Annotated in this window: 54 protein-coding genes and 1 tRNA gene (1 of these 55 cut by a window edge); 40 read left to right on the top strand and 15 right to left on the bottom strand. The window is 54.9% G+C overall.

Features of this window, described 5'->3' with window-relative positions; genetic code table 11:
• The 7 genes from ACZ5BW_RS14515 to ACZ5BW_RS14485 all read left to right on the top strand — a co-directional run.
• Positions 1 to 1,076 carry the 3' portion of a hypothetical protein gene (locus tag ACZ5BW_RS14515; RefSeq protein ID WP_464541193.1) on the top strand. 61 nt of this gene lie to the left of the window's left edge, so the window shows 1,076 of its 1,137 coding nt (coding positions 62-1,137); its start codon lies off the left edge, out of view; it ends in the stop codon at positions 1,074 to 1,076.
• A gap of 402 nt (positions 1,077 to 1,478) precedes the next feature.
• Entirely contained in the window at positions 1,479 to 2,705 is a 1,227-nt protein-coding gene (locus ACZ5BW_RS14510; protein ID WP_464541191.1) for a phage major capsid protein, read from the top strand.
• Between the two features lie 9 nt (positions 2,706 to 2,714).
• The gene (locus ACZ5BW_RS14505; protein WP_464541189.1) at positions 2,715 to 3,278 is read left to right on the top strand and encodes an HK97 family phage prohead protease; all 564 of its coding nucleotides are present in this window, start codon (positions 2,715 to 2,717) and stop codon (positions 3,276 to 3,278) included.
• A complete protein-coding gene (locus tag ACZ5BW_RS14500; protein ID WP_464541187.1) occupies positions 3,275 to 4,504 on the top strand; it encodes a phage portal protein in 1,230 nt (409 codons plus the stop codon). Before ACZ5BW_RS14505 ends, ACZ5BW_RS14500 begins: the two co-directional genes overlap by 4 nt.
• Complete coding sequence (locus ACZ5BW_RS14495) at positions 4,410 to 4,712, top strand: HNH endonuclease (protein ID WP_464541185.1); 303 nt, start codon at positions 4,410 to 4,412, stop codon at positions 4,710 to 4,712. The genes ACZ5BW_RS14500 and ACZ5BW_RS14495 overlap by 95 nt, the downstream gene beginning before the upstream one ends.
• Before the next feature lie 80 nt (positions 4,713 to 4,792).
• Entirely contained in the window at positions 4,793 to 5,188 is a 396-nt protein-coding gene (locus ACZ5BW_RS14490) for a P27 family phage terminase small subunit (RefSeq protein WP_464541183.1), read from the top strand.
• Positions 5,157 to 6,722, top strand: a complete 1,566-nt coding sequence (locus tag ACZ5BW_RS14485) for a terminase large subunit (protein WP_464541181.1) — start codon at positions 5,157 to 5,159, stop codon at positions 6,720 to 6,722. The genes ACZ5BW_RS14490 and ACZ5BW_RS14485 overlap by 32 nt, the downstream gene beginning before the upstream one ends.
• 190 nt (positions 6,723 to 6,912) lie before the next feature.
• Here the strand turns inward: ACZ5BW_RS14485 and ACZ5BW_RS14480 are convergent.
• Positions 6,913 to 6,988, bottom strand: a tRNA-Lys gene (locus ACZ5BW_RS14480).
• Positions 6,989 to 7,150: 162 nt separating this feature from the next.
• Here ACZ5BW_RS14480 and thiO point away from each other — a divergent pair.
• The 17 genes from thiO (at position 7,151) to ACZ5BW_RS14395 (ending at position 21,488) form a co-directional block, all read left to right on the top strand.
• The gene (gene thiO / locus ACZ5BW_RS14475) at positions 7,151 to 8,275 is read left to right on the top strand and encodes a glycine oxidase ThiO (protein ID WP_464541179.1); all 1,125 of its coding nucleotides are present in this window, start codon (positions 7,151 to 7,153) and stop codon (positions 8,273 to 8,275) included.
• A 172-nt stretch (positions 8,276 to 8,447) separates the two neighbouring features.
• Entirely contained in the window at positions 8,448 to 9,170 is a 723-nt protein-coding gene (locus ACZ5BW_RS14470) for a YebC/PmpR family DNA-binding transcriptional regulator (protein WP_464541177.1), read from the top strand.
• Between the two features lie 33 nt (positions 9,171 to 9,203).
• Complete coding sequence (ruvC, locus tag ACZ5BW_RS14465) at positions 9,204 to 9,722, top strand: crossover junction endodeoxyribonuclease RuvC (protein WP_464543726.1); 519 nt, start codon at positions 9,204 to 9,206, stop codon at positions 9,720 to 9,722.
• Positions 9,719 to 10,312 (top strand): Holliday junction branch migration protein RuvA, encoded by a 594-nt coding sequence (gene ruvA / locus ACZ5BW_RS14460; RefSeq protein ID WP_464541175.1) that lies wholly within the window; start codon positions 9,719 to 9,721, stop codon positions 10,310 to 10,312. Before ruvC ends, ruvA begins: the two co-directional genes overlap by 4 nt.
• 137 nt (positions 10,313 to 10,449) lie before the next feature.
• Positions 10,450 to 11,493, top strand: coding sequence for a Holliday junction branch migration DNA helicase RuvB (ruvB, locus tag ACZ5BW_RS14455; protein WP_464541173.1), 1,044 nt, complete (start codon positions 10,450 to 10,452; stop codon positions 11,491 to 11,493).
• Between the two features lie 78 nt (positions 11,494 to 11,571).
• Entirely contained in the window at positions 11,572 to 11,994 is a 423-nt protein-coding gene (ybgC, locus tag ACZ5BW_RS14450) for a tol-pal system-associated acyl-CoA thioesterase (protein ID WP_464541171.1), read from the top strand.
• Positions 11,991 to 12,677: a protein TolQ gene (gene tolQ / locus ACZ5BW_RS14445; protein WP_464541169.1), complete on the top strand. Its 687-nt coding sequence runs from the start codon at positions 11,991 to 11,993 to the stop codon at positions 12,675 to 12,677. Before ybgC ends, tolQ begins: the two co-directional genes overlap by 4 nt.
• Positions 12,678 to 12,743: 66 nt before the next feature.
• On the top strand, positions 12,744 to 13,130 hold the full coding sequence (tolR, locus tag ACZ5BW_RS14440) for a protein TolR (protein WP_464541167.1): 387 nt from the start codon (positions 12,744 to 12,746) through the stop codon (positions 13,128 to 13,130).
• 220 nt (positions 13,131 to 13,350) lie between these two features.
• On the top strand, positions 13,351 to 14,364 hold the full coding sequence (gene tolA / locus ACZ5BW_RS14435) for a cell envelope integrity protein TolA (RefSeq protein ID WP_464541165.1): 1,014 nt from the start codon (positions 13,351 to 13,353) through the stop codon (positions 14,362 to 14,364).
• A gap of 31 nt (positions 14,365 to 14,395) precedes the next feature.
• Positions 14,396 to 15,721, top strand: a complete 1,326-nt coding sequence (tolB, locus tag ACZ5BW_RS14430; RefSeq protein ID WP_464541162.1) for a Tol-Pal system beta propeller repeat protein TolB — start codon at positions 14,396 to 14,398, stop codon at positions 15,719 to 15,721.
• Between the two features lie 38 nt (positions 15,722 to 15,759).
• Positions 15,760 to 16,284, top strand: coding sequence for a peptidoglycan-associated lipoprotein Pal (gene pal / locus ACZ5BW_RS14425; protein ID WP_464541160.1), 525 nt, complete (start codon positions 15,760 to 15,762; stop codon positions 16,282 to 16,284).
• A gap of 2 nt (positions 16,285 to 16,286) precedes the next feature.
• On the top strand, positions 16,287 to 17,198 hold the full coding sequence (ybgF, locus tag ACZ5BW_RS14420; RefSeq protein WP_464541158.1) for a tol-pal system protein YbgF: 912 nt from the start codon (positions 16,287 to 16,289) through the stop codon (positions 17,196 to 17,198).
• Positions 17,199 to 17,243: 45 nt separating this feature from the next.
• Positions 17,244 to 17,948, top strand: a complete 705-nt coding sequence (gene queE, locus ACZ5BW_RS14415; protein WP_464541156.1) for a 7-carboxy-7-deazaguanine synthase QueE — start codon at positions 17,244 to 17,246, stop codon at positions 17,946 to 17,948.
• A gap of 134 nt (positions 17,949 to 18,082) precedes the next feature.
• On the top strand, positions 18,083 to 19,318 hold the full coding sequence (locus ACZ5BW_RS14410) for an RNA-guided endonuclease InsQ/TnpB family protein (protein ID WP_464541154.1): 1,236 nt from the start codon (positions 18,083 to 18,085) through the stop codon (positions 19,316 to 19,318).
• Positions 19,319 to 19,341: 23 nt separating this feature from the next.
• On the top strand, positions 19,342 to 20,040 hold the full coding sequence (gene queC, locus ACZ5BW_RS14405; protein ID WP_464541152.1) for a 7-cyano-7-deazaguanine synthase QueC: 699 nt from the start codon (positions 19,342 to 19,344) through the stop codon (positions 20,038 to 20,040).
• Between the two features lie 37 nt (positions 20,041 to 20,077).
• Positions 20,078 to 20,776, top strand: coding sequence for a leucyl/phenylalanyl-tRNA--protein transferase (gene aat, locus ACZ5BW_RS14400; RefSeq protein ID WP_464541150.1), 699 nt, complete (start codon positions 20,078 to 20,080; stop codon positions 20,774 to 20,776).
• Positions 20,760 to 21,488, top strand: coding sequence for an arginyltransferase (locus tag ACZ5BW_RS14395; RefSeq protein ID WP_113067836.1), 729 nt, complete (start codon positions 20,760 to 20,762; stop codon positions 21,486 to 21,488). The genes aat and ACZ5BW_RS14395 overlap by 17 nt, the downstream gene beginning before the upstream one ends.
• A gap of 50 nt (positions 21,489 to 21,538) precedes the next feature.
• Here the strand turns inward: ACZ5BW_RS14395 and ACZ5BW_RS14390 are convergent, their stop codons facing one another.
• Complete coding sequence (locus tag ACZ5BW_RS14390; RefSeq protein ID WP_464541148.1) at positions 21,539 to 22,474, bottom strand: tetratricopeptide repeat protein; 936 nt, start codon at positions 22,472 to 22,474, stop codon at positions 21,539 to 21,541.
• A 158-nt stretch (positions 22,475 to 22,632) separates the two neighbouring features.
• Between ACZ5BW_RS14390 and ACZ5BW_RS14385 the strand changes: the two genes are divergently transcribed.
• The 4 genes from ACZ5BW_RS14385 to ACZ5BW_RS14370 are packed head-to-tail and all read left to right on the top strand — an operon-like array spanning position 22,633 to position 25,539.
• The gene (locus ACZ5BW_RS14385) at positions 22,633 to 23,679 is read left to right on the top strand and encodes a quinone-dependent dihydroorotate dehydrogenase (protein WP_464543725.1); all 1,047 of its coding nucleotides are present in this window, start codon (positions 22,633 to 22,635) and stop codon (positions 23,677 to 23,679) included.
• Positions 23,676 to 24,458 (top strand): electron transport complex subunit RsxB, encoded by a 783-nt coding sequence (rsxB, locus tag ACZ5BW_RS14380; RefSeq protein ID WP_464541146.1) that lies wholly within the window; start codon positions 23,676 to 23,678, stop codon positions 24,456 to 24,458. Before ACZ5BW_RS14385 ends, rsxB begins: the two co-directional genes overlap by 4 nt.
• Positions 24,455 to 25,102: an endonuclease III gene (gene nth, locus ACZ5BW_RS14375; RefSeq protein ID WP_464541145.1), complete on the top strand. Its 648-nt coding sequence runs from the start codon at positions 24,455 to 24,457 to the stop codon at positions 25,100 to 25,102. Before rsxB ends, nth begins: the two co-directional genes overlap by 4 nt.
• Before the next feature lie 8 nt (positions 25,103 to 25,110).
• Positions 25,111 to 25,539, top strand: a complete 429-nt coding sequence (locus ACZ5BW_RS14370; protein ID WP_464543724.1) for a DUF1841 family protein — start codon at positions 25,111 to 25,113, stop codon at positions 25,537 to 25,539.
• Positions 25,540 to 25,728: 189 nt separating this feature from the next.
• Here the strand turns inward: ACZ5BW_RS14370 and ACZ5BW_RS14365 are convergent, their stop codons facing one another.
• The 7 genes from ACZ5BW_RS14365 to ACZ5BW_RS14335 form a co-directional block, all read right to left on the bottom strand.
• On the bottom strand, positions 25,729 to 26,055 hold the full coding sequence (locus ACZ5BW_RS14365; protein ID WP_464541143.1) for a c-type cytochrome: 327 nt from the start codon (positions 26,053 to 26,055) through the stop codon (positions 25,729 to 25,731).
• A 28-nt stretch (positions 26,056 to 26,083) separates the two neighbouring features.
• Positions 26,084 to 26,413, bottom strand: a complete 330-nt coding sequence (locus ACZ5BW_RS14360) for a c-type cytochrome (RefSeq protein WP_107762605.1) — start codon at positions 26,411 to 26,413, stop codon at positions 26,084 to 26,086.
• An 89-nt stretch (positions 26,414 to 26,502) separates the two neighbouring features.
• Positions 26,503 to 28,425: an ATP-binding cassette domain-containing protein gene (locus ACZ5BW_RS14355; protein WP_464541141.1), complete on the bottom strand. Its 1,923-nt coding sequence runs from the start codon at positions 28,423 to 28,425 to the stop codon at positions 26,503 to 26,505.
• A 100-nt stretch (positions 28,426 to 28,525) separates the two neighbouring features.
• Entirely contained in the window at positions 28,526 to 29,089 is a 564-nt protein-coding gene (locus ACZ5BW_RS14350; protein WP_464541139.1) for an inorganic diphosphatase, read from the bottom strand.
• A 22-nt stretch (positions 29,090 to 29,111) separates the two neighbouring features.
• Complete coding sequence (locus ACZ5BW_RS14345) at positions 29,112 to 29,948, bottom strand: HlyC/CorC family transporter (protein WP_112893176.1); 837 nt, start codon at positions 29,946 to 29,948, stop codon at positions 29,112 to 29,114.
• A gap of 64 nt (positions 29,949 to 30,012) precedes the next feature.
• Positions 30,013 to 30,582 (bottom strand): rRNA maturation RNase YbeY, encoded by a 570-nt coding sequence (gene ybeY, locus ACZ5BW_RS14340; protein WP_464541137.1) that lies wholly within the window; start codon positions 30,580 to 30,582, stop codon positions 30,013 to 30,015.
• Positions 30,566 to 31,537, bottom strand: coding sequence for a PhoH family protein (locus ACZ5BW_RS14335; RefSeq protein WP_464541135.1), 972 nt, complete (start codon positions 31,535 to 31,537; stop codon positions 30,566 to 30,568). The genes ybeY and ACZ5BW_RS14335 overlap by 17 nt, the downstream gene beginning before the upstream one ends.
• Before the next feature lie 223 nt (positions 31,538 to 31,760).
• On the opposite strand from ACZ5BW_RS14335, the gene ACZ5BW_RS14330 reads away from it, so the two are divergent.
• Together ACZ5BW_RS14330 and ACZ5BW_RS14325 are read left to right on the top strand one after the other, a co-directional pair.
• The gene (locus tag ACZ5BW_RS14330) at positions 31,761 to 35,117 is read left to right on the top strand and encodes a response regulator (protein WP_464541132.1); all 3,357 of its coding nucleotides are present in this window, start codon (positions 31,761 to 31,763) and stop codon (positions 35,115 to 35,117) included.
• Positions 35,114 to 36,028, top strand: a complete 915-nt coding sequence (locus ACZ5BW_RS14325; RefSeq protein ID WP_464541130.1) for a GGDEF domain-containing response regulator — start codon at positions 35,114 to 35,116, stop codon at positions 36,026 to 36,028. Before ACZ5BW_RS14330 ends, ACZ5BW_RS14325 begins: the two co-directional genes overlap by 4 nt.
• A gap of 47 nt (positions 36,029 to 36,075) precedes the next feature.
• On the opposite strand, the gene miaB is transcribed toward ACZ5BW_RS14325, so the two are convergent.
• Positions 36,076 to 37,428 carry a tRNA (N6-isopentenyl adenosine(37)-C2)-methylthiotransferase MiaB gene (gene miaB, locus ACZ5BW_RS14320; protein ID WP_464541128.1) on the bottom strand — a complete coding sequence of 451 codons (1,353 nt, stop codon included), beginning with the start codon at positions 37,426 to 37,428 and terminating at the stop codon, positions 36,076 to 36,078.
• Positions 37,429 to 37,515: 87 nt separating this feature from the next.
• Positions 37,516 to 40,329 carry a phosphoenolpyruvate carboxylase gene (ppc, locus tag ACZ5BW_RS14315; RefSeq protein ID WP_464541126.1) on the bottom strand — a complete coding sequence of 938 codons (2,814 nt, stop codon included), beginning with the start codon at positions 40,327 to 40,329 and terminating at the stop codon, positions 37,516 to 37,518.
• Positions 40,330 to 40,463: 134 nt separating this feature from the next.
• Here ppc and hemC point away from each other — a divergent pair, with 134 nt between their 5' ends.
• From hemC to ACZ5BW_RS14295, 4 genes are all read left to right on the top strand, one after another.
• Positions 40,464 to 41,429: a hydroxymethylbilane synthase gene (gene hemC, locus ACZ5BW_RS14310; protein WP_464541124.1), complete on the top strand. Its 966-nt coding sequence runs from the start codon at positions 40,464 to 40,466 to the stop codon at positions 41,427 to 41,429.
• Entirely contained in the window at positions 41,426 to 42,208 is a 783-nt protein-coding gene (locus ACZ5BW_RS14305; RefSeq protein ID WP_464541122.1) for a uroporphyrinogen-III synthase, read from the top strand. Before hemC ends, ACZ5BW_RS14305 begins: the two co-directional genes overlap by 4 nt.
• 67 nt (positions 42,209 to 42,275) lie before the next feature.
• Positions 42,276 to 43,319, top strand: coding sequence for a uroporphyrinogen-III C-methyltransferase (locus tag ACZ5BW_RS14300; protein WP_464541120.1), 1,044 nt, complete (start codon positions 42,276 to 42,278; stop codon positions 43,317 to 43,319).
• Positions 43,316 to 44,530, top strand: a complete 1,215-nt coding sequence (locus tag ACZ5BW_RS14295) for a heme biosynthesis HemY N-terminal domain-containing protein (protein ID WP_464541118.1) — start codon at positions 43,316 to 43,318, stop codon at positions 44,528 to 44,530. The genes ACZ5BW_RS14300 and ACZ5BW_RS14295 overlap by 4 nt, the downstream gene beginning before the upstream one ends.
• 92 nt (positions 44,531 to 44,622) lie before the next feature.
• On the opposite strand, the gene ACZ5BW_RS14290 is transcribed toward ACZ5BW_RS14295, so the two are convergent.
• The gene (locus tag ACZ5BW_RS14290; protein ID WP_464541115.1) at positions 44,623 to 45,672 is read right to left on the bottom strand and encodes a CDP-6-deoxy-delta-3,4-glucoseen reductase; all 1,050 of its coding nucleotides are present in this window, start codon (positions 45,670 to 45,672) and stop codon (positions 44,623 to 44,625) included.
• Between the two features lie 54 nt (positions 45,673 to 45,726).
• Between ACZ5BW_RS14290 and ACZ5BW_RS14285 the strand changes: the two genes are divergently transcribed.
• Positions 45,727 to 46,620, top strand: coding sequence for an SDR family oxidoreductase (locus tag ACZ5BW_RS14285; RefSeq protein WP_464541113.1), 894 nt, complete (start codon positions 45,727 to 45,729; stop codon positions 46,618 to 46,620).
• 36 nt (positions 46,621 to 46,656) lie between these two features.
• Here ACZ5BW_RS14285 and ACZ5BW_RS14280 read toward each other — a convergent pair whose 3' ends face one another.
• Complete coding sequence (locus ACZ5BW_RS14280; RefSeq protein WP_464543722.1) at positions 46,657 to 47,127, bottom strand: RNA-guided endonuclease InsQ/TnpB family protein; 471 nt, start codon at positions 47,125 to 47,127, stop codon at positions 46,657 to 46,659.
• A gap of 208 nt (positions 47,128 to 47,335) precedes the next feature.
• On the opposite strand from ACZ5BW_RS14280, the gene cutA reads away from it, so the two are divergent.
• The 3 genes from cutA to ACZ5BW_RS14265 all read left to right on the top strand — a co-directional run bounded on the left by cutA (position 47,336) and on the right by ACZ5BW_RS14265 (position 50,341).
• Positions 47,336 to 47,701, top strand: a complete 366-nt coding sequence (gene cutA / locus ACZ5BW_RS14275; protein ID WP_464541111.1) for a divalent-cation tolerance protein CutA — start codon at positions 47,336 to 47,338, stop codon at positions 47,699 to 47,701.
• A gap of 16 nt (positions 47,702 to 47,717) precedes the next feature.
• A complete protein-coding gene (dsbD, locus tag ACZ5BW_RS14270) occupies positions 47,718 to 49,682 on the top strand; it encodes a protein-disulfide reductase DsbD (protein WP_464541109.1) in 1,965 nt (654 codons plus the stop codon).
• 110 nt (positions 49,683 to 49,792) lie between these two features.
• Entirely contained in the window at positions 49,793 to 50,341 is a 549-nt protein-coding gene (locus ACZ5BW_RS14265; RefSeq protein ID WP_464541106.1) for a TlpA family protein disulfide reductase, read from the top strand.
• A 68-nt stretch (positions 50,342 to 50,409) separates the two neighbouring features.
• Here ACZ5BW_RS14265 and ACZ5BW_RS14260 read toward each other — a convergent pair whose 3' ends face one another.
• Positions 50,410 to 51,387 carry a sulfite exporter TauE/SafE family protein gene (locus ACZ5BW_RS14260; protein WP_464541104.1) on the bottom strand — a complete coding sequence of 326 codons (978 nt, stop codon included), beginning with the start codon at positions 51,385 to 51,387 and terminating at the stop codon, positions 50,410 to 50,412.
• 131 nt (positions 51,388 to 51,518) lie between these two features.
• On the opposite strand from ACZ5BW_RS14260, the gene ACZ5BW_RS14255 reads away from it, so the two are divergent.
• The gene (locus ACZ5BW_RS14255; protein WP_464541102.1) at positions 51,519 to 51,890 is read left to right on the top strand and encodes a DUF2784 domain-containing protein; all 372 of its coding nucleotides are present in this window, start codon (positions 51,519 to 51,521) and stop codon (positions 51,888 to 51,890) included.
• 141 nt (positions 51,891 to 52,031) lie between these two features.
• Positions 52,032 to 55,226, top strand: coding sequence for a DUF748 domain-containing protein (locus ACZ5BW_RS14250; RefSeq protein WP_464541100.1), 3,195 nt, complete (start codon positions 52,032 to 52,034; stop codon positions 55,224 to 55,226).
• Between the two features lie 129 nt (positions 55,227 to 55,355).
• Here ACZ5BW_RS14250 and ACZ5BW_RS14245 read toward each other — a convergent pair whose 3' ends face one another.
• A complete protein-coding gene (locus ACZ5BW_RS14245) occupies positions 55,356 to 57,035 on the bottom strand; it encodes an OprO/OprP family phosphate-selective porin (RefSeq protein WP_464541098.1) in 1,680 nt (559 codons plus the stop codon).
• Positions 57,036 to 57,340 lie beyond the last annotated feature (305 nt).

Genomic DNA, 57,340 nt, shown 5'->3' with positions numbered 1-57,340 from the left:
ATACACGCTGGGTCGTCTGGAAAGGGGCCAAAGTTCCTTACTGTGCCACCATGATTAACAGCACGGCGAGCGTCACCGATCCATCGACGTGGGCCAGCTTTGACCAAGCACAAACAGCCTATGAGGAAGGGGGTTATCTGGGCGTGGGCTTCGTGCTGAATGGTGATGGCATTGTTGGCGTAGACTTGGACAAGTGCATTCATAATGGTGCGCCTGAAACTGCCGCCATGCGCCTGCTAGAGCGCATCGGTTGCAAGTATATAGAAGTCAGTCCGAGCGGTACGGGTTTACGTGGTTTCGGCTATGGCGAGAGCATCGCCGGGACACGTGGCAAGATCGACGGCATCAACGTCGAGCTATACGCTAGAGAGCGTTATTTGTCCGTCACTGGACACCCGCTTTTATCTGGTCCGCTTGTCCCGCTTCCAGGTTTCGTTGATGCGGCAAATACCATTCGTTCCCCTCACCTACAGAAGAGAGCAGAAGATGACAGAAGTCATCTTCAGTCTTCTTCTGTAGTTCTTCTGTGTTCTTCTGTAGGTATCCCAGAACATACCCTGCCAGAACAGGAAGGCCAGCGTAATAAATGCCTGTTTGAACTGGCGCGGTATGTGAAAGGAGTCTATCCACAGGCGACAAAGCAGGAATTGCGCGAAATCGCAAAGCAATGGCACGCACTCGCATTGCCAGTTATCGGCTCAAAAGACTTTGCGGTAACGATGACTGACTTCATGCGTGGCTGGGAAAAAGTGAGGCAACCACATGGAGCAACTATGCAAAAGATCACAAGCAGCATTAACCACTCTGAGCCGCTACCGCCAGGTATAGAAGCGCTGGGGTATGGCGCACATGGAAATCACCTTGTGCGTCTCTGTATGGCTTTGCAGGCGCATGAAGGCAATGAGCCGTTCTTCATCTCAGCTCGGCAAGCTGGCGAGCAGCTAGGCATTCACTTTACTGACGCATCCAAAATGCTGGCGGCACTCGTGGCCGATGGTGTGCTAAAGCTCGTGTCGAAAGGTGTAGGCAAAGTGGCAAGTCGCTATCAGTTTATCTGGGACGAGCGCATTGCTTGAAGTGCAGTCGTTACTGACGACCGCACTTCGATCCTATCTTGTGATCGATCACAAGATAAATGGTCAACGTTGCCAGTGACCTCACTATCACTCCGTGTGATAGTGACATCTGGCGCGGGTTTTAGAGCAAGATGCAACGTTGCACCTTGATTCTCACTTTCCAATTTGGATAGTGAGCCCGTCATAAATTCATGAACCGTCACAGTGACGTCACGCGTTACCGTAACGTTACATTCCCTGCTGAATTTTATCGTGCCAGCACGATAAAACGTAAGGCCGGTTTATGTACTGTTGATTATTATTCATCTTTGTTGTATCTAATTGATTTAAAAGAATATTAGTTGCAATAGCTTGATTCCTGTGATAAAAGTTAGCTAAGTCTTTTTATTACAGGAGCATTTAATGTTGCACTCAATCAAGGAACAACGTGCCTTAGCTGTTGCAGAAATGCGCGGCATGGTCGAAAAAGCACAGTCGGAAAAACGCAATCTTTCGGCTTCGGAAGTAGAAAAGTTTGACAGCCTGAAGGCAAAGATTACCTCTTTGGAGGAAGAAGAAACCCGCGCAACCTTCATTGCAGAAGCTGAGCGGCGCATGAATGGCACCCCGGTTAGCGGCGACAGGTCTTTCACTGAGCTGGAAAGCAATGTGAGCCTTTTGAGCGTGATTCGGGCCGGGATGGAAGGCCGGGCACTATCCGGTGCTGAAGCTGAATACTCGAAAGAGATAGAGCGCAGGACAGGTCGCAAGGCTGGAGGTACGTTTGTTCCCCTCTCCGTTCTGGAAAAGCGGGTAAACCTCACGTCAACCGCAGGTCAAATCGTCCCTACCGACCACCGGCCAGATCAGTTCATCGAGCCCCTGCGCAACAAGCTCCTGGCACGTTCCCTTGGCGTACGAGTCTTAAGCGGCCTGCAAGGCGATGTATCCATTCCTGCTTACGGCTCTGGTGTTACGTCTGGATGGGTAGCTGAAAATTCAGCCCTGACCGCTTCAGACATGACCTTTGCCAGCAAGTCTCTTTCTCCCAAGCACGTTGGCGCATTGTCTGAAATGTCCAGGCAGCTCATCCAACAGAGCAGCCCCGACATCGAGCAGTTGCTCCGTGATGACATGTCATTCGCCATTGCTGCCGCGCTTGATAGTGCACTCATCAAAGGCGGCGGGACCAATGAGCCGAAAGGAATCATCGGCACGACAGGTATACAAACCAGCTCGCTTGCAACACTGGATTGGGCAGGTATCGCTTCGATGGTTGAAAAAATCGAACTGGCAAACGCCACAGCAGGCGCATGGCTCACTTCTCCGGGTGTTACCAAGAAACTGCGCGTCACGCTGAAATCAGCAACGGCAGGAGCGACCTACCTTTCCGAGAATGGCCGCATGGCCGATCTGCCAGTCCACAGCACAAAGCAGGTTCCCTTGGCTACTGCGAAAGGCCAGCTCATCCTGGGCGACTTCAGCCAGGTCTTGCTGGGAATCTGGAGCGAACTCGATATTTTGGTTAACCCGTTCGATTCGACTGCCTACGCTCGTGGCGGCGTGTTGGTTCGGGCGATGGCGACCTGTGACATAGCATTGCGGCAACCTACCGCCTTTGTCCTGGCAAACGACATAACCGTATCGTAAGGGTGCGCCATGATCTCAGATACCATCGAGATAAGATCGGGAGGGGCGCTGCTCATGGACTCTCCCGGCAAGCTGTGGGGCTACGCGGCGATTTATGACTCCCCCAGTCAAGACCTGGGCGGCTTTGTCGAACAGATACTGCCCGGCGCATTCAATCGGTCCCTGAAAAACCCCGGCAATATCCGCGCACTGCTTGAGCACGACCCACAGCGCCTTCTGGGGCGCGTAGGTTCACGTACCCTCACACTACAGGAAGATTGGAAGGGGCTGCGCTTTGAACTGTCCCTGCCCGATACCAGCTATGCGCGTGACCTGGGCGTTCTGGTGGAACGCAGAGACATTGCCGGCTGTTCCTTCGGCTTCAGAGTGCCCAAAGGCGGCGACCATTGGGAGATGCGCTCAGGCCAGCTCATGCGGGATTTGATTGATGTCGATCTGCAAGAAATAACCATTACCGCGAATCCTGCTTATCTCGATACCACTGTCGCCAAGCGCAGCATGGACCTTTGGCGCAAGAAGGAATACTTCGACAGTATCGGGCTCTACCATGTAACGCTTGAGGCGTACGAATGAGCCTGCTCAATCGTGCACTGAATTTCATCGGTTTGGAGCGCAGGACTTATAACGCGAAGGATCCATCATGGAACCATCCCCTGCTGCGTGGCGGAAGCATCACGCCTGGCAGAGCGGAGAGCCTGTCAACCGTTTACGCGTGCGTCTCGGCAATCAGTGAAACGATTGCATCCCTGCCCCTGATCCTTTACCGGCGCACCCCTGACGATGGCAGGGAACGGGCCCCGGATCATCCTCTTTACCGCGTATTGCACGAGCAGCCGAACGAGTTACAGACCGCCCTGGAGTTCCGCGAGATGATGCAGGCCATGACGCTGCTACGCGGCAATGCTCATGCTGAAATCATAAGGGGAAATGATGGGCAAGTGATAAGCCTGATTCCCTTGATGCCTGACCGGGTAACAACGCTGCAGCTTGATAACGGCCGGTTAGCTTATGACGTCACAGACACCAAGGGCAAGGTAAGGCGACTGCTGCAAGAAGAGGTATTCCACCTGCGCCACCGTTCGGATAATGGGCTGGTAGGGGTAGCACCCATTACCGCAAGCCGGGAGACTGTTCAACTGGCACTGGCCGAGCGTGACCACGGCAACTCCACCTTTACCAATGGAACCAAGCTATCCGGCATCCTCAAGTTTCCCAATAGGTTGAATAACGATCAACGAGACAGCCTGCGCGCAAGCTGGGATAGCCAGCACGCCGGGGGAGCGAATGCGGGCAAGACAGCCATCCTCGAGGAAGGCGTGGACTTCTCTACTGTGTCGATGAGCATGGAGGATGCGCAGTGGCTTGAAGCGCGTCAATTCTCCGTTGAGGAAATAGCAAGACTGTTCCGCGTACCACCTACCATCATTGGTGATCTGCGCCACGGTAACTACTCCAACAGCGTGGAGATGAACCGGGTGTTTGTAGTCCATACCCTGCGCCGTCACATGACCATGTGGGAGCAGGCTATCAGCTCATCATTGCTCACCCCTGCTGCCAGGAGAATCTACTTTGCTGAGCACAGCGTGGAGGGTCTACTGAGGGGGGATAGCAGCAACCGGGCTGACTTCTACAGCAAGGGGATAGCTGACGGATGGCTGCTCATTGATGAGGTACGCAAGTATGAGAACCTGCCTAAGTTAACCGATGCCGAACGCAATCAAACAGCACAGACCAAACGCGCCGAGACTGAAAGCGGACAGAAAGAAAGCGCTGACCCCGAACAGGACGCTGGCACTTAATGGAGCAGCCTGGGCACGCCTTAGAAGATATGTACTCAGCCAGCAGCCCTTATGCGTGGAGTGCTTACGGCAAGGGCGAACCAGAGCCAGCCTGGACGTGGATCACATCGATAACGATGCGAGCAATAACGATCTCAGCAATCTGGCCGGTCTTTGTCATAGCTGCCATTCCCGCAAGACTCGCAGAGATTATTCCCGGATCGGATAGAGAAAAAATCACCAGAACGAAAAACCCCAGAACCGTGCGCCTCCCCAAACGCACGCGTCCGCAGTTGAAGATTTAGAGCTATGGCAAATAGACCGACTCCCACAGCACTTAAAAAGCTGGCCGGAAACCCCGGCAAAAGGCCGCTGAACCATGCCGAGCCTATGCCGAGCAGTGGCGCGCCTCCCTGCCCCTCCTGGCTCACTGGTGACGCCTTGGCTGAGTGGAAGCGCATTGTTCCCGAGCTGGACCGCCTGGGTGTTTTGACCTCTGTTGACGGCGCCGTGATCGAGGCGCACTGCGTGACCTATGGGGAAATCGTGGCGACCGTTAAAGCAGGTGAGCCGTTGAAGGCGGCATTGCTGGGACAGCTTCGCGCCTATGCTGCCGAGCTTGGATTAAGCCCTGCTTCGCGTGCCAAGCTTGTTATACCAAAGGGGCCAGAAGATGACGAAACGGCGCACTTCTTCTCGCACTGAGTTTTGGTTCGATGAAGCCGCGGCGAACCGTGCTGTCGAGTTCTTCTCCAAGTGCCTGACCCATACGAAAGGCGAATGGGCAGGTAAACCCCTACACCTGGCTGGGTGGCAAACCGAGAAAATCATCCGGCCGCTATTTGGCTGGAAGCGCAAGGATGGAACGCGCAAATACCGCACTGCGTTTATCATGATCCCGCGCAAGGCGGGCAAGTCTACCCTTGCCGCCGGCATTGCCAATATCCTGCTGTTTGCCGATAACGAGCCGGGCGCCGAGGTCTATAGCGCGGCAGCGGACCGGGAGCAGGCTGCTATCGTATTCGAGATGGCAAAGGGCATGGTGGACGCAAGCGAACCACTGCGCAAGCGGGCCACCTGCTATAAACGTTCCATCGTTGTTCCCTCTACAGCATCCAGCTACAAGGTGCTGAGTTCCGATGCGTTCACCAAGCATGGATTCAGTGCGAGCGGCATTGTGATAGACGAAGTTCACGCTCTGCCGAACCGGGACCTTTGGGACGTGCTCACCACCTCTACCGGCGCGCGCCGACAGCCTCTTACCGTGGCGATTACCACGGCAGGTTACGATCGGCATTCGCTCTGCTTTGAACTGTACGATTACGCGGTAAAGGTGCGGGACGGGATCATCAAGGATGACGCCTTCCTGCCGGTAATATTCGAAGCAGGCAGAGAGGACGAATGGACGAGCCCTGCCACCTGGCGCAAGGCTCACCCGGGCTTGGGCGTTTCGGTAAAGGAAGAATACTTTGCGGCAGAATGCGCCAAGGCACAGCAATTGCCAGGATACGAGAATACGTTCAAGCGGCTTTTGTTGAATATCTGGACCGAACAGAACACGCGATGGATCCCGATGGAAGCCTGGGACAAATGCAATGAGCCTTTGCCGGACCTGACGAAACAGACCTGTTACGCTGGGCTGGATTTGGCTACAACGACCGATATTGCCGCTTTGGTGCTGGCTTTTCCCCTTGGTTCGACTGTTCACCTGCTGCCCTTTTTCTTCGTGCCCGAGGAAGGCATCAGGAGGCGTTCAGAGCGTGATCGGGTTCCGTATGAGGTATGGGCCAGGCAAGGCGATTTAATCGCAACTGAGGGCTCCGTAATCGATTACGAAATAATCAGATCGAAAATAAACGAGCTATCAGAGAAGTATCACATCAAGGAAATAGCAATTGACCGCTGGAACGCTACCCACCTTGCAACGCAGCTCTCCGGAGACGGATTTGAGCTGATCGGTTTCGGGCAGGGCTACGCTTCGATGAGTGCACCGACAAAGGAATTCGAGCGGCGCGTGCTGGCACAGGAAATAAATCACGCTGGCAACGAAGTACTGCAATGGATGGCTTCCAACGTGAGCATCAAGCAGGACGAAGCGGGAAACATGAAGCCGGACAAGAGCAAATCGAACGGGCGTATTGATGGGATCGTGGCAGCTTTAATGGCGCTTGGCCGGATCATGCAATACGATGATGAGCGCGGCAGTGTTTACGATAGCGGGCAGATTACCTTTGTTTGAGTTGCTCCTGGCGTTTTTCGCCCGGTTAGTCGTGAGTGCGTAAACCGCGACGGCCAGCGGTACAGTTTTCTCTCATTTTCCTGTACGCGGCTGGCTCCACCAAATTGGCTTCAGACGGTTACAAAATGGTTACATTTTCGGAAATGTAAAAGATAGCTATATAAGAGGATTATGTAAGTTATTGTTTTTATGGTAGGCCGTGGCAGATTCGAACTGCCGACCAACGGATTAAAAGTCCGCTGCTCTACCGGCTGAGCTAACGGCCCATAGGTGTGAGGGGACGTGCATTATACCGACTCACTCTCCCGATATAAAGTTTTTTGACCGCCTTGTAGAACACATCGGTCTTGTAAGCAGCTGCTCGAATTGCGTTTCATCCCAGAACCGCTTTTGTTATTCTGTGCGGAGGCTTATTGAAGGAATAATTTTTGAGCAGCGATGTGATCGTGATCGGTGGCGGAGTTGTCGGGCTTACCACCGCGTGGGAATTATTGCGTTCGGGCGCGACAGTTACCGCACTTGAGCGCAATCTTTGCGGCCAGGAAGCATCCTGGGCAGGTGCCGGCATACTCTCGCCATTGTTGCCATGGGATTATCCGGAAGCGGTTACCCAGCTTACACAGTTTAGTGCTCATCTGTTTCCGCAATTTGTTGAAGCGTTGCAGGCGGAAACGGGCGTCGATCCGGAATATCAGGCCAGCGGCATGCTGGTGCTGCCCGATTCTTCCCAAGGCTATGTCAAACCGGGGACGTTTGATAAGTGCAACCGAATGCTTCTGGCCAAGCGCTGGTGCGCACGTCACGCCATACCCGCGCAGGAGGCTCAATCGAGGCAAATAGCCTCTTCGCTCATGCGCGACACGACCGCACTCTGGCTGCCCGAAGTATGCCAGGTAAGAAATCCGCGTTTGCTGCAGGCGTTGATAAAGGCGGTGAAGGCACTTGGCGGTAAGGTCGTTGAGCATGCCGAGGTTGCAGGCTGGAAGATCGAGCGGGGATACGTCCAATCCATCAGTACCGTGACGGGCGAGTGTCATTCCGCAGGGCAGTATGTTGTTGCTGCGGGAGCATGGAGCAGGCGGCTTCTGGCCGAGCATGCGGCAGCGCTGGAGGTCTGGCCGGTCCGCGGCCAGATTCTGTTGTTCAAGGTGCGGCCAGGGTTGCTCGAGCCGATAGTGCTCGACGAGCGGGACAATTTTTATCTCATCCCCCGCCAGGACGGGCACATACTTGCGGGCAGCACCCTGGAGGAAGCCGGTTTCGACAAAAGTACGACACCTGAAGCGCGGAAAACATTGCTTGCAAGGGCGCAAGCCCTGATTCCTGTTCTTGCTGAGGAGACGATCGTCGCGCATTGGGCAGGCCTGCGGCCGGCTTCACCTCATAACATACCTGTGATTTCCGTGCATCCAGCGATCTCCAACCTGTATCTCAACAGCGGTCATTATCGCTACGGCGTCACCATGGCGCCCGGCAGCGCGCAGCTCGTAGTCAACATGATCCTGGGCAAACTCCAGCCGCTCGATGTGGTGCCCTATCAGTGGCTGGTTTGAACCCGATCGGTGGCGACCTGAACCCGGTAAGCCTGAATCCAAATAAGTCCGATTATCGATCAGGGAGGCCGCTTGCGGAACTCATTCTTGTCGGCTTTATGCTGGGGGCGGGGGGTGATAACATTGCACCACTTCAATAAAGGACTCAATAAAGAACTCAGGGCATAGAATTATGGCGGGTCACAGCAAGTGGGCTAATATCAAGCACAAGAAAGCTGCGCAGGATGCGAAGCGCGGCAAGATTTTCACTCGTCTCATCAAGGAAATTACTGTTGCCGCAAGACTCGGCGGCGGAGATCCGAACAGCAATCCGCGATTGCGTCTGGCTGTCGATAAGGCTTATGAGCAGAATATGCCAAAAGAAAACGTCGAGCGCGCGATCAAGCGCGGCAGCGGCGATCTGGAAGGCGTGAATTACGAAGAAATACGTTACGAAGGTTATGGCATTGCCGGTGCGGCGGTGCTGGTCGATTGCATGACCGACAATCGCGTGCGTACCGTGGCAGACGTGCGTCACGCTTTTACCAAATACGGCGGCAATCTTGGCACGGACGGTTCGGTAGGTTTTCTTTTCAAGCACTGTGGCCAGTTGCTGTTTGCCCCGGGCACGGACGAAGACAAACTGATGGAAGTGGCACTGGAAGCCGGCGCCGAGGACATTATCAGCAATGATGATGGCAGCATTGAAGTCATCACCCCGCCATATGAATTTGTCTTGGTGAAGGAAGCGCTGGAGAAGGCAGGGCTCAAGGCAGAGCTAGCCGAGGTGACCATGAAGCCTGTCAATGAAACCGAATTAACCGGGGACGATTCGGTAAAAATGCAAAAGCTGCTCGATGCTTTGGAAAGCATCGACGATGTACAGGAAGTCTATACAACCGCGGTGATCGACTGAGCAGGTTTTTTCCGGCAGAAAAAAGGCAATAAAATCCGTATACTCGGCATAGATCCAGGCCTTCGGCTAACCGGTTTTGGAATCATCGACAAGACCGGCGGCAAACTGGTCTACGTCAGCAGTGGCCGCATCAGGACCGTTGAGGGTGAATTGCCGTTGCGCCTCAAATGCATCATGGATCACCTCAACGAAGTCATCGCAGAGCACAAGCCTGATCATGTCGCGATCGAGCAGGTGTTTGTCAATGTCAATCCCAAATCCACCTTGATGCTTGGGCAGGCCCGTGGCGCGGCGATATGCACGGCAGTGCTGAATAACCTGTCCGTTGCAGAATATACGGCGCTGCAGATCAAGCAGGCGGTGGTCGGTGAAGGCCACGCCCGCAAGGAACAGGTACAGGAAATGGTAAGACGGCTGTTGCGCCTCACCGGCCAGCCTGCGGCGGATGCCGCCGACGCCCTTGCCTGTGCTATCTGCCATGCCCATGGAGGGCTGGGGTTGGGTGCCCTGCCGACCGCCGGTTACCGGGTAAAGCGGGGACGCCTCATATGATCGGCAGAATAAGCGGGCTCCTGCTGGAAAAATTTCCCCCGCTGGTGCTGGTTGACGTCCAGGGTGTGGGTTATGAGATCGACGTGCCCATGAGCACGTTCTACAATCTGCCGGCCGTCGGCACGCAAATCACGCTCCACACCCATTTCGTCGTGCGCGAAGACGTGCATTTGCTTTTCGGTTTCGCTACAGAGGATGAGCGGCAGGCTTTTCGCCAGCTCGTCAAAATTTCCGGTGTTGGGGCGAGAACTGCGCTTGCTTTACTATCCGGCCTGAGCGTGGCTGACTTGCATCAGGCCGTGTCCGATCAGGATCCTGCCCGTCTGATCAGGATTCCCGGCATCGGCAAGAAGACGGCCGAACGCCTGCTGCTGGAATTGCGCGACAAACTTGACCTGGCCGTGTCCGCGATTCCGGGCGCAACGGGAGCCCAGCGCCCCTCAACAATGGGAAGCGATGTGCTGAATGCCCTGTTGTCTCTAGGGTATAATGATCGCGAGGCCAATTGGGCGGTCAGGCAGCTATCCGTGGATCTCTCCGTTTCGGACGGCATAAAACAGGCATTGAAGCTCTTGTCAAAAGAGAAATAACGTCTTTATGGGCAGTGGGAAAATCCCATCCTTCGGATTACCGCTCCGGAGCCGCCGATTTCCTGAAATGAATTTATCTCTGCAATCCGATACAACCAACAGAAAACCGGGCGGGATAGCCGCTTTTTGAATTGGGAATGATAGAAACAGACCGCCTGATCACCCCCGCACCCATTTCGTTTAAAGAAGAGGATCTGGAGCGGGCGCTGCGGCCGAAGCATCTGGCCGAATACATAGGCCAGGAAAAAATTCGTGGACAGTTGCAGATATTCATCGAGGCGGCAAGGCGGCGCAGGGAAGCGCTCGATCACGTACTGCTGTTTGGTCCGCCCGGTCTTGGTAAAACCACCCTTGCGCACATCATTGCCAAGGAGATGGGCGTGGGACTGCGCCAGACTTCCGGCCCGGTATTGGAACGTCCAGGCGATCTTGCCGCCCTGCTGACCAATCTCGAACCCAACGATGTTTTGTTCATAGATGAAATCCATCGCCTCTCCCCGATTGTGGAGGAAATTCTCTATCCGGCACTGGAGGATTACCAGCTCGACATCATGATCGGCGAAGGACCTGCGGCACGTTCGGTCAAGCTCGATTTGCCGCCTTTTACCCTGGTCGGTGCCACGACCCGCGCTGGCATGCTGACCAATCCGCTGCGTGACCGTTTTGGCATCATCTCGCGCCTGGAATTCTATTCAGTCGAAGAACTCACCCAGATCGTTATGCGCTCCGCTGCTTTGTTGGGAGCAGACATCTCTTCAGATGGCGCCACTGAAATTGCGCGCCGTTCGCGTGGAACGCCTCGCATTGTCAATCGTCTTCTGCGACGCGTGCGTGACTTCGCAGAAGTCAAGGCGGAGGGCCGCATTAACCGCCAGGTGGCCGACGCTGCCCTGCTCATGCTGGACGTGGATGCAATCGGACTCGATGTAATGGATAGAAAGCTGCTCCTCACCGTAATGGAAAAATTCGGCGGCGGTCCGGTCGGTGTCGATAACCTCGCCGCCGCCATCAGCGAAGAACGCGGAACCATAGAAGACGTGCTCGAACCTTACCTGATCCAGCAGGGGTATATGAAGCGCACCCCGCGCGGGCGCATGGCGACATCTATCGCATATCAACATTTTGGTCTGGCCTTGCCAAGGAATGGACTCAGCGGGGATTTGTGGGATGAGAATCAGTAGTAAACGCCCGTGATGCAATCGTAGCAGCCGGCGAACTGTTGCGATGTCGGCATCAATTTCTCAATTGATCAGATAAAGATGTCTTACTCAGGTCCCGAGGTTCTCTTTTCTTTACCCGTCCGCGTCTATTACCAGGATACCGATGCGGGCGGTGTGGTTTATCATTCAACTTATCTCGATTTCATGGAGCGTGCCCGCTACGAGTGGTTGCGCGAATTGGGGTTCAATATTCATTCATTAAGTCAGATTCATAAGGTGATTTTCATGGTACGTTCGCTTGGCATTGAATACTTTAAACCGGCCCTGCTGGATGACCTGCTGCACATTACAACGCAGGCAGCGGAATTGGGCAGAAGCCGCATCACGATCGCGCAACGGGTCTTGCGAGACGATGTTACGCTAGCTGCCGCTACCGTGCAGGCGGTGTGCGTGGGAGTGGATAGTCTGAAACCGGTGAGCGTCCCTGCTGCCTTGCGTCTCAAGCTTGGAAAATTATCATGAATCTGACTGTTGGCCAGGATATGTCCCTTTTTCAGCTCATCGGCAGCGCGAGTTTGCCGGTGCAGCTGGTGATGCTGCTGCTGGTGATCGCTTCACTGATGTCATGGTGGTACATTTTTCGCAAACTGTTCGTCATCCGCGAGGCGGAGAGGCAGTGCGATGAATTCGAGAATGTTTTCTGGAAGGGAACCGATCTCAATGCACTTTTCCAGAGCGCTGCTGCTTCCCGTCATACCGCAGGCAGCATGGAACGGATATTCGAGGCAGGTTTCCGGGAATTCATGAAGCACAGGCGTCAGCCGGGAATGGATACCGGTACGGCCATGGACAGCACCCGTCGTGCCATGCGCGCGACCTACCAGCGCGAAATGGATCGTCTTGAATCGCATCTCTCTTTTCTTGCGACGGTCGGCTCTGTGAGCCCGTATGTGGGATTGTTCGGCACCGTCTGGGGCATCATGAATTCATTTCGCGGTTTGTCCAATGTCGCTCAGGCCACCATCGCCCATGTTGCGCCGGGCATTGCCGAAGCGCTGATTGCCACCGCCATGGGCCTGTTTGCCGCGATTCCCGCGGTTATCGCTTATAACCGCTATGCCAGCAGTATGGACAGGCTGGCCACGCGGTTCGAGAGCTTCATGGAAGAAATGTCGAATGTTCTGCAGCGACAGGCCGGCGGTTAGGAACGTGAATAAGGATAGTTTCGGAGAGCGGAGATTGTGACTGAGCGACGCGCCAGAAGGCGCCTGATGAATGAGATAAACGTCGTACCCTACATTGACGTGATGCTGGTGCTGCTCGTCATTTTCATGATTACGGCGCCGCTCATCACTCCGGGCGAAATTGAACTGCCGCAGATCGGGAAGTCGTTATCACCGCCGGTTGCTCCGCTAGAGGTGATTGTCAAGGCCAACGGTATTCTGGCACTGAATGATCGCTCTGTCAGAGAGGGCGAGAAGCAGGTCAGTCGTAAGGAGCTTGTCGAGGTGATCAAGCAGAAACAGGCGGCAAATGCCGAGCAGCCGGTGGTGATTGCCGGCGACAAAAATGCGCGCTACGAGGAAGTGATGAACGTGATGGATATTCTGCAACAGCAGCAGGTGAAGAAGGTGGGGCTGCTGGCCAGGCCGAAATGAGCACGCCTCTGAAAATTCGGATTTGCAGTCGTCCTTTGCAGTCCTTCCGTGTGGGTCGGCCGCTTGTTCGTGCTACCCCGTTGCAAGCTTTTGCTGCTTGCAAAAGATATGTTTCCATGCATTCAGCGTGTCTTGACGCTGGAATTTGTGTTTGCCTCCAGACTATTGAACGAGCTTGCTTGTAAGTTTGGGTTAGACGCCCACAACGAATACGAATGCCATGGCGTTGAGAAAATTCGTTCGACCTGAACCAGGGCGAGTGCCGGCGGCAGTGCTGGCGGTGCTGGTTCACCTCGTTTTTTTTGCTTTCCTGATTTTCGGCCTCAATTGGAAAACCGAGCCACCGGAAGGAATGATGGTGGATTTATGGAGCAGCCTTCCGCCTGCACCGGCACCCGTGGTAAGGGCAGCGCCTCCTCCGCCGCCGAAGCCGGTTGAGCCGGCTCCGGAGGTAAAGCCGCCCGAAACAAAACCGGTGCCGAAGCCGGAAACACCGCCTCCCCCTAAACCTGATATCGCCATAAAGGAGAAAACCGAGAAACCCAAGCCGGAAAAAAAACCGGTAGAAAACAAGCGGCAACTGGAGAAAGAGCGTAAGGAAAAAGAGCGTAAGGAAAAAGAACTGCAGGAAAAAAAGGAACAGGAGCAGAGGGAAAAAGAACGGGAGGAAAAAGCCGAGACGGAGCGGAAAGAGAAGGAGCAGAAGGAGAAGGAACGGAAGGAGAAAGCCGAAAAGGAACGGAAAGAGAAGGAACGCAGAGAAGAAGAACGAAGAGAAAAGGAACGGAAAGAGAAGGAACAGAAGGAGAAAGAACGGAAGGAGAAAGTCGAGAAGGAACGGAAGGAGAAAGAACAGCAGGCGCGGGTTGCAGCAGAGGTGGAGCAGCTTCGGCGCGAACAGGAAGAACGCGACAGGCTTCAGGCCGAAGCGGCGGCACAAGCGCGGCTGGCGAAGGAGATTGACGAATATAAGGCGAGAATTCTTGCCAAGATAAGAAGGAATATCGTGATGCCGCAGGATCTGCCTGGAAACCCGGTTGTCGAGTTCGATGTTACTGTGCTTCCGGGGGGCGATATCCTCGATGTCAGGCTGCGCAAGAGCAGTGGATTCGCTGCTTTCGACAGTGCGGTAGAGCGGGCTATTGCCTTGTCCAGGCCGCTTCCGCTGCCGCCCGATCCCGCGCTTTTTCCGAAGTTCCGCAACTTGAGTGTCAAGGTGCATTACCTTGAATGACTGGTATAATCTGTTGTTTCAAAATTAACTTATGGCCATTGCTATGCTGCCCATGCCGTCCTGCTCGCATAAACTTTCCGGCTCTGCTGCCGTTTTGTTCTTCTTGTGGCTGGTCTGCTCGCCGGTGCAGGCTGCTCTCAACATCGAAATTTTCGGTGGAGGCGCCAACCAGATTCCTGTCGCGATAGTTCCCTTTGCGGAAGAGGAAAGACTGGGTGCGCAAAGCCTTACGCCCGTCATTTCGGCGGATCTGCGGCGTACAGGATTATTTAAGCTGGTCGATGCCGGAGGGCTGCGACCTCATGAACCGGTCGAGGTTTCGTATCCGGATTGGATCGGTCGGGGTGCGAGCGCGCTCGCCATTGGTACCGCGATACCCGTCTCCGGAGGACAGATATCGATCCGCGTGCGGTTGCTGGATGTGGCAAGGCGGACAGAACTGGGAAGTTATGTCGAGACAGTGCCGCCAGAGCAACTGCGCGCTGCCGCCCACCGCATTGCTGACATGATCTACGAAAAGCTGACCGGCGATGCTGGCGTGTTCAGCACTCGCATTGCCTACGTGATCAAGCAGGGGAAGAAATACTCGCTCCAGGTGGCGGATGCGGACGGGGTTAATGCCCAGCCGGTCATTGAATATACGGAGCCGATCATATCGCCCGCCTGGTCCCCGGACGGCACGCGACTGGCATACGTCTCTTTCGAGAACAAGAAGCCGGTGGTTTACGTTCAGGCCCTTGCGACCCGGGCACGCAAGGCGGTCGCAAATTTCAGGGGGAGCAATAGTGCGCCGGCATGGTCCCCGGATGGCAGGAAGCTTGCGGTTGTGCTATCTGTAATGGGTGGATCGCAAATCTTTCTGATCAACTCCGATGGCGGAGGGCTCCAGCGCCTTACTCAAAGTTCCGGCATCGATACCGAGCCAAGTTTTTCGCCTGATGGCCGTTATATCATTTTCACCTCCGACCGTGGCGGCAGTCCTCAAATTTATCGGATGCCTGTCACAGGAGGTGTATCCAAGGTTGCGGAACGTCTTACTTTCGAGGGAAGCTACAACGTGAGTCCCCGTTACAGTCCTGATGGAAAAGGTTTTACTTTTATCCACCGCAGCGGCGATAGATTCAACGTGGCGATTCAGGACTTCGCGACCGGCCAGGTGCGGTTGCTCACGGATTCGAAATTCGACGAATCGCCAAGCTTTGCCCCTAACGGCAGAATGGTTCTTTATGCAACTGAAATACGGGGCCGTGGTATATTATCCGCGGTTTCGAGTGACGGGAGAACGCGACAACAGCTTTCAACGCAGGCTGGTGATATAAGAGAACCGGCGTGGGGTCCGCTACGGCGTCTGCAGTAATTCCAGTGTATTTTTGGCTAACCTAAAAGGGAATAGAAATGAAAAAAGTTTTGGGCGTGTTATTGATCAGCCTGTTGACGGCCTGCGCCAGCCAGACAAAGCAACCCGGTGACGAGGATATGGAAGATAGAGATCGATCCAGGGATGCTGCCACGCAAAGGGAGAGCATGCAGGCTGAGGATTACACATCCCCAACCCTCAATCCGCTTACCGATCCGAACAGCATCCTTTCCAAGCGCAGCATTTATTTCGATTTCGACAGCTATGTAGTAAAGGATGAATTCAGGTCTCTGGTCGCGGCACATGCGAAGTACCTGCGTGAGCATCCCAATGCCAGGGTGTTGCTGCAGGGGAACACGGACGAGCGCGGCAGCCGCGAGTATAACCTGGCGTTGGGTCAGCGCCGCGCGGATGCGGTCAAGTATACAATGACGCTATCAGGTGCCCAGGAGGGGCAGATTGAGGCTGTGAGCCTTGGCGAGGAAAAGCCCCATGCAATGGGTCATGACGAGGCTGCATGGGCTGAAAACCGCCGGGTGGATATCCGTTATCAGGGTGAATAACCATGCTCCCGCGCACTTTCCTGCTGTCGGTTCTGATTGTCTGTGGTTCGGTTCATGCGAGAACCTTCGATGATGACAGGGCGCCGCGCCGTATGGTCGCGCAGCAGGCTTCGATGGGTGAACTGCGGAATCAGGGACAAACGTTGGAATCTCGTGTTGGCAGACTCGAAGAAGATCTCGGTAGCCGGCCATTGCTGGAGCTTCACAGCCAGATAGAAAGCCTGCGGCTCGATCTGAACAGGTTACGGGGCCAGATCGAGGTGCTGGTCAATGAAAATGAACTGGCGCAGAAACGGCAGCGGGATTTCTACGTTGATCTCGATAACCGGCTCAGGCGGCTGGAGCAGGCGGAAGGAGCCGATGGGACGGGGGCGCCCAGGTCAGACCTATCCTCCCCCGCTGCATCCAGCTCCGCCATTGATTCCAATGCAGGTCTGAATTCTGGTCAGGGAGCGAAAGGAACTGCATCTGCTCCTGCCTCGGCTGCTGCAGTTTCGTCCGAATACGATACGCCTGCCAACAGGAATCCCGTCGCCGAGGGCCCCGCTGGCCGCGCCTATGAGAGCGGATACGATCTGTTCAAGACAGGCAAGTACAAGGAAGCCATATCCAGCTTCAACAGCTTTCTCAGGTCTTATCCCGAATCAAGTTTTGCTGCCAGCGCTCACTACTGGATCGGAAATTCCTTTTATGCATTGCGCGAATTCAAGAATGCCGTTGCCGCACAGGAAGCGCTGATCAAAACCTATCCGGACAGCCCCAAAGTACCGGATGCGATGCTGAATATAGCCAGCAGCCAGTTGGAGCTGAATAAAAAAGATGCCGCCCGGACAACTCTGGAAAACGTCATTGTCAGATATCCCGGCAGCGATGCAGCAGACAAAGCCAAACGACGGTTAATCAGTATCAAGTAGCGTGTGGGCCGGCAGGACATTTTCCTGCCGGCTTCCGTCCTGTATATGGTTCAGACCCTATCCCCGCATTTCCCACATCTGTCCAGGAAGATTACATCTTCCGCGGAAACGGCAAGCTTGCGGGTCAATGAGATTTTTCTATCCCTGCAGGGAGAAACCAGCCGTGTGGGACTACCCACTGTTTTCGTGCGGCTCACCGGTTGTCCTCTGCGTTGCGGCTACTGTGATACTGCGTATGCGTTCCATGAGGGCGAACGCATGTCCCTTGCCGCTATTCTCTCGGAGGTGGCAAGGCATGGCGCGCGTCATGTTACCGTAACAGGGGGAGAGCCCCTGGCTCAAAAAGAGTGCCTGGCTTTGCTTCGATTGCTGTGTGATGCGGGTTATTCGGCATCACTGGAAACCAGTGGTGCGCTGGATATATCCGGCGTGGATGAGCGCGTGTCCAGGATCCTGGACCTCAAAACGCCCGGTTCCGGAGAGGTGGAAAAAAATCTCTGGAGCAACATTCAGTGCCTTACGAGCCATGATGAGGTAAAGTTTGTGCTCTGTGACGAAGGCGATTACCGGTGGGCGGTCGAGATGATGGGTAAGCATCGGTTGGACCGTACTTGTCCTGTGTTGTTTTCTCCAGTCCATGGCAGACTGGATCCGACTGTCCTTGCGGGATGGATCTTACGGGATCGGCTGCCGGTACGCATGCAGGTTCAGTTGCACAAATTGCTGTGGGGGGAGAGGCCGGGACGATAACGGGTACTAACAGGGTAAAATAGGCTGTGTTGTGACTCGTTTTTTACCAAATTTGCGCGGAAAGCTCCCCCATTCATGGGGGAGATGGATAGCGCGAACGCTGGAAGCGTCCATCCAAATTTATAATTTGAGCCATGCAACGACTCCAGGCCTATAAATTCGAGCTAAAGCCCAACGGCGAACAGCAGCGCATGTTGCGCTGCTTCGTCGGTTCGTGTCGGTTCGTCTATAACAAGGCGCTGGCGTTGCAGAAGGAACGACACGAGCAGGGCGAGAAGAAGCTCGGCTATGCCGGGCTGTGCGCGCTGCTGGTTGAATGGAAGGCAGATGTCGCCACAGCGTGGCTGGCAGAAATCCCTTCCCAAGCCCTGCAACAGACACTCAAGGATTTGGAGCGGGCCTACGCCAACTTCTTTGCCAAGCGTGCCGACTTCCCGCGTTTCAAGAAGAAGGGTCAGAGCGACAGCTTCCGCTATCCGCAAGGGGTGAAGCTCGATCAGGCAAACAGCCGCATCTTCCTGCCAAAGCTGGGCTGGCTGCACTATCGCAACAGCCGAGGCGTGTTCGGCACGGTGAAGAACGTCACCGTCAGCCTGAGTAGCGGTAAATGGTTCGTCAGCATTCAGACGCGCCGCGAGGTCGAGCAGCCGCTTCCGCACGGCGGCGCGGTCGGTATCGACATGGGCATCGCCCGCTTCGCCACGCTGTCGGATGGCAGTCACCTTGCGCCGATCAACAGTTTCAAGCGACACGAAGCCGCGCTGCGCAAAGCGCAGCAGGCCATGAGCCGCAAAACCAGGTTCAGCAACAACTGGAAGAAGGCCAAGGCCAGAGTCCAGAAGATTCATGCCCGCATCGGCAACGCCCGCTGCGACTACTTGCACAAGGCCACGACAGCTATCAGCCAAAACCACGCGATGGTGTGTATCGAGGACTTGCGGGTGCGGAACCTGTCCAGGTCGGGAGCAGGCACAACCGGGAATCCGGGGAGAAACGTTCGGGCCAAGTCCGGTCTGAACAAAGCCATCCTCGATCAAGGCTGGTTCGAGTTCCGCCGCCAGCTGGACTACAAGCTGGCGTGGAATGGTGGCTGGCTCATCGCCGTACCACCACAGAGCACCAGCCGCACATGCCCATGCTGCGGCCATGTGTCCAAAGACAACCGCCAAACGCAAGCGCAATTTCTTTGTGTGGAATGCGGCTTCGAGAAAAACGCCGATGTGGTCGGCGCAATCAATGTTTTAAGGGCGGGACACGCCCGGTTCGCCTGTGAAGTGAGCGGTGCAGTAATGCCGCCAGCAGCAGGAACCCACCGAAGCGACTCAGTACGATATGTCGCACTGAGCGCCGTAGGAATCTCCGGCCTTTAGGCCGGGGAGGATATCAAAACTTTATGGTTAAGGCAGTCGTGCTGCTGTCAGGTGGTCTGGACTCAGCCACCGCCCTTGCTATCGCTCGCCAGCAAGGATATGAGTGTTATGCCTTGAGTGTGAGCTACGGGCAGCGCCACGGCTCGGAGCTCGCGGCGGCAAAAAATCTTGCCCACTCCCTGGGTGCCGCCGCCCATAAAGTCATTGAAGTGGACCTTTCCACATTTGGCGGCTCCGCGCTTATCGATAAAGAGCGTGAAATTCCGACTGGCGGGGTTACGCTAGGCATCCCCAGCACTTACGTACCCGCGCGTAATACCATCATGCTTTCCCTTGCGCTGGCCTGGGCCGAAGTGCTTGGGAGCGGGGATATTTTCATCGGGGTTAACGCCATTGACTATTCTGGCTACCCAGATTGCCGTCCTGAGTACATCGAAGCCTTCGAGACGATGGCGAATCTCGCGACAAAAACAGGAACTGAAGGGGCGCGCCTGACTATTCACGCGCCTCTCATGAACTTGTCGAAGGCGGAGATCATAAAGAGGGGATGCTTGCTGGATGTTGACTACAGCATGACCGTTTCCTGCTATCAGGCGGACGATGTCGGGCTGGCCTGCGGCGTATGTGATTCCTGCCGGTTGCGACGGGCTGGCTTCGAATCGGCGAATGTCCCTGACGTAACGCGTTATCACGCAGGCTTCCGGCAGACGACTGCTCCCTGATACTCAAACAGAAGGTATTCAACGCCTTGCTTGTTTCATGATTCCCTGGCTCTCGTCTGATTCACCTTTCCCTCCGCTGCACACGGCGCTCATTCAGCCCAACGGCCTGCTGGCAGTAGGAGGTGATCTCTCGCCGCATCGGCTTATCGAAGCATACAGCCAGGGAATCTTTCCATGGTTCAACGATGGAGATCCCATTCTCTGGTGGAGTCCCGATCCCCGCATGGTGCTGTTTCCGGGCGAGCTTAAAGTATCTCGTTCATTGCAAAAATCGCTGCGAAAGGGCAATTATGAAATCCGCATCGACAGGGATTTCACCCAGGTCATGGAGGCTTGCGCTGCACCGCGGCGAGACAGTTGCGGAACCTGGATACAGGATGAAATGATTTTCGCCTATACCGTGTTGCATGAAATGGGCTTCGCCCATTCCGTGGAAACCTGGATGGACGGTAAATTGGTAGGAGGACTATATGGAGTTGCGCTGGGACGGGTATTCTTCGGTGAATCCATGTTCTCACGCGTTTCCGATGCTTCCAAAATCGCATTTGTGCACCTGGTGCGGCAACTGGAGCGATGGGGATTTGAAATGATTGATTGCCAGATGAAAACTGCTCATCTTGCGTCCCTTGGCGCGCGTGAAATCCCTCGCAAGGAATTTAGTCAAAGATTGAAAGAATTGGTAAACTATGCGGAACGAGGCGAAAAATGGTGTTTCGATCATGAGCAAGTTGAATGATCTTCCTGCATCCACGCTACAGTTCTACACTACCGCGTCTTATCCATGCAGCTATCTCCCTGAGCAGCTGGCACGCTCTCAGGTAGCGACTCCCAGTCACCTGATCGACACCATTGTTTATGGCGGCCTCGTACAAGCTGGTTTTCGTCGCAGCGGGGCTTTTACCTATCGTCCTTTCTGCGACAATTGCCGCGCCTGCCTTCCGGTGCGTGTGGTAGTTGATAGTCTGACCCTCCGCCGAAGCCAGCGCCGTTCCTGGGAGCGACATCGGCACCTGGTTGCGACTCAGCACGATTTATATTATCACCCCGATCACTACGCATTGTATCTTCGTTATCAGGCTCAACGCCACTCGGGTGGCGGCATGGATCGGGACAGCCGCGAGCAGTACCGGCATTTTCTGCTGCCCAGCAACGTCGATTCAAAACTGGTGGAATTCCGGGAAAACGGTATTTTACGGATGGTCAGCATCATCGATGAGCTGCCTGACGGAATATCGTCGGTCTACACTTTTTTCGACCCGGATGTGCCGGGCGCGAGTTTTGGTACCTATAATATCCTGTGGCAAGTGCACCAGTGCCGCGAATTGAAGCTCCCTTATCTTTACCTCGGCTACTGGATCAAGGATAGCCGAAAAATGGCGTACAAAGCGGCATTCAGGCCATTGCAAGCCTTGATCAACGGACAATGGGAACCGTTGGAAAATCTCTGATCACCCTTCCCGCAGCTTCCCCTGAAACATCACTTTATTCCCCGCTTGATTCACTGCTTCTCCTTCCGGATAGCCGCTGCCCGTTTAGCCAGCGGCTCAGCCTTGTGGGTATAACCAATCTCCCGATACAGTTGCGCCAGGTTTTCCAGGCTCGTTGCCACATTCGGGTGATCCGGGCCGAGCGTTTCTTCAGAGATGAGCAGCGCACGGCGAAACAGCGGTTCAGCGTGAGGGTATTTACCCTGGTCTTTATACAGTCCGCCGAGATTATTCAAACTCAAGGCGACGTTGGGATGATTCGGTCCGAAAGCTTTTTTCGTGATTGCAAATACACGCTTGTATAAAGGTTCAGCTTTCGCATACTGCTTCTGAGCATTGTAAAGCAAGGCGAGATTGTTGAGACTCATGGCCAGGTTGGGATGGTGCGGCCCTCCCGTTTTTTCCAATATCGCCACTGCCCGTTTGAGGAGGGGTTCGGCCTGAGGATATTGTCCTTGCGCCTGATATAACTGTGCCAGATTGTTCAGGCTTGCAGCGACGTTGGGATGCTCCCCCCCGAATGCTTTCTCATCGATCGCCAGCGCACGCTTGTAAAGCGACTCGGCCTCCGCATGATCCCCTTTGTTCCGGTACAGCATGGCCAGGTTATTCAGCGTTGCGGCCACTTCCGGACTTTCTGCGCCCAATGATTTTTCAAAAATTGCCTGCGCACGCTTGAGAAGCGGTTCCGCCTCCTTGTAGTGTCCCTGGGCACTCTGGATCATGGCAAGGCTGTTGAGGCTGGTAGCAATATCCGGATGATCCGGCTCCAACCCCTGTTCTGCTGCTTGCAACGCTTTCTTCGCCGCTACCGCCGCTCCTTTATAGTCTCCCTGCTGATAAAATGTTTCCACCTCATCGTTGAGCTTGTCCCATAATGTGGCGGCCCGAGCAGTTCCCGAAAATAAAATGAGAACCAGAATCAAAGAAAGGTGCTGCAACTTCATGAATGCTCCTGTTCAAGACTGATGCAACCGATATCCCGGGTATGTCTTCAATATGACGGCATGGCGTCTGAAGCCCGCCTGTTATCACAGATCACAGACCCGGTATAGACCGGATCGGGCAACAAGCGTTCACCCTGGCGGTAATGGTAAAATGAATGATGCTCTACTCATTGCTCCGCCCGCTGGTATTTGCTCTCGAACCCGAAACAGCGCATCGTATTGCCTTCAATGCGATGGAAACGGCACACCGGCTTGGGTTCTACCATGCGCATTCCGTACCCTGCCAGTCCCGCAGCATAATGGGGCTGACTTTTCCCAATCCTGTCGGACTGGCAGCGGGACTGGACAAGAACGGCGAACATATAGACGCGCTGGCGACTCTTGGATTCGGATTTATCGAAATCGGCACGGTCACGCCCCGGCCACAGCCGGGAAATCCGAAGCCCCGATTGTTTCGCCTGCCGCAGGCAAATTCCATTATCAACCGCATGGGCTTCAATAATAACGGTATCGAGCGTCTTATCGCAAACGTGAAGACGATGAGCTACAAAGGTATTCTGGGGATCAACATCGGTAAAAACTTCGACACCCCGGTAGAAAAGGCGGTGGATGACTATCTGACATGCCTGTGCAAGGCCTATCGCTATGCCAGTTATATCACCGTCAACATTTCTTCTCCAAATACCCCTAATCTTCGACAGCTGCAACAGGCCACCGAACTGGATTCCCTGCTCGCCACGCTGAAACTGAATCAGCAGCGTCTGGCCGACGACCATGGGAAATACACTCCGCTGGTGGTGAAAATCGCTCCTGACCTCGAGTTGCCGGAAATCGATTCCATCGCCGCGCTGTTGATGAAGCATCGGATTGACGGCGTTATTGCCACCAATACCACCCTCTCCCGGGCAGGTGTAGAAACACTCCCCCATGCGCGGGAAGCTGGCGGATTGAGCGGTGCGCCGCTTGCAAAACGCGCGACGTCAGTCATCGCGCGCCTCCACCATGCCCTGCAAGGGGCTCTGCCCATTATCGGAGCGGGCGGCATCATGGATACGGCAGGTGCCACCGAAAAAATCGAGGCCGGCGCCAGCCTGATACAGATATATAGCGGTCTCGTTTATCGCGGCCCCCATCTGGTACGTGAGATTGCACAAGTGTTGTGCAAGGCAGATGGGAAGCGCGCGGATGTTGCGGGTGCAGCATGAAAGAAATTTCTCTGGCAGAGGAAATTGATGCCATTCTTCCGCAAACCCAGTGCCGCCAGTGCGGATTTTCGGGTTGCCGGCCTTACGCCGAAGCAATTGCAGAGGGGAGGGCACAGATCAACCAGTGCCCTCCTGGCGGAGAAGACGGCATCCATCAACTGGCTCGGCTGCTGAGGATAGAGTTCCTTCCTTTGAATACAGCTCATGGCGTATTCAAACCGAAAGAAGTGGCATTGATTGATGAGCAAGCATGCATAGGCTGTACTTTATGCATACAAGCCTGTCCAGTGGATGCGATTGTAGGGGCGGCAAGACAAATGCATACGGTTATTTCCGGGGAATGCACCGGTTGCTCGTTATGCCTCGAACCCTGCCCGGTAGACTGTATCCAGATGGTTTTTTCAAAAGAGCGTTCTGCGAGCACCGGGATCGGCGTCCGCGTTTCGTGGATTGAATCGGACCATCAAGACTACGAAGTGGAGAAGGTGGAAAAGGTGGAAAAGGTGGAAAAAAAGAAAGCAGCTGGTCGCGCTCGCGCGCGCTACCAGTTGCGGTTGCAGCGGCTGGAACGCGAGAAACAGGGAAGGGAGGAAAGACTGACAAAAAGAACCGAAGCAACAGCTACCGTGGTGCGTTTATCATCCGCGGCCAGTCTGAAAAAAATCACCATTCGGGCGGCGTTGGAGCGCGCAAAGGCTGCCAGGGCACAGGCATCGTCCGGAATATCAAAAAAAGAGGACTGGAGTGACAGAACGTCAGATATTCCCGGTGGCTCATGAATTCAAACATACGGCGTGAGATTTTTACCCGCTTCAGGGCCGCCAATCCTCATCCTACCACTGAGCTGGAGTACAACTCCCCATTTGAATTGCTGGTAGCAGTGGCGCTCTCCGCCCAGGCGACTGACAAAAGCGTGAACCTTGCCACCCGCAAGCTCTTTCCCAGGGCCAACACACCCGAGGCGATACTTGCACTGGGGGAAGAAGGGTTGAGGGAATACATCAAGAGCATCGGCTTGTACAAAACGAAAGCAAGGAACATACTTGCAACATGCCGCATGCTCGTTGATCAGTATGGCGGAAAAGTGCCCCAAACGCGGGAGCAGCTGGAAAAACTGCCGGGTGTGGGGCGCAAGACCGCGAATGTGTTACTGAATACTGCCTTTGGTCAGCCCACTATTGCGGTGGATACCCATATTTTCCGTGTGGCCAATCGCACCGGAATCGCAAGGGGAAAAAACGTACTGGAAGTGGAGTCAAAGCTCCTCAAATGCGTCCCCAAAGAATTCCGTCAGGATGCACACCACTGGTTGATTTTGCATGGACGCTACACCTGCGTGGCAAGAAAACCAAAATGTGCGATCTGCCTGATAAACGACCTGTGTGAATACGAGTCAAAAAACTTTGAGGATGCTCCTCAGTAAAAAACTTGATATTCAATCCTTCCAGAGACCAGGCGCGTCAATTCTTTTTTGAAACCTGGCGCAAATACAAGCAACGGGAAATGCTCAGCGCGATGGAGGACATAGCGCTTGAGGTGATTTTGCAGCACCCGGAATACCATGCACTGCTTGATGATGTGGAACATTATCAGGATAAGGATTACCTGCCTGAAATGGGCGAAACCAATCCGTTTCTGCACATGGGGATGCATATTGCCATCAAGGAGCAGCTTTCAATAGATCAACCGGCAGGAGTCCGCGCGCGATTCGAGCGTCTGCTGAAGAAAACCGGCAACGAGCATACAGCCATGCACCATACCATGGAATGCCTGGCAGAAATGATCTGGCAGGCACAACGAAACCAGACCACGTATGACGTGATGGTTTATTTCGAATGCCTGGATAGACAGGAAATCTGATATTCGAAGCGATGCTGTCGGACGCTTCGGCGGGTTATTCGAGTGTCAGGCAAGCAGGCGAGAAGAAAGCTTTTCCTGAGATTTTCCTATCCGTGTCCTTCGTCCACCTGAAGGGCTCTGAACGAGGCGCCTGAACAGTTCTCCGCGGAGCGCATCGAAGCACTCGCGCGGGACTTTCAGAGATTCCAATCAATACTTCGTTTTGAGGCCTTTCTGAGTAGCAAAGTAAGCAGCCACGTTTTCGATGTCTTCCTTGCTCAGGGCTGCTGCCATGCCCGCCATCACCGGGTCTTGTCGAACGCCCGATTTATATTCATTCAAGGTTTTTGCGAGGTAACTCGCATGTTGTCCGGCCAGTACCGGAAACGCCGGAGCAGGACTATTACCGTCCGGACCGTGACAGGCGGCGCACACCTCGGCCGCTTTTTTCTTTCCCGCTTCTATATCCGTTGCCATTCCCTGGCCGGAAATCAGCATTAAGGCTGCGCTTGCAGCGCCAATAATAAGATATTTCATGAGGCTTTCCTTGCTTGGTCAGTGGTTGTTATTTGCCAGCGCCGGCATAGTACGCGGCCAGATCTTCCATATCCTGTTGAGACAGCGTGGCTGCTATCCCCTTCATGCTGGGGTGATTACGTGCGCCCGTCTTGTATGCTTGCAGGGCTTTTACGAGGTATTCGGCATGCTGACCGCCGAGTCTCGGCACGTGATATACGGTGGGATAGGATGTCCGGTACCCTTCTATTCCATGACAGCCGATGCACATGGTGTTTTTCTGCTTTCCTGCCTCGGGATTGCCCGCCGCCTGGGCCGTGCCCGCCAACGCGAGAAGCAATCCGCATGCAAGTAAACTGACTATTGCAGGTCTTTTCATTATCAGTCCCTCTTTACAAAAAGAGCGACTCTAAACGATGTACCATTTCTGGTCAATGAATAAAACGCCAGTATAACGGGAACTTACCGTTATTTTTTCTGTCCTGCGGCAGAGCTTTTCGCTTCGAGTTCTTCCCATCGGGAAAGATAGTTCGTCAACTCCTCTTCAATCGCGGTAAAACGCCGCTGTAAAACAGCAGCTTTTTCCGGTGAATCGCGGTAGATATCCGAGAAGCATAACTGACGGGTAACCTCCGCCTGCTCCTTCTCCAGGAGTTCGATTCTTCCAGGCAATTCCTCAAGTTCGCGGGTTTCCTTATAACCCAGTTTAACGGAAGGGGTGGATACCTGTGTTTTAAGGGGCACCGGTTGAGATGGTTTAGGAGCCGATTGTTTGACCGCCACCTTCTGAAAACTTCTGGCGCGTACCCAATCCTCATAACCGCCAACGTATTCCCGCAATATGCCGTCTCCTTCGAAGGCTATTACCTGGGTTACCACGTTGTCGAGAAATTCGCGATCGTGGCTTACCAGGAACAGAGTCCCCGAGTAGCTTTGCAGCAGCGCTTCGAGTAGTTCCAGTGTTTCGATATCAAGATCGTTGGTTGGCTCGTCCAGAACCAGTACGTTCGCGGGGCGGGTGAACAATCTCGCCAGCAACAATCGGTTGCGTTCGCCGCCGGAGAGCGATCTCACTGGCGAGCGCGCCCGCTGCGGAGCGAACAGGAAATCTTCCAGGTAGCTGATGACATGCTTTCTGGCACCCCCAATATCGATAAAATCCGAACCCTGACTGATCGTATCGATCAGCGTTTCTTCTTCATCGAGTTGCTCGCGCATCTGATCGAAATAGGCAACGGCTACTTTCGTGCCCAGTCGGATACTGCCACTGTCGGGCTGCAATTCGCCCAGTATCAGCTTGAGCAGCGTGGATTTTCCTGCGCCGTTAGGCCCGAGCAGTCCCACGCGGTCTCCACGCATGATCCGGCATGAAAAATCCTTGATTATCGCTTTGCTCCCATAGCTTTTGCTGACATGCTCCAGTTCAGCCACCATCTGCCCGGATTTAATGCCTTCTTCCAGGCTTAAGCTAACCTTTCCCGCCTGCTCGCGCCGGGCAGCTCGCTGCTGTCGCAGTGCTTCGAGCCGTCGTACCCGGCCTTCGTTGCGCGTGCAGCGTGCCTGCACCCCCTTGCGTATCCATACTTCTTCCTGCGCCAGCACCTTATCGAACTTCTGGTTATGGGTTGCCTCGATTTCGAGCATTTCCATCTTCTTCTGCTGGTATTCGGAGAAATCTCCCGGAAAGCTCGTCAGCTTGCCTCGGTCGAGTTCAATGATGCGCGTCGTCACATTACTGAGGAAGCGACGGTCGTGGGTGACGAATACGACACTTCCCCCAAAATCCTTGAGCAATCCTTCCAGCCATTCGATTGCAAGAAAATCCAGATGGTTGGTGGGTTCATCCAGCAACAGCACCTCGGGCGATATCACCAGCGCACGCGCCAGCGCTACCCTTTTTTTTTGTCCACCGGAAAGCTGTCCGACTGGCGCATCGGCAGGAAGGTTAAGCTTGTCGATAGCCGTTTCCACTTTCGCCTGGATACGCCAGCCATCCTGAGCTTCCAGCTCGGCCTGCAGTTTCTCCAGGCGCAACAGAAGAGCGTCTGTGTCATCTGCACTATCGCCCAGGAGGTGAGATGCTTCGTGGTACTGGATCAGTACCTGGCTGACCGAACCCAGCCCCTTGGATACTTCCTGAAACACGGTGAGATTGGCGTCCAGTTCCGGTTCCTGCGCGACATAAGCCAGTTTCAGTCCCGATGCATACCACACTCTGCCATCGTCAGGCTGGGCCTCACCTGCCAGCACGCGCAGCAGGCTCGACTTGCCCCCGCCGTTCCGACCGATGAGCCCGATGCGCTCACCGGAATCAAGCTGTAGATCCACCTGGTCGAGCAAGGCATGATGACCGAAGGCCAGACTCGTTTTTTCAAGCGTGAGCAGGGGCATAAGGGGAAATAAGGGGAAAAATGGCAAACAGGGTAATTTATAAGGGGCGCAATTCTGCCACGTTCATACCGGCTTGGCAAAATCAGCAAGAGATCTGCGATCAGCTGGGTGAGGGTGTCCGCGAGGAGCTGCCACGGGGCCGTGCCCGTGCTATCGCCTGAGCCGCATCACGCCACCCTTCGCACGCGTTTCGTCCTAAGCGGCCTCGCACCACATTGAGCAATCCTTTGCATTTTGCATAGAACCGAAAAAATCGCAGTACTTTCTGGCGCTGCAATAGGTCCGGTGGCAAGTCGCTACAGATAAGCTTGTCATCCAGCATGCCGTGATCCACCATGCGAACGGCGCCCCAGGCCTTTGCCTGCACGCGGGTGCCAGCGGGCAAACGGGGACCGAGCACCAGTGCATCCAGGAGATCGCCATCGAGACCGAGGTAGTCCGGGAGTGAACCGTAGTTGAACGGGCACGGCAGGGGTGAGATAAAATCCACTTTTCCGGTGGAGCCGCGTTTGATAAAGCTGCCGCGAGGAACTTCGATGACCACTTCCACCACCGGTGGTTCACGGTGCATCTCGTTGACCAGACTTCCATCCGGGTTTGTAGCGCCCCCTTCAGGGTTGTCCTGCGCTTCGGACTTATTCCTGCCCGGTCTGATCTCAATCATTTTTTTTAAACCCTGGCGCACCCTATTGCTCGACCTGGCCGTTGCTTCTTTCCACCAGCAGCGTATGCAATCTGCGGCTGTCCGCGCGAAGCACCGTGAACTTGAACCCCCCGACAATGACTGATTCGCCCCGTTTCGGCAGACGTCCAAATTCGTGCAGTACCAGACCTCCGATCGTATCATAGTCGGATTCGTTTAATTCCGTTCCAAGCCTTTCATTGAAATCCGCGATCTCGGTAATCGCCTTGACCCGGTAATGGCCGCTCGGCGTCTGCACAATGTTGTCTTCCACCTCATCGAAATCATGTTCGTCCTCGATATCGCCGACAATCTGCTCCAGCACGTCTTCGATCGTCAGCAATCCTGCAACGCCTCCATACTCGTCCACGACGATTGCGATGTGATTGCGATTGGTACGAAAGTCGCGAAGCAGGACATTGAGGCGCTTGGATTCAGGAATAAATACCACCGGCCGCAACATGTCGCGCACGTCAAACTCTTCCTCTGCCGCGTAATACCGCAGCAGGTCCTTTGCCAGCAATATACCGATAACATTGTTTTTGTCATTTTCGGTAACCGGAAAACGCGAATGCGCTTTCTCGATCACGTCGGGGATGAATTTCTCGGGCGGATCGCTGATGTCGATGACATCCATCTGCGAGCGGGGAACCATGATGTCGCGTGCCTGGATCTCTGATACCTGTATTACACCTTCTATCATGCTCAACGCATCGGAATCGAATAAATTGCGTTCGTACGCGGCGTGCAGCAGGGCCATCAATTGGGCCCGATTTCCTGGCTCACGCAGGAGCATGCCGCTTATGCGCTCCAGCCAGCCAGGTTGGGGAGGGTCATCCATATGCAAAAGTTAACATAGCCATAAAATTGTATTCATTGAAATCTCGTGGTCAGCTGTCTTCGCGTTAACCGCAATCAACCGCTTCAGCCGGCTGATATCCCGCATACGGATCTTCATATCCCAGCCGTGCAAGAATCCGGGTTTCCATTTCCTCCATTTCTTCGGCTTCCGCCTCTTCCTGATGATCATAGCCCTGCAGATGCAGGACCCCATGCACTGTCAGGTGCGCGTAATGCGCCATCATATCCTTTTGCTGCTGACCTGCTTCATTTTCCACTATCGGCGCGCAGAGTACGATATCGCCAGCCAGAGGGTGAGCATCTTGCTTTTCCCCGAGCGGAACATCCGGATCAGCGTGCGCATTACCGTAAACGAAAGTCAGGACATTAGTTGCATAATCCTTGCTGCGAAAATCCCGATTGAGGCGGCGGCCCTCCGCTTCGTCCACGATGCGTAATGCGATTTCCGCATCATGCACCAGAGCCGCTTTGACCCATTTACGAAGCAAGGCTCTGGGAGGAAGCGGCTCTCGTGTGGAAGTCGCATACTGGACAGTTATTTTCAATGTCGCCGGTTTCGGGCTAGCGTACTCCCCGCTATCAGGAGTGCCGGGGGAACTACTCCTTTCTTTCATATTTCTCATATGCGTTGACAATTCTTTGCACCAGCGGATGTCGCACCACATCCTCTGCATCGAACCGCGTAAACGCGATGCCCCGTACTTTTTCAAGAACCTGCTGGGCTTCCACCAGGCCGCTTTTCTGATGTTTTGCAAGGTCAATCTGCGTGACGTCCCCTGTCACCACGGCCTTGGAGCCAAAACCGATGCGGGTCAGGAACATTTTCATCTGTTCGGGTGTGGTATTCTGTGCTTCGTCCAGAATGATGAAAGACTGGTTCAGCGTTCGTCCGCGCATGAACGCGAGCGGCGCCACCTCGATTGCGTTCCGTTCAAACTGTTTGCTGGTTTTATCGAACCCCATCAGATCGTAGAGCGCATCGTAGAGGGGACGCAAATAAGGGTCCACTTTCTGCACCAGGTCGCCCGGTAAAAAACCCAAGCGTTCGCCTGCTTCCACCGCCGGCCGCACCAGGATGATACGCGCCACGATATCCCGCTCGAGTGCGTCCACTGCGCTTGCAACCGCAAGGTACGTCTTCCCGGTGCCTGCGGGGCCGATGGAAAAGGTAATGTCATGTGTCTGGATCTGGTGCAGATACTCCACCTGCCGGGATGTGCGCCCGCGCAAATCGCTGCGCCGCGTATACAGGGCGGGCTCCGTTATTTCCTTGTCATCTGGCCCCTGTTTTTTCAGGTGATGGGGATTCATCGCCTCGATCAGGCCCAATTGAATCTGTTCGATGCCGAGATGATGGTGTGCCTGATCGTAGAAGTTCTGCAGAGCTTCCGCGGCAAGTGAAGCCTGGGCGGATTTCCCGCGGATACTGAAATGTTCTCCCCGCCTTGCAATCGCGACATCAAGCACCGTCTCGATCTGCCTGAGGTTTTCATCCAGCACGCCACACAAGTTCGCCAGACGCTGATTGTCAGCGGGGGAAAAGGAAATTTCTACAGGTTTGGGCTTCAATGGCGCGGTAAAGCGACACAATATGGAGGTGAGGTCTTAATTCTGGCAGCGACCGACCTTCTTTGCAACTCATCCTATTCAGGAAAGGTCGAAATCGCTTTTCCTATTGGCTGACCTCTCCGCTCCGGCAGGGAAATGGGGAAGGAGAAGGCGGCGCAAGCCCACCTCATTCAGGGCTGGAATTGCCAATTCCAGCCGGGACCAATGATGCGAAAGGAGATCGATGACAATTCATAAAATGAGTCATATTTTTTACCTCGTAACCGGGGTGCTTGTTTCCCTGCTTACCCTGTTTGTTGCGCTTCGTTTCTTCGAGCTTCGGAAACTGAATGATGCCGAAAATGTGCGCTATGCCGCCTTCCTTGCCGTGGATGAGTTGCGCCAATCTTCCGACGACTTGACACGCACGGCGCGTGCCTATGTCGCCACAGGCAGCCCAAAGTTTGAGCAAATCTACTTCGATATATTGGCCATCCGCAACGGCGACAAGGAACGCCCGCTGCATTACGAGCGCGGCCACTGGGATCTGATCCTCGGTCATCTGAACCCGGACTCCGCGCCAGGGCGCAGGATTTCCTTGAGATCGCAAATAAAGAAACTCGGATTTACGGCGACTGAGCTTGCAAAACTCACGAAAGCCGAAAATCGCTCAAACCAGCTGGCGGAACGAGAGTACCAGGCATTCAATGCAATGAAAGGGCTATTTCAGGATTCAGCCGGAGAATTCAACGTGAAGGGCGCTCCTGACGCCGCCTTGGCCAGCAGCCTGCTGCATAATGAGAGCTACCATACGGCCAAGGCTGAGATCATGCGTTTGTTGAACGAGTTTCATGAATTGCTCGACAAGCGTACCCGCAATACCACGGCCCTCGCTCAAAACCGCGCCAATCTCTACATATCCGGCGTGTTTTTCATGCTTGCCTTTCTCATGGCCTGGTTCGCCTTTTCGTATCGTGTCGTGCGTCGGAAGGTGCAAAATCTTGCATGGCTCGAAGATAAAGCCAGGAATATCGGAGAGGCGAGCAGCTCGCCCGGTTTCTACATTGACTCGAACGACGAGATAGGCAGCCTTTCCCGCGCCTTCATCGTAGCTCAGACTGAACGTGATCGCTATTTTGATCAGTCTCTCAACTTTCTTGCGATTTCCGGGTTCGATAATCGTTTCAAGCGGGTGAATACAGCCTGGACCAAAGTTTTTGGCTATTCGGAGGAAGAACTGCTGTCCAAACCTTTTATGGACCTTGTCTTCTCCGGTTCACGCGCAGATACGACGGCAGAGCTGGACAAGCTCGTCATGGGTAGCAATGTTTCCTTTGAAAGCCAGATGCGCTGCAAGGATGGCTCCTTCCGCTGGGTCTTGTGGAATATAGCTGCTGCGCAGGATGTCCGGGAATTCTACTTTTCGGGCCAGGATATCACCGCAAGGAAGAATATCGAGAGAGAGCTCCAGAATGCCCGAAAAGCGGCAGAGGCTGCCAACCGGGCCAAAAGCGAGTTTCTGGCAAATATGAGTCATGAGATCCGCACACCGATGAATGGTGTGCTTGGCGCAGTCGGGCTCCTTTTGAACACTGCGCTAACCCCATCACAGCGCGAGCTGGCGGGACTGGCGCGCGCGAGTGGCGAGACACTGCTTTCCATAATAAATGATATTCTCGATTTCTCCAAAATCGAGGCCGGTAAACTCGTTATTTCACCGATTCCTTTTGATCTGCTTCAGGCCGTTGAAGAGGTGGCTAGCATGGTTGCCATGCAGCCAGCAAGAAAGGCAAATGTGAATGTAATAGTACGTTACCTGCCGAATGTGCCGCGTTATGTATTCGGCGACCTGGCACGCATTCGCCAGGTACTGATAAACTTGACCAACAATGCAATCAAGTTTACAGACAAGGGCCACGTACTCATCGATGTAGAAGCCGAGGCTCTCAGTGAAGATGAAGTATCACTCCGCATCAGCATCGAAGATAGCGGACTGGGAATCGCGCCGGATAAGCTGCAAAGTATCTTCGACAAATTCATGCAGGCAGATGCCTCTACCACGCGGCGTTATGGAGGAACAGGCCTGGGACTGGCTATCAGCAAGCAGCTAGTTCAATTAATGGGCGGTACCATTGCTGCGAAGAGCCGCGTGGGCGCTGGATCGACGTTCTGGTTTACGCTACCTTTGGCCTTGCAGAAAGAGTCGCCGGGGGGTGTCAGCTCGCCCGTGGACCTGGCGCGTGTTCGGGTGTTGATTGTGGATGATAACTCGGCCAATCGCCTGGTGCTGCAAGAGCAGCTCCGCAGCTGGAGGATGCGTATCGGCAGCTGCGCGTCCGGGGCAGAAGCCTTGCGGGCTCTGCACACATCTCACGCCTCCGGCGATCCCTACAGGATTGCGATCCTCGATCATCAGATGCCGGATATGGACGGAGAAATGCTGGGCCGGACCATCAAGGCGGATCCATTGCTCCGCAGTATTCATCTGGTGATGTTGAGTTCCCTGGGACAAGAAGGCGATCTCAGAGAGCGGCTTCAAAAGATCGGCTTCGCTGCCTATCTGGTCAAGCCGCCGCGGCAATCGGAATTGCTGTCGACTCTGGTAAATATCTGGAACGCGCAACGCCATCAGCGAACTATAAATCTCGTCAGTCAGCCTTTCTTCCCGGCGAATCCCGAGATGCAGGCCGCCGATGGCGCGGATTGTCTGTTTGCCGGTACACGCGTACTGCTTGCTGAGGATAATGCTACCAATCAGATCGTCGGAGCGATGATATTGCGCAATCTGGGCTGTCTGGTGGATGTTGCCGCTAATGGCCGCGAAGCGATGGAGATGGTGGATGCATTCCTCTATGATATGCTGTTTATGGATTGCGAGATGCCAGAGATGGATGGTTTTGAAGCCACTGCCGCACTTCGCCGCCGCTCCGACAGCAAATCGCGGCTTCCCGTCATTGCGGTAACGGCACAGGCCATGCAGGGTGATCGAGAACGTTGTCTGCGCGCAGGCATGGACGATTACATCAGCAAACCGGTAAAGCTGGAGGACTTTGCGGCAGCGTTGAAGCGCTGGATGCCGGGCAGGGAACAGGGGCAGAAAAATGAAACACCTCCCGCGGCAAGGCATGAAAAGTCGATGCCAGACAGCACCCCGAATCATTCTCCACCGACAGTCTCTTCCTCCCTGCCAGTTTCTTCATCCCTTTCGATGTCTTCCGCATCCTCTGCATTGAATGCGGAAGTCGTTGCGAGACTTCGATCGCTCGCGGAAGCGACGGACCCATCCTTGATTACCCAGATATTCACATCGTTCCTGAGCGATGGGGCGGAGCGCATCGATGCGCTGAAGGAGGCCCTGGCAGGAAGAAACATGGAGTTTCTGTACAAGACTGCTCATGCCATCAAAGGCGCGAGCGCCAATATCGGTGCGCATTCCATGGCAGATATGGCTCAAAAGCTGGAGCTTGCAGGCAAAGCCGGCGACATGGCTGGAGCAGTCACTTTGATTGAGCAAATTGAAATGGAATTTGGACGCGTGCAGCATGAAATTACGCAGTCAGATCCCCATTGCGTATTGCTGCCGGATGCAACTCGATCATGAAGATACTTATTGCCGAAGACGACACGACCTCGCGCCTGTTGTTTGCCGCCACCCTCAGGAAACTGGGGCATACCGTAACGGCAGTAGAGGATGGGCGTAAGGCATGGGAAGCCTGGCAAAAGGGTGAATATCCGCTACTCATCTCTGACTGGATGATGCCTGATATCGATGGCCTGCAATTATGCAGAATGATCCGCAGCGAACCGGGCCTGCAATATACCTACATCATCCTTCTTACGGCGCTGGACAGCAAGGGCAGCTATCTCGAAGGCATGGACGCAGGGGCGGATGATTTCATTACCAAACCGTTCGATGAAGAACAACTGGCAGCCCGGCTGCGGGTCGCTGAACGAATCCTTGGCCTGCATCAAAAGCTACATATCCAGGCCACGCGTGATTATCTCACGGGCGTATGGAACCGGGCCTCCATCATGGATTATCTGCAGAAGGAGTTGAAGCGGGGAGCGCGGCAGGATATCTGCACGAGCGTGATGATTGCGGATCTCGATCACTTCAAGCGAATCAACGATACTTATGGGCATCCAACCGGTGACGAAGTACTGCAGGAGGCAGCACGGCGCATGTCAGGTGTATTGCGGGGTTATGACCGGATCGGACGCTATGGAGGCGAGGAATTTCTCATTACAGCATCGGGTTGTGACTGGAGCGAGGCCATGGCTCTGGGCGAAAGAATCTGTAGCTCCATCAGCAGCGCGCCTGTCAACAGCCGTGCAGGACGAATTGACATGACTGTGAGCGTAGGTATCGCGACGGGTTGCGGACAGGTCGATGATACAGGTGAGCTTATCGCAGCCGCCGATCAAGCTCTCTATCAAGCAAAAGAGGCCGGGCGTAATCGGGTTGAATTGTCAAGGCTGACGACCGAATCAAGACCCAGGACATGGCGTTGAAAAGTTGTCGCCTCCGACTCTCAAGGAACCGCTATCGACTGGGCTCTCTACTGGAGCGCCATATCGGCTCTTACGATCTGGCCGCGTAGAGTGTGGGACAGGGCCGTGGTGATTTTCAGATCTGCAAATTTTCCTATCATTTCGGGATGGCCGGAAAAATTGACCACGCGGTTGTTATCGGTGCGCCCGCTCAATTCGCCGGGATCTTTTCTGGACAAGCCCTCTACCAGAACGCGTTGTATTGTCCCGACCATCCTGACGCTGATCGCCTGCGCCTGCAGCTCCACTTTTTCCTGCAACCGCTGCAGCCGCTCCAGTTTGACCTGATGCGGCGTGGTATCTTCCAATTCGGCTGCCGGGGTCCCCGGACGGGAACTGTAAATAAAGCTGAAGGAGCCATCGAAGTTCACCGCTTCAATCAGTTTCATCGTTGCTTCGAAGTCTGCTTCGGTTTCCCCAGGAAATCCGACAATGAAATCAGAGGTAATCGAAATATCCGGTCGGGCAGCACGCAACCGGCGAATGATCGATTTGTATTCCAGCGAAGTGTAGCCTCGCTTCATCGCTGCCAGGATGCGATCCGAACCGGACTGAACCGGCAAATGCACGTGACTCACCAGCTTGGGAGAAGTCTTGTAAGCCTCGATGAGGCGGGGTGTGAATTCCCTGGGGTGAGAGGTGGTATAACGGATGCGTTCGATACCCGGGATTTCATGGAGATATTCCAGCAGCAGCGCAAAGTCGGCTAATTCGTCCTCTTCCGCATATTGCATTCTGCCGCGGTAGGCGTTGACGTTTTGCCCCAGCAGGGTTACTTCCTTGACACCGAGATCTGCCAGACTCGCGATTTCCGTCAGGATATCGTCGAGCGGACGTGAAATTTCCTCGCCGCGCGTATAAGGAACCACGCAAAAGCTGCAATACTTGCTGCACCCTTCCATAATGGATACGAAGGCGGTGACGCCCTCCGTGCGTGCCGGCGGCAGATGATCGAATTTCTCGATCTCGGGAAAGGAGATATCCACCTGCGGCCGGCCCGTAATCTGGCGCGTCGAAATCATCTGCGGCAGCCGGTGCAGCGTCTGCGGACCAAACACCAAGTCTACATAGGGCGCGCGTTTGACGATCTCCGCCCCCTCCTGGCTGGCCACGCATCCGCCCACGCCTATCAGCAGACCGGGATTGGCCGCCTTGAGATGTCTTACGCGTCCAAGGTCATGAAACACCTTTTCCTGCGCTTTCTCCCGTACCGAGCAGGTATTGAAAAGAATTACGTCCGCTTCAGCGGGATCATCCGTTTTTTCCATGTGCTGCGCAGTCCGCAGCACGTCCGCCATCTTTTCCGAGTCATACTCGTTCATCTGGCAGCCAAATGTTTTGATATAAAGTTTTTTTGCCACGACCTTACTTGCTGTTTCAGCAAATCATAATGAGCCGAAGCACTTTGGAAGTGCCCGGACGATATCGCCCCTGCCTGGAGTTACCCGTTACCCGCTGTTCCTCAGTCCGGCGGCAACTCCATTGATAGTAAGCTGGATGGCGCGTGTTACCGCATCTGTGGCATCCCCGGACCGGTAGCGACGCAACAGCTCCACCTGCAAATGATTGAGCGGATCGATATAAGGGGTACGGTTGCGAATGCTGCGCGCAAGCGTGGGATTATCCTGCAACAATTCAGTGCGGCCAGTCACTGCAAAAAGCCATTTCACACTGAGTTCCCACTCTTTTTGTATCCGACCGAAAACTTCGCGCCGCAGTTCCACATCCGTAACCAGTTCAGCGTAGCGCGAAGCAATACCTATGTCAGTTTTGGCCAGTACCATGTCCATGTTCGACAGCAATGTCTGCAGGAACGGCCAGGCCTGATACATTTTCTGCAGGAGTCCCAGTCCGTTGTCGCCCCTGCCCTCGCGCTGCACGAACATTTCCACGGCTGTGCCGAAACCATACCAGCCGGTAATCATCGCGCGGTTGACACCCCAGCTGAACGTCCATGGAATGGCGCGCAAATCCTCTATCAGGTCGGATTTTTTGCGGGAGGGAGGGCGGCTGCCGATATTGAGTCCCGCAATTTCCTTTATCGGGGTCGATTCCTGAAAATACCGGTTAAATCCAGGCGTTTCGTATACCAGGCTGCGATAAGCCCGCAGGGCATCGCCTGCCAGCACTTCCATGACCCCATAATATTCATCTGCGCACTGTCCGAGCGTATCATGGCTCAGCAGCGTCGCCTCGATGGTTGCTGCGACCAGCGTTTCCAGATTACGTCGCCCTATCTCCGGATCGGAATATTTGCTGCCGATGACTTCGCCCTGCTCGGTGATGCGTATCTGCCCGTTGACGCTGCCCGGCGGCTGCGCCAGTATTGCCTGGTAGCTGGGACCCCCGCCGCGGCCAACCGTGCCGCCGCGTCCATGAAACAGCCGCAGCTCGACTTTGTGCTTGGCAAAGACCTTCGTGAGTTCGGTTTCGGCCTTGTAGAGCTCCCAGTTGGCCGCGAGGAATCCGCCATCCTTGTTGCTATCGGAGTAGCCGAGCATCACCTCCTGAACGTCATTGCGCGAATCCACCAGCTTGCGGTAATAGGGTATCGAGAACAGTTCGTCCATGATGCGGGGACAGCCACGCAGGTCGGCGATGGTTTCGAACAATGGAACAATATTGACATGCAGATGCGGCTTTTCTCCTGCCCGCAGCAGCCCTACCTCCTTCAACAGCAGCGCAACTTCCAGGATGTCGGATATGCTATCGGCCTTGGAAATGACGTAATTGGGTAATGCTGCCGGACCGAAGCGACGATGAATTTCAGCCGCCGTCTCCATGATATGCAATTCACCCTCGGCAAGCTCCGAATAGTCGAGGTAAGGCGAGCGCAGGAGGCGCGGGCTGCTGATCTCAGCCAGGAGGCAGCGCACGCGTTCCGCTTCCGGCAGGTCTGAATAGCCTTTCAGGCTGGCGCCGCGCTCGAACAGTTCGGCCACGACCTGCTCATGAATATGGCTGTGCTGGCGCGTATCCAGCGGTGCGAGATGAAAACCGAATACCTCAGCCGCCCGCCGCAGGTGGCGCAAATCACCCCGCGCCAGTAACTCCGACTTATGCCGTTCGAGCGAATGGATGACGATGTCGAGATCGCGAACGAATTCCATGCTGTCAGCGTAAGGCTCCGCCGGCCCGACCGGACGCCGTTGCCTGATTGCATGACCAAGCCCCATGCTGGTCGCAGCGAGGCGCGCGTAAATGCCGATCAGGGCGCGTCGATAAGGCTCGTCAGCACGACTCGGCGCCCGATCGGGCGAAGCCGCAGCCAGCGCCGCCAGGGCATCGTCCACGTCGACCAAGCGCTCCGTCAGGCTTAATCGGCGCCCGATCTGGTGGACCTCGCCCATGTAAAAATCCAGTGCCAGAGCGGATTGCCGCTCGGCGGCGTGCAGCAGCACCTCATGAGTAACGAAGGGATTGCCGTCGCGGTCGCCGCCTATCCAGCTGCCAATACGAAGAAACGGAGGAATACGGGGGGCTTTATCGCCCATCCGGCGTTCAAGCAGATCTTCGATTTCCGCATACAGATGCGGCACTTCTGTAAGAAAAGTGTAGTGATAATAGGCCAGGCCATTTTTGATTTCGTCATATACGGACAGGCGCGCCGAGCGCAGCATGCGAGTCTGCCATAATATCTGAATGGCGGTTCGCAACCCCTCTTCGTTCTTGCTCAGCTCATCGGGAGTGAGCTGCACCCGATCGCGCTCGTTCAACAGTCGAGCAATTCCCAACTGGCAATCAAGTATGCTTCTCCGCTGCACTTCCGTCGGATGGGCCGTCAGCACCGGCGAAACGAGGGCTTTGGCAAAGAACCGGCCAAGGGCCGCGCTGCTTGTGTCGTTGGATAAAACCAGGTCGAGCGCGCGCGCCACACTGCCCGCCTGCGGTTGAGACCGAGCTAAAAGGTGGCTGCGCCGCCGGCGGTTGTGATGCATATCCTCGGCGATGTTCGATAGCTGCGAGAACTGGCTGAACGCGCGAACCACCGCTTCGGTAGCCTTGTTGCTCAGCTGGTTGAGCAACCTGTCCAGTTCCTGCCGCGCCTTCGGATCCTGGTCGCGGCGAAACCGAATCGCGGTTTGCCGGATATTTTCCACCAGGTCAAAAGTAGGTTCGCCCTCCTGTTCACGCAGAGTGTCGCCCAGCATGCGCCCGAGCAGGCGGATGTCCTCCCGCAGAGGGTCATCCTTCGGCTCCTTGTCATCGATGTGATTAGGATTAGTATCCATACTTTCGCTTTGGGAAGCGACCGATCCCATAAACAACCTCTTCTCTGGAAGATGCGGACTCATGCCCTAAGTACTTCAGTTCAGTACTTCAGTCCGGCTTTGACGTCCGCCATGGTAAAATAAGTGCCAGCAGGATTTCCAAACTTTTGTTTATTTTAATAGGAATGCCTAATTCATTCACACCCAATAAAATAGTTATCGCGACCCGGGAAAGCACCCTTGCACTGTGGCAGGCCAATTTCATCCGGGATCGACTGGCAGAATTATACCCGCAAACGGAATTTCAAATATCTGGAATGACGACCCGTGGCGATCAGATTCTTGATGTGACGCTATCCAAAATCGGCGGAAAAGGTTTGTTCATCAAAGAACTGGAACAGGCGCTGGAGGAGGGGCGCGCCGACATCGCCGTGCATTCGATGAAGGATGTGCCGATGGATATGCCTCCCGGATTCACGCTGGCAGCGATCACGGAGCGTGAAGATCCACGGGATGCGTTTGTCTCCAACAAGTACGCGACGCTGGATGCGCTTCCGCCGGGGAGCGTGGTGGGAACTTCCAGTCTTCGGCGCGAAAGCCAGTTGCGCGCCCACTTTCCTCATTTGCAGGTGCAGCCGCTGCGTGGCAACGTCCAGACGCGTTTGCGCAAGCTGGATGAGGGCCGGTTCGCAGGGATCATTCTGGCGGCAGCGGGATTGAAACGGCTGGGACTTGCCGATCGCATCACGGCCCTGTTAAGCCCCGATCTCAGTCTGCCCGCAGTGGGGCAGGGCGCTTTGGGCATTGAGTGCCGTGCGGATCGCGCCGATCTGATCAAGCTCATGGAACCGCTGCATCATATTCCCACTGCTCGCTGCGTCGAGGCCGAGCGCGCCATGAGTCGCGCACTGGGTGGCAGTTGCGAGGTGCCGCTGGGAGGCTTCGCCGAAATCAGCGGGGGCGTGCTGAGGCTGCGCGGATTTGTCGCCAGCCAGGATGGAATACGCATGATAAGCGATGAATTGAACGGGAATCCCGATGATTGCGCCTCGATGGGAGCGCAGCTGGCAAAGAACCTGAAGGCAAAGGGTGCGGAAGAGATTCTGGTAGCGCTGGAATCGAAAGCGGTTGAACCCGTGAGCCATCCGTGAGCAAGCCGCTGACCGGGACCCATATCCTGGTCACGCGTCCTTCCCATCAGGCGGGCGAGCTTGCTGAGAAAATACGAGCAGCAGGCGGAGAACCCTACCTGTTTTCGGTCCTGGAGATTCAGGATATCTCCGACCCGCGCCCATTGCTCGAATTGGTCGAGCGACTGGACGAATTCTATCTGGCAATTTTTGTCAGTCCCAATGCCGTCAATAAGGCGATGAGCGTTATATGCGCGAAGCGCGCATTGCCGCTCGATCTCAAGATTGCGACAGTCGGTCAGGGCACTGCCAGAACGCTGCAGCGATTCGGGGTGAGCGGAGTAATCGTGCCTGCGGTGCGATTCGACAGCGAAGCCTTGCTCGATATGGCAGAATTGAATCGCATCAATGTAGCGGGCAAGCGAATCATCATTTTTCGGGGCGACAACGGTCGCGAACTGCTGGGGGAAACGCTGAGGAAACGCGGCGCTTTTGTCGAATACGCGGAGTGCTACCGCCGGATACGGCCGAAAGCGGAAATTGCACCGCTTCTCGCAGCCTGGACGCGTGGTGAGATGAACGCGGTTACCGTTACCAGCAGTGAAGGGCTGCGCAATTTATGGGAAATGATGGGAGATTCAGGCAGAACATGGCTTGAAAACACACCCTTGTTCGTTTCTCATGAACGTATCGCGGGGGTGGCACGGAAACTGGGATTTAACCGCGTGATTGTTACCGCTACCGGAGACGATGGGCTGGTGGCGGATTTGCAGGATTATTTTTCCGGGCACATCGGGTGAAAGGTGACGGCAAAGGTGACAGCGGCGAAGGGCGACCACACAATTTTGCCCCTACGCAATCGTGAGCGTGGAAACCCGGCCTGCTGATATCGATCGACCGCAGAAAGCGGCGGCGAGATGGCTTGCGCGCACCAATCCCCTGCTGGTTTTTGCTTTGATTCTGATCCTGGTTTTCGCCTGGCAATGGTACGACACGCGCAGTGAAATCGCAGGGCTGCGGCATGAGCTGGCAAGACGGCTGGCGGAGGCAGATACTTCAGGCAAGGAGGCGCGCAATACTGCAGCTGATGCAGTCGAAGCGGGACGCCGTGCGGAAACAAAGCTCGACCTCCTTGAAGACAAACTGGCTGAATCGCAGAGCCAGCAGGTTGCCCTGGAAGCGCTTTACCAGGAACTTACGCGAAGCCGCGATGAAGCAATGCTGGAAGAAGTGGAGCAGTTGCTGCTTATCGCCAACCAGCAACTGCAACTGGCAAGCAACGTCAAATCCGCACTGATCGCAATGCAGGAGGCGGATAGCCGGCTCCAGCGCACTGAGCGCCCGCAACTGGCTTCTTTGCGAAAAACCATTGCAAAGGATATGGATCTGCTGAAATCGGTGCCGTATGTCGACATCGCAGAAATCAGCATGCGCCTGGATAATCTTGTCGCCTCCGTCGATACGCTGCCCCTGGCGATGGAGTTTCGACCCCCTGAGAGTACCTCGCCCCCATCTCCCGTTCCCGTCTCCGAAAATGTATGGCTGCGCTTTCTGCATCAAGTGTGGGAGGACTTTAAGCGGCTGGTGCGGATACAGCATATGGACAGCCCGGATGTCGCCCTGCTGTCGCCATCGCAAGCGTATTTCCTGCGCGAGAATTTGAAGTTGCGGCTGTTATCCGCGCGGTATGCGCTGCTTGCGCACAACGGACCCAGCTTCAAGGCTGACCTCGATGCATCCAGGGAGCAGATCAGGCGTTATTACGACACTCAAGCACAACCCGTCGTCGATTTTCGGGAAGCATTGCAGCAATTGGGCGAGACTGATATCGGCGCTGAGTTGCCGCGCATTTCGGCAAGTCTCGATGCGGTACGTAACTACAGGCTGACGCGTGACCGGGGAAACAGGTGAAGGGGGCGCTCTGGCTTCTGGCCCTGTTCATGATTGCCGTGGCGGTTACCATCGCTGCCACCTATAACAGCGGCTACGTGCTGATTGTTGCCCCACCTTATCGTATAGAGCTGTCGCTCAATCTGCTGGTGCTATTGCTGCTGGTCGTCATTTCGATGGGTTACCTGGGAATGCGGCTTATTGCATTTACCGCTCGGCTGCCTGCCGAACTGAGTGAATTTCGCACTCGCAGGCGCAGGGAAAAGGCCTTGGAAGGAACGCTGGATGGCCTCAAGGCGTTTTTCGAGCGGCATTATGCGAAGGCGGAGAAATCCGCGGCCGCCGCCCTGAAAATGGAGGATTCCGCTGCTTTCAGCGCCATCAATGCCATCGTTGCCGCGCGCTCGGCCCATGGATTGCGAAATTATTCCCGCCGCGACGAGTTCATTGCCCAGGCCGAAACCAGTGCGCCGCAAGAAGTGGCATTACGGCTGATGACACAGGCTGAATTGCTTCTGGACGAACATCGGCCCGAAGAAGCGCTCAAGCTGCTGCACCACCTGCCCTCCGGCGAGTTGCGTCGGCATACCGGTGCGCTGAAGCTGGAGCTGGAAGCCCAGCAGAACGTCGGAAACTGGGATGTCGTGCTGGAACTGCTCAGCCAGTTGGAACAGCGCGATGGTCCTGAGGCCAGCCTCATAAAACAACTGAGGTGCAGAGCACATATAGAGAATCTCAGAAGCAGAATGTTGAATCCGGGGAGGCTGAAGGAGTATTGGGAGGGCCTGTCTCCGTCGGAAAAAAAGGATGGCAAAGTCGCTGCTGTTGCCGCGCGTGGGTTTTCTGCAACAGGAGACTGCGCCATGGTTCATCATCTGGTCGAGCAGAGCCTGGAGAGCCAATGGGATTCGGAATTGGCAAAGCTCTATGCGGAATGCATCGGCAGTGATCCCTTGCGGCAGATAGAACGTGCCGAGGCATGGCTTGAAGTGCATCCCAGTGATGCATCCCTGCTGCTTGCTCTGGGAAAGCTCTGCGTCCATGCGGAACTGTGGGGCAAGGCTCAGAGCTATCTTGAAGCGAGCCTCTCGCTCAAACCGGGATATGCGGCGCACCTCGCGTTGGGACAGCTGAATGAAAAGCTCGGGCAGCCCGAACTGGCAAGGGAGCACTACGGCAAGGGATTGGAACTGGCTGTAAGGCAGCTGGAAACGGCTGTAATGGCCGAATAATGCGGATTGAATAGTGCCGGAAGCCGTTCAGCTTGGTTCCATTCCCGATGCCGCTTTTGAGAGTTGGGAAGAGAGGCGCAAGGAAGAAAACGTCAGGTTTTTGCCGGACTTGCTGAAGTGGTTGAAGTGGTGAATGCGTCCGAAAAGAATTCTTCTTCCGGAAGGCCGCGCAAGCGCGTGAAATCCCTGTGAGCAGCCTCGACCATTGCCGGCGTGCCGCAAGCATACACCTGATAGCCGCTGAGATCGTCGAAATCCTGCAGCACAGCCTGATGCACCAGGCCGGTCCTTCCGTTCCAGTTATCAGAGGGCAGCGGCTCGGATAGCACGGGAATAAAAGTAAAATTGTCATGTTCCTGTTGCCAGCTTCCTGCCAGTTCGGGTGCATACAAGTCAGCTCTGGTGCGGTTTCCCCAATAGAGCACGATCTGCCGCTCATGGCCGCGGGGACTGCGCCCGTGAAATACATGCTCGAGGATGCTCTTGACCGGTGCAAATCCTGTGCCGCTGGCGACAAAGATGATCGGTTTATCCGAGTCTTCGCGCAGGAAGAAGGTGCCGAGCGGCCCTTCAAAGCGGAGAATATCCCTCTCCTTCATCTGCATGAACACATGCTCGGCGAACGCCCCGCCCGGATAATTACGCACATGCAACTGAAGCAGTTCATCGTCATGTGGGGCGTTGGCCAGTGAAAAACTGCGGCGCTTGCCGTTTTTCATCAGGATGTCGATATACTGCCCCGCCAGGAATTGCAGCCGTTCGTTGGTGGGAAGCTTGAGGGAGATGATCATCACATCGGGGGCGACCCGTTCGAGCTTCTGCACCCGGCATGGAAGGGTTTTGATCTTGATGTCCTTTATGGCGCTGATTTCGCGGCATTCAATGACGAGTTCAGAGAGGGGTACCGCCCGGCAAAACAGTGCCATTCCGGCCTGTTTTTCCGTTTCTGTCAACGCGCTCTCGTTATAGCTGCCGAAATCCACTGTTCCCTGTATGATTTTGCCCTTGCAGGTTCCGCAGGCGCCGTTGCGGCAGCCGTAGGGGAGTGGAAAACCTTCCCGGAGCGCGGCCTGGAGAATAGTCTCGCCGGGCTGGGCGAAAAAGCTGTGCCCGCTCGGCTGGATGGTAATTTGATGGGACATGATTACGATTACGAATGATCCAGCAAAAATAAAAATGGAATGTCGGCAAGTAACATGAAAACGATAAAGCGAACACTCTTGATCGTGGGTTGCGGTGATATCGCCCTCCGTGCGGCTCCCCTGCTGCTAGCGCATTACCGTTTGCTGGGCCTGTACCGGAAGCCTGAGCAATGGGCTTCGTTGCGTTCGCTGGGGATTACGCCCGTGTCCGGTGATCTTGACATACCCGACAGTCTTGACAAACTGGCAGGCGCAGCAGATGCCGTTTTACACCTTGCTCCGCCGCCTGTCCGAGGTCGTACTGACACCCGTACCGCGCATCTCCTGGCGGCCTTGACAAGGCGGCCAAAAATGAAGCGCACAATGTTACCACAACGCTTTATCTACATCAGTACCAGCGGGGTATATGGGGATTGCAAGGGGGCTCTGGTAAACGAGACGCGCGCGATCAACCCTCTGACGGAACGTGCAGTGCGCAGGGTGGATGCGGAAAGGCGTGTCCGCAACTGGGGCCTGCGCAATGGCGTGAGTGTTTCGATTCTTCGTGTTCCCGGGATTTATGCCGGCGATCGCCTACCGCTCGCACGCCTGCGTGAGGGGGCGCCAGTGCTGGCGTCGGAAGACGATGGCTATACCAATCATATTCATGCCGACGATTTAGCGCGCATCGTTGTTGCTGCGCTCCGATATGCGCGGCCCGGCAGGGTCTACCATGCGTGCGATGATTCAAACCTGAAAATGGGCGAATATTTTGATCTGGTAGCGGACCGTTTTGCTTTGCCGCGTCCTTCACGCGTTCCCCGTGCCGAAGCAGAAGGTCGTATCGCACCCGGCATGCTCTCATTCATGCAGGAGTCGCGACGGCTGACCAATATGCGGATCAAGCAGGAGTTGCGCGTACATCTGCGCTATCCTACGGTCGCAGAGTGCTTGAGCGCAGCAAGATAGACTTTGACATCCTCCCCGACCTGAAGGCGGAGATTCCTACAGCGCGCTCAGTGCAGCACGCTGCACTGAATCGCTTCGGTGGGTTCCTGCTGCTGGCGACCTTGCCGCATCGCTCACTTCACAGGCGAACCGGGCGTGTCCCGCCCTTAGAATATTGATCGCGCCTACCACATCGGCGTTTTCTGTGAGCCTGCATTCCACACACGCGAATCGCGCTTGCGTCCGACGGTTGTCCGCCGACACATGGCCACAACACGGACAGGTGCGACTCGTGTTCTGCGGTGGCACCCCGATGAGCCAGCCGCCGTTCCACGCCAGCTTGTAGTCCAGTTGGCGGCGGAATTCAAACCAGCCTTGATCGAGGATGGACTTGTTCAGGCCAGACTTGGCCCGAACGTTTCTGCCCGGTGCATCTGCCGTGCCTGCCGCCGACCTGGACAGGTTCCGCACCCGCAAGTCCTCGATGCACACCATCGCGTGGTTCTGGCTGATCGTGGTCTTGTGCAGGTAGTCGCGGCGAGCGTTGCCGATACGGGCATGGATGCGCTGGATGCGGGCTTTAGCTCGAATTTATAGGCCTGGAGTCGTTGCATGCCTCAAATTATAAACCTGGATGGCCGCTTCCAGCGTCCGCGCTATCCATCTCCCCTATGAATGGAGGAGCTTTCCGCGCAAATCCGGGTAAAATAGGTCCATTTTAGATGGGAGCAAACAGATGCCCCAACCGCTCCAACCCCCCACCGATCCGGAAACGGGATACATACTCGTCATTACCGGCCTCCCCGACAAGGCGCAGGCAGCCTCGCTGGCGCACAAGCTGATCGAAGAGCGGTTGGCCGCGTGCGTCAACATACAGGGCGAGTGTACTTCCATCTACCGCTGGCAAGGCAGAATGGAAAGCGGGGTCGAGGTACCGGTCTTTATTAAAACAGTTGCGCAGCATTATTCTTCGGTGGAGCGCCTGATAAAGTCCATGCACCCCTACGAACTCCCTGAAATCATTGCTGTCCCAATAAGCAGCGGATTGCCCGCATATCTGCATTGGATTTCCGGCGAAACGTCGAGTCCGGATAAAAATTGAAGAGAATCTGGTTGTCATGCCCCTGAACCGATATAGCCGATATTTCCTGCTGCTTCTCTGCTTTTTCAGCACAAGCGTCTTTGCGGAAGAAGGAAAAACTTCCGGATTTCTTTCAGGCTTGCAGCAATTGCGCTCGACCTTCGATCAGAATCAGGAGGAGCAGGAATTGTTGCCACCAGACGAGGCTTTCAAGCTGAAGGTCAAGGTACGGGACGCAAATACGCTTGTGGCGCAGTTCGAGCCGGCGAAGAACTATTATCTGTACAAGGATAAAGTTGCGTTCAAACCGCAGACCCCCGGAACCACCGTCGAAAACATCTCCCTGCCGCGGGGAAAGATGAAAAGCGATGTGACCTTTGGTGAGGTCGAGGTTTTTCACGAGCCGTTTGAAGCGCTGATTTCCCTGAAGCGGGACGCACCATCGGCCGACAAGCTGACTCTTGTTGCCACTTATCAGGGTTGCAACGAGCCCATCGGTGTCTGCTATGCGCCCATAAGCAAGGTAATCGATCTGACGCTGCCGGTTGCAAAGGCAGCGGCTGGGGCGGTTGCCAATGCAGTGAGCACTGATGCATCCGCCGCAACAGGTACCGCCGGGGTACGAGTTGACGCCACTGACGAGTTGTTCCAGTCGAAGGATGGTTCGGCTGCCATCGAGACGGAATCGGCGGAAATCGAGAGAATGTTGCAGACCGGCAACTTCTGGCTGATTCTCACCGGCTTCTTCGGTATCGGCCTGCTTCTCTCCTTTACTCCCTGTGTATTTCCCATGTTCCCCATTCTGTCCGGCATTATCGCCAAAGGGGGGCAGCACGTTACCAAGCAGCGCGGATTCATCCTGGCGCTGGCCTACGTGCTTGGGATGGCTATTACTTACGCTATCGCCGGGGTGGCAGCGGGACTTTCCGGCGCAATGCTGTCGGCAACCCTTCAGAACGCATGGGTACTTGGTGCGTTCGCACTGATCTTTGTAACACTCGCATTTTCCATGTTCGGTTTCTATGAGCTGCAGCTTCCCACCTTTCTCCAGAGCAAGATTTCAGAAGAAGCCGGGCACCTCAAAGGGGGCCACCTGACCAGTGTATTCGGCATGGGCGCTTTGTCTGCGCTGATTGTCGGGCCGTGCGTAGCGGCCCCTCTTGCAGGTGCCCTGCTGTATATCAGCCAGACCCGCGATGTGGTGCTCGGGGGCTCGGCGCTCTTTGCCATGGCACTGGGCATGGGCCTGCCCTTGCTGTTGCTGGGCGCCTCCGCGGGCGCTCTTCTGCCGAAAGCAGGTGCATGGATGGAAGGGGTCAAGCAGTCGTTCGGGGTATTGCTGCTCGGGGTGGCAATATGGCTGATATCGCCGGTGATTCCTGCCGTGGCGCATATGCTGCTATGGGCAGCGCTGTTGATCGTGTCGGCCATTTACCTGCATGCCGTTGACCCGCTGCGGCCGGGTGCTTCCGGTTTTCAGAAATTCCTCAAGGGGGTGGGCATGATTGCCCTGCTGACGGGCATCGCCTTGCTCATCGGCGTGTTTTCCGGCAGCCGCGATATCCTGCAGCCTCTTTCAAGGCTGAATATTTCAGCGGGTGACATGGAAGGGGTAAAAAAGGACGGTATCAACTCAAACGAGCATTTGCCGTTCCAGAGAGTGAAGTCAGTGGCGGAGCTGAATCAGCAGATCCTCCAGTCGAGAAACAAATACGTAATGCTGGATTTTTATGCAGACTGGTGCATCTCCTGCAAGGAGATGGAGCGTTTCACCTTCACCGACGCAGCTGTCCAGGCGCGATTGAAGGACGTTGTGCTGCTGCAGGTTGATGTGACAGCAGGTACGCCTGAGGACATGGAGCTTCTCAAGCGCTTCAAGCTGTTCGGGCCTCCCGCCATTCTCTTCATGGACAAAGAGGGGCATCAAGTTCCCAACGTCAAGATCATCGGCTATCAGGACACGCAGGCTTTTCTGAAAATACTCAACGCGGTGCTGATTTAGTCTCCCACAGCGGCGCAATTTGATTGATCTGGAGTGCGAACAGGCAAGCCGGGCTCGTGAGTCGCGGTCGCCGGATCAGGATTTGAGGCTTATTTTTCTCGGGAATAACAATGACGAAATTGCGACAGGTATTGTTGTATACAGGCGTTGCCATACTTGCGGTGGCAGCAGGAGTCTTATTGCGCGGCCAGTTGGGGAGCAAGGATATGGCCGCTCCTGACGCCGCTGTGGCTGCTAAAGGCGCCGAAGCGATACTGGCGGCGAGTTTTCCTGATCTCGAGGGAAATATCCAGCCTGTTTCCCAGTGGCGGGGGAAAGTCATGGTGGTGAACTTCTGGGCGAGCTGGTGCGCGCCATGCCGCGAGGAAATACCCGAGTTTATCTCCTTTCAGGACAAATTTCGTGATAAGGGACTGGTCTTCGTAGGCATTGCGGTGGATCAGAAAGAAAGGGCGGCAGCATTCAGCAAGGAAATGGGCATCAATTATCCGGTCCTCGTGGGAGATATGAAAGCAATGCAGATCGCCGGTGCTGCGGGGAACATCCAGGGTGCGCTGCCTTTTACCGTCGTGATTGACCGGAACGGTAAAATGATCGGTAGCAAACTCGGTCGCCTGAGTGAGAGCAAGCTCGAATCCATGATCGGACCTTTACTTTAGGGAACCGCTGAACAGTCCCTCGCAGGCGCGGAAGATGGCATTTCGATTGTATTCCTCCGGCTTCTGCCCTAGCCTCCGAGCGCCCTGTACAGGTTATAAAGACTGGTTATAATGATCAGCGTGCCCACCAGTATGAGCAGGGTCTTCGCGTGCAGCTTTTTGCACAGAACTGCCGCAAACGGCGCGGCGAACAAACCTCCGAAGACCAGCCCCGCGATGATGGGCCATGTATTGGTTTCCATCAGCAAGGTGAAAACGGCGGCACCAGTCAGCGTCAGGAAGAATTCAGCGAAATTGACGGAGCCGATAGTCGTGCGTGGATCGTTTCCCGTACTGACCAGCGTGGATGTTACCACCGGCCCCCATCCGCCGCCTCCTGCCGCATCGACGAATCCGCCGAACAGGGCGAGCTTTCCCACATGCTTCGGCGGATCCTTGCGCAGGCGCAAAGACCGGAACGCTTTGCTCAGAATGTAAATTCCCAGCAGCAACAGATACGCGGAAACATAGGGTTTGAACAGGGCGCCATCGACCTGCGTCACCAGCACTGCTCCCAGGATACCGCCAAGGATGCCGGGCACGAGCAGCCGGACGAATAAATCCTTGTTCACGTTGCCGAACTTGACATGCGAAATGCCGGAAACGCCGGTGGTAAAAATCTCGGCGATATGGACGCTGGCGCTTGCAACCCCGGGTGTGGCGCCCGAAGCAAGCAGGAAAGTGGTGGCTGTTACTCCATAAGCCATTCCCAGAGCGCCATCCACGACCTGGGCGAAGAACCCGACTATCGCAGCATTCCAGAAAATGCTGCTGCCCAGGGTTTCGCCAATGATCTGCCAGCCCCCGAACCAGTTATTGGAAATAAAAAAACGACCGGCCAGAAAAAGGGTCAATACGATCAACACTGCGACGGCAAACCAGGCCGCCGCGTGAAGGAGCGGGTGAGTGCCGGGATGGGAGACCGGTTCCTCGACGGGAGGAATCCCCAATTGCTGATGTTCGATATTGATCGGGTTGCCTGACAGATCCAGGTTGCGAATCTTCATACCTTATTCCTGCCTCTTCTATAAGCGCAACACTATACCGACAGGCGTGAATATCCAGAAATAACCTAATAGAATATGTTTATTCTTTTGTTATTTTCGGGAGCGGATCAGTCCATAAACCTGTTCGACAGATGGCCGATATCATCCTAGTCATTCATTTTCTGTTCGTGTTGTTTGTCGTCGGCGGTCTGCCGCTGATCTGGGCAGGTAGCTGGATAGGGGCGAGCTTTGTGCGAAATCGGAGATTCCGGTTTGCCCATCTTGCCGCTATCCTGTACGTTACCGCCGAGTCCCTTCTTGGCGTGGTATGTCCGCTGACATGGCTGGAAGACGCGTTGCGTGGGAGGGCAACCGAAACAGATTTCATCGAGCGCTGGCTGCACCTCATCCTATTCCATGATCTTCCGGAATGGGTGTTTCTGGTAGCGTATGTGTTGTTCGCGCTCCTGGTGGTCATTACTTTCCGGCTCATTCCGCCGCAGCCGCGCCGCTCAGCGCGATGATTTCCGGTCGTAATTGACCCACTTTTCTGCACAGCGTAAAGTCATGCATAGAAAGAAAGTTCATGTACAAGGGAGGTTGAAGCCTCTACACCCTTTTATCCTTTTGCGCACCGGGCAGCTACTTTCCGAAAACTCTCATTCATGTCTTCCCTCACAACGTTCTTGCATCGCTTCATCAACCACCGCCGTTTCATAATCGGTCTGAGTGTTTTCGCCGGGATAATTATCCTGTTCGGTCTGCTCGGCTATTTCTGGTTGCCGGGATATGCCAAGGCGAAGCTGGAAGCCGTTTTATCGGATGTTCTGCACCGCCCCGTTACTGTACAGTCGATCGACATTCAGCCCTATACGCTGGAGTTGACGGTTCGTGGTTTTCGAATAGGCGAAAAAGAGACAAGCGTAGACGCAGACAAGAATCTTTTTTCCTTTGATGAACTTTACCTCGACCTGAGTGTTGCCTCTATTGCTCATCGCGCACCCGTGATCAGTTCGGTTTCGCTCAAAGGGCCCGCTGTGCGCCTCGTTCGTGAAGCGCAGCAGCAGTTCAATATCACCGACCTGATAGAAGACTTCATGAAACGGCCGAAAGAAGAGGAGGAAGAGCCCGGCAAGAGCATGTTCTCGGTACGGAATATTGTTATCGAAGACGGTCATTTCGAATTCGTCGACCATGTGAAAAAAAGTCAGCAGGAGATATCCGACATTCAAATCGGTGTGCCTTTCATCGCCAATTTCGAAAGCGCGGAGGAAACATGGGTGGAACCGCGCTTCAGCGCCAGGGTGAACGGTGCGCCGTTCAATCTTACCGGGAAGCTGCGGCCTTTCACCACAAATCGTGAAGCGACACTTGAGATCAGGTTGAGCGATGTGGATCTGACGCGTATAGACGAGTATTCCCCCATTCCAGTCGGCATTCGCCTTCTCTCCGGTTATTTTGACAGCGAGCTCTTGTTGACGTTTACCCAGGCCGATGGCCAATCGCCTGCCCTGGTTCTCACAGGCAATGCCGCATTAAAGAAGCTGAAAGTGGAGAATCATTCGGTGGAGGCGCCATATGCCGCCACGCTGGGCGAATTCAACGTTCAATTGACTGAAATAAACCTGAATGCAGTGAAGCCCTCGCGAGCTGCCGTAGTCTTGACGGAAATTGCGGTGTCGCCAGAAGGCAGCCCTGAACCCACACTCAACCTGCCGAAGCTTACGCTGGATGAGATCGTGGTCGATACCGGGCAGAAGAATGTCAGTCTCGGCGCTGCAACCCTGGATCGCTTCAATGCCTCATTGCAACGCCATAAAGATGGGCGGCTCGATCTTGCCAAGCTTTTTACTCCGACAAACAAGGCGGAAAAGGCATCCCAATCCTCTGCCCCTCCTTCTCCCAAAGCGGACACAGGTAAGCCATGGACGGTAAAACTTGGAAGCTTCAAGCTGGCGGATGCCGGACTGCGCTTTGAAGATGCCACTTTGCCGGACGTAGCCCCCATGGTGGTCAATGCCCTTGATCTGACAGTTAACCAGATCGACTTCAGCGGCGCAGCGCCATCCCAACTCGAGCTCAAGGCGGAAGTCAACAAAACAGGCAGCCTGGAAACAAAAGGGTCTCTTGCCTGGGCGCCGGTCGCAGCAGATCTGGCAGTAAATGCCAAGGATGTTGACCTTGTTGCATTGCAAGGCTGGGCCGGAGACCGGTTGAATGTGCTGTTCTCGCGCGGCGCGTTGTCCTTTCGTGGCAAGATCAAAGCCGATGGCGGCAAGGGGCAGAAGCGACCTGAGCGGGCACGGGGAGAAAAGGCATCGCCGTTAAAAGTGGCGGTGCGCGGGGATGGGAGGCTCACTAATTTCAACATGCTGGACAAGGCGGACGCCACCAACCTCATGCGTTGGCGAAGTGTCGATATCAAGGGGATCGAGTTTGCCAATGAGCCTCTCAGCATCAACGCCGCTTCGATCACGCTTACTGACTTTTTTGCCCATGTCGTCGTTACTCCCCGAGGCGAGTTGAATCTCAAATATATCGTGCGGCAAGAGGAAACAGCGGTTTCTCCCTCACAGGCTGCCGCCGCGCCGGCAACGACGCCCGAGCCGGAACCGGCGGACACGCCTGCTGAAATATCACCTGCGCCTGTCCCTTCGCAGCCACCCCCGCGCAAGAGCCTGCCTGTCCGCATAGGTCGTATCGTGATGCAGGGAGGACACGTCAATTTTCAGGATCAGTTCATCCAGCCCAACTATCGCGCCTACTTGACCGACCTGGCGGGACGCATAGGACCGCTCCATCCCCGAAAAGCCGGGGAAGTGGATATTCGCGGCGCGGTAGATAAAACGGCACCATTGAAAATCAACGGGTCGGTCGATGCTTTCGGCAGAGAACTCTCCCTTGATATTACGGCCTCGGCCAAAGGTATCGATATGCCTACGTTCAGCCCCTATTCCGGGAAATATATCGGATACGCAATCGAGAAAGGCAAACTATCGGTCGACGTCCACTATCATGTCGAACACGGCGAGTTAACAGCGGAAAACAGCATCTTCCTTGATCAATTGACTTTCGGTGAGAAAATCGAAAGTCCGGATGCACTATCGATTCCGGTCAACCTCGCATTGGCGCTGCTAAAAAACCGACGCGGAGAAATAGATATTCGTCTCCCTGTAAGCGGTTCCATCAACGATCCGAAATTCAGCCTGGGGGGATTAATCGTCAAGGCAATCCTCAACTTGCTGACCAAAGCAGCCACTGCGCCTTTCACGGTGCTCGGATCGCTTTTCGGGGGAGAAGAATTATCGGAGATCGATTTTCCCGCGGGCGAGGTAAAGATTCCGCCGGAGGCAGAAGAAAGACTCCAGAAGTTAGCCCAGGCACTGACAGATCGGCCAGCGCTCGATCTCGAGATCATCGGTCATGCCGATGCTTCGAGTGATCCGGAGCCTTTGAAGCGGCGCGTACTTGAACGCAAAATCAAGGCGGAGAAATTGTCAGTGGATATCAAAAAAGGAAAATCTTACGATTCTCTGGAAGATGTAATACTGGCACCGGAGGAATATGAAAAATACCTGGAGCAGGTTTACAAGGATGCCAAGTTCGAGAAGCCGAAAAACTTCATCGGTCTGACAAAAAGTCTGCCCACGGAAGAGATGGAGAAGCTGATGCTTGCCAACATCGACGCGGGTGATGCAGAACTACAGGAGCTTGCTGAAAGCCGGGCTATGAGCGCACGGGACTGGCTGATCGAGCATGGGGAAATCCCTGACGCTCGAATTTTCGTACTTTCGCCGAGAGTTGAAGCAGGGACGAACCGTGAGAAGCCGGGTAACCGCGTGGAGTTCTCGCTCAGGTAAGCTCTACTCAGCAGCAGCAGCAGCAGCAGCAGCAGCAGCGAGCATTTCCACTACCATCGGCAATGGAAATGCTCGCATGCCTGCCGTACGCGTAGGCTATTTATTGTGCCACTGTATCTTCCGGCGACTTTAAAAATCCACCTGAAAGCGTGTCAGCCACATATCAAGGTTGGCATTGTTAAATCCGGCACTGCGGTTGTCCGCCACGCCCGCAGTATTTATATCGAGAACATGGACATAATTGGTCATGACACGAATATTGGAATGGGGGTACCAGTTCAGGCCAAATCTTATGAGATTCGCCTTTCCACCCCTGATGACTCCATCATTCATATTCATGTAATCGTACCCCGCGGCAATTTCCCAGGCTCCCCAGCCCGGGCCATTGAGCTGAAAATCCTGAAAAGGCTTTATTCTGTTCCATGCGCCATTCTTGACGTGGTAGACACGGGACTCGCCGGTCAGGAAGTAGCTTAGGTAACCGTAGAAGCCGAACAGTGATTCTCCGCTATAACCATGACCGTTGATATCGGTTCGCAGGTACTCTCCCTGCGCAGAGAACGGACCATAGACCAGGGCAGTTTCCGCACCCCAGCGATTGTAGCTTTCCAACCGCCGCGAGTTCTGGTTGTTCTTGTTGCCGAAACTCAGGTTGCCAGTGTTCAGCACGTTGGTTCGGTCAACGTTGGCGCCCGGAAAAGATGCGAAACTCATTCCGCCATTGGCGAAGTCGCCATTTCCTAGGTATTGCGTATTGACCTGGGTATACGCTGCTGACACCCCTACATGCCAGAACTTGGTCTCGCTCTCCATCCAGGGTCTGCCGGAAATACGGCCGACTCCCTCCCAGCTGGTGTCGCCCGCACCATTACTGCGGCTGTTGTTACCATTGGGGTTGACTGACGTCCCGGAGTTGGAGCTTCCTAGCGGCTCGGTCTGGAAGGAGATTCCGGTTTGCCAGCGGGGCACCGCATAGTTGACGCCTATCCCGGTCTTGTAGACGTTGGGATTATCGAGAAATGTATTCACGGCCATATTCCGTTCGATAAACGTCAGAAAGCGGTTGCTGGTCGCTTCCTCCAGACTGAACGGCTCCTTGAACGATCCCACCTTTATTGATAACGGATTATCGAAGTTATAACGGATGAATGCGTCCGTGATCCCCGCCGTCACCGATCCGTTTCCACGGCTGAAGTCGTACTCGAACTTGTAGCCCCATCTTTTGAACATCGTGCCCTCCACACCCAGACGGGCACGCCGGAGATTGACGCCACTGTTCAGTTCATAAGGACGATCAGTGGGCGCGGGCGGCAGAACATCGTTGGTAATGTTATATTGCGAGTCGGCTTGCAGGCGTCCATTGATCTCGGCGGTAAAGTTGCCATCAGCACTTTCAAAATGATATCCAGGTCCATACTTCACCTTGACTTTTTCAGTTTGCTTGACCCGCTCTTCCAGTGATGCCATGTCGCTGACGAGACGCGCTTCCCGCATCTTCGCCTTCAATTCGATGTCTCTACGGGCTGCCATCAGTTCTGCCGGATCTGTTTTTCCGGCTGCTTCTCCCGCTATCCGACCATCTGAGTTTTCCATTGGTGCCTCAGCAGTTTTACTGGTTTTACCGGCATTTTTTGTCGCAGCATCCTCTTCCCTTGCGAAAGAGCCGATGTGCACACGTCCGGGTCCGGGTTTCGCATAGATTTGCTCTGTTTTGGTATCGACATAAAGATCAAGGGCGAAAGCTGCGGACCAAAAGCTTGAACCCAGGGCGGTGGTAGCGAGTGCCAGTGTAAGCCTGCGTAATTTCATCGGTTTATTCTCTTTTCGGATGTTTGATAAAAACCGAGGGGAGAATACGTCCGGAAGATGTCCGTTTCATTGCAGCTTTGTCACAGTTTTATGACAAACCTGATGATTTCGGGCCAAATCAGGCACCCTGAAAAGTGTTTGACATCATGTCAACCGCGCATAGTTTTGAACCGGAAGCGGCCCAGACAGGGGGGCAATATAATGAAGTGACATAGAAAAACAATGGCTCTGCATGCGCTACATTTCACTTTTTCTTTTGCCGTGATAGTCTATGTGCTGTTATTGAATTACCAACCCCGGTAAGA

The sequence above is a fragment of the Nitrosospira sp. TNL300 genome, assembly GCF_055385915.1.
This window is presented reverse-complemented; position numbering and strand designations above follow the sequence as displayed.

Coding starts and splice junctions, on each gene's coding strand:
- ACZ5BW_RS14385 (WP_464543725.1), top strand. CDS start 22,633: ATGCTCTACTCATTGCTCCGCCCGCTGGTATTTGCTCTCGAACCCGAA.
- ACZ5BW_RS14260 (WP_464541104.1), bottom strand. CDS start 51,387: ATGAAGATTCGCAACCTGGATCTGTCAGGCAACCCGATCAATATCGAA.
- ACZ5BW_RS14470 (WP_464541177.1), top strand. CDS start 8,448: ATGGCGGGTCACAGCAAGTGGGCTAATATCAAGCACAAGAAAGCTGCG.
- rsxB (WP_464541146.1), top strand. CDS start 23,676: ATGAAAGAAATTTCTCTGGCAGAGGAAATTGATGCCATTCTTCCGCAA.
- ACZ5BW_RS14505 (WP_464541189.1), top strand. CDS start 2,715: ATGATCTCAGATACCATCGAGATAAGATCGGGAGGGGCGCTGCTCATG.
- ACZ5BW_RS14490 (WP_464541183.1), top strand. CDS start 4,793: ATGGCAAATAGACCGACTCCCACAGCACTTAAAAAGCTGGCCGGAAAC.
- cutA (WP_464541111.1), top strand. CDS start 47,336: ATGCCCCAACCGCTCCAACCCCCCACCGATCCGGAAACGGGATACATA.
- tolR (WP_464541167.1), top strand. CDS start 12,744: ATGAATGAGATAAACGTCGTACCCTACATTGACGTGATGCTGGTGCTG.
- tolB (WP_464541162.1), top strand. CDS start 14,396: ATGGCCATTGCTATGCTGCCCATGCCGTCCTGCTCGCATAAACTTTCC.
- ACZ5BW_RS14325 (WP_464541130.1), top strand. CDS start 35,114: ATGAAGATACTTATTGCCGAAGACGACACGACCTCGCGCCTGTTGTTT.
- aat (WP_464541150.1), top strand. CDS start 20,078: ATGATTCCCTGGCTCTCGTCTGATTCACCTTTCCCTCCGCTGCACACG.
- nth (WP_464541145.1), top strand. CDS start 24,455: ATGAATTCAAACATACGGCGTGAGATTTTTACCCGCTTCAGGGCCGCC.
- ACZ5BW_RS14395 (WP_113067836.1), top strand. CDS start 20,760: ATGAGCAAGTTGAATGATCTTCCTGCATCCACGCTACAGTTCTACACT.
- ACZ5BW_RS14285 (WP_464541113.1), top strand. CDS start 45,727: ATGAAAACGATAAAGCGAACACTCTTGATCGTGGGTTGCGGTGATATC.
- ACZ5BW_RS14495 (WP_464541185.1), top strand. CDS start 4,410: ATGCCGAACGCAATCAAACAGCACAGACCAAACGCGCCGAGACTGAAA.
- hemC (WP_464541124.1), top strand. CDS start 40,464: ATGCCTAATTCATTCACACCCAATAAAATAGTTATCGCGACCCGGGAA.
- ACZ5BW_RS14265 (WP_464541106.1), top strand. CDS start 49,793: ATGACGAAATTGCGACAGGTATTGTTGTATACAGGCGTTGCCATACTT.
- ACZ5BW_RS14350 (WP_464541139.1), bottom strand. CDS start 29,089: ATGATTGAGATCAGACCGGGCAGGAATAAGTCCGAAGCGCAGGACAAC.
- tolA (WP_464541165.1), top strand. CDS start 13,351: ATGGCGTTGAGAAAATTCGTTCGACCTGAACCAGGGCGAGTGCCGGCG.
- ybgF (WP_464541158.1), top strand. CDS start 16,287: ATGCTCCCGCGCACTTTCCTGCTGTCGGTTCTGATTGTCTGTGGTTCG.
- ACZ5BW_RS14360 (WP_107762605.1), bottom strand. CDS start 26,413: ATGAAAAGACCTGCAATAGTCAGTTTACTTGCATGCGGATTGCTTCTC.
- ybeY (WP_464541137.1), bottom strand. CDS start 30,582: ATGAAAGAAAGGAGTAGTTCCCCCGGCACTCCTGATAGCGGGGAGTAC.
- ACZ5BW_RS14255 (WP_464541102.1), top strand. CDS start 51,519: ATGGCCGATATCATCCTAGTCATTCATTTTCTGTTCGTGTTGTTTGTC.
- ACZ5BW_RS14245 (WP_464541098.1), bottom strand. CDS start 57,035: ATGAAATTACGCAGGCTTACACTGGCACTCGCTACCACCGCCCTGGGT.
- ACZ5BW_RS14410 (WP_464541154.1), top strand. CDS start 18,083: ATGCAACGACTCCAGGCCTATAAATTCGAGCTAAAGCCCAACGGCGAA.
- dsbD (WP_464541109.1), top strand. CDS start 47,718: ATGCCCCTGAACCGATATAGCCGATATTTCCTGCTGCTTCTCTGCTTT.
- ACZ5BW_RS14510 (WP_464541191.1), top strand. CDS start 1,479: ATGTTGCACTCAATCAAGGAACAACGTGCCTTAGCTGTTGCAGAAATG.
- ybgC (WP_464541171.1), top strand. CDS start 11,572: ATGTCTTACTCAGGTCCCGAGGTTCTCTTTTCTTTACCCGTCCGCGTC.
- ACZ5BW_RS14330 (WP_464541132.1), top strand. CDS start 31,761: ATGACAATTCATAAAATGAGTCATATTTTTTACCTCGTAACCGGGGTG.
- ppc (WP_464541126.1), bottom strand. CDS start 40,329: ATGGGATCGGTCGCTTCCCAAAGCGAAAGTATGGATACTAATCCTAAT.
- tolQ (WP_464541169.1), top strand. CDS start 11,991: ATGAATCTGACTGTTGGCCAGGATATGTCCCTTTTTCAGCTCATCGGC.
- ACZ5BW_RS14290 (WP_464541115.1), bottom strand. CDS start 45,672: ATGTCCCATCAAATTACCATCCAGCCGAGCGGGCACAGCTTTTTCGCC.
- ruvA (WP_464541175.1), top strand. CDS start 9,719: ATGATCGGCAGAATAAGCGGGCTCCTGCTGGAAAAATTTCCCCCGCTG.
- ACZ5BW_RS14355 (WP_464541141.1), bottom strand. CDS start 28,425: ATGCCCCTGCTCACGCTTGAAAAAACGAGTCTGGCCTTCGGTCATCAT.
- ACZ5BW_RS14365 (WP_464541143.1), bottom strand. CDS start 26,055: ATGAAATATCTTATTATTGGCGCTGCAAGCGCAGCCTTAATGCTGATT.
- ACZ5BW_RS14390 (WP_464541148.1), bottom strand. CDS start 22,474: ATGAAGTTGCAGCACCTTTCTTTGATTCTGGTTCTCATTTTATTTTCG.
- pal (WP_464541160.1), top strand. CDS start 15,760: ATGAAAAAAGTTTTGGGCGTGTTATTGATCAGCCTGTTGACGGCCTGC.
- ruvB (WP_464541173.1), top strand. CDS start 10,450: ATGATAGAAACAGACCGCCTGATCACCCCCGCACCCATTTCGTTTAAA.
- ACZ5BW_RS14485 (WP_464541181.1), top strand. CDS start 5,157: ATGACGAAACGGCGCACTTCTTCTCGCACTGAGTTTTGGTTCGATGAA.
- queC (WP_464541152.1), top strand. CDS start 19,342: ATGGTTAAGGCAGTCGTGCTGCTGTCAGGTGGTCTGGACTCAGCCACC.
- ACZ5BW_RS14500 (WP_464541187.1), top strand. CDS start 3,275: ATGAGCCTGCTCAATCGTGCACTGAATTTCATCGGTTTGGAGCGCAGG.
- queE (WP_464541156.1), top strand. CDS start 17,244: ATGGTTCAGACCCTATCCCCGCATTTCCCACATCTGTCCAGGAAGATT.
- ACZ5BW_RS14345 (WP_112893176.1), bottom strand. CDS start 29,948: ATGGATGACCCTCCCCAACCTGGCTGGCTGGAGCGCATAAGCGGCATG.
- ACZ5BW_RS14250 (WP_464541100.1), top strand. CDS start 52,032: ATGTCTTCCCTCACAACGTTCTTGCATCGCTTCATCAACCACCGCCGT.